42 protein-coding genes (1 of these 42 running past the window's edge) are annotated in these 57671 nt (G+C 44.9%); 21 read left to right on the forward strand and 21 right to left on the reverse strand.

The genetic code is table 11. The annotated features are described in order from the left end of the window. The 3 genes from QUA42_RS13710 to QUA42_RS13715 form a co-directional block, all read right to left on the reverse strand. A partial coding sequence (locus QUA42_RS13710) for a DUF4347 domain-containing protein (RefSeq protein ID WP_333137743.1) occupies positions 1-2150 on the reverse strand: 2150 nt, incomplete at its 3' end. 180 nt (positions 2151-2330) lie between these two features. Further along, complete coding sequence (locus QUA42_RS27765) at positions 2331-2483, reverse strand: sulfotransferase (protein WP_445301316.1); 153 nt, start codon at positions 2481-2483, stop codon at positions 2331-2333. A gap of 366 nt (positions 2484-2849) precedes the next feature. Further along, a complete protein-coding gene (locus QUA42_RS13715) occupies positions 2850-3647 on the reverse strand; it encodes a cation diffusion facilitator family transporter (protein ID WP_333137744.1) in 798 nt (265 codons plus the stop codon). 55 nt (positions 3648-3702) lie between these two features. Between QUA42_RS13715 and hpsU the strand changes: the two genes are divergently transcribed. Continuing rightward, positions 3703-4380 (forward strand): hormogonium polysaccharide biosynthesis acetyltransferase HpsU, encoded by a 678-nt coding sequence (gene hpsU, locus QUA42_RS13720; RefSeq protein WP_333137745.1) that lies wholly within the window; start codon positions 3703-3705, stop codon positions 4378-4380. A gap of 19 nt (positions 4381-4399) precedes the next feature. Here the strand turns inward: hpsU and QUA42_RS13725 are convergent, their stop codons facing one another. Both QUA42_RS13725 and QUA42_RS13730 read right to left on the reverse strand, forming a co-directional pair. After that, positions 4400-5728: a response regulator gene (locus QUA42_RS13725; RefSeq protein ID WP_333137746.1), complete on the reverse strand. Its 1329-nt coding sequence runs from the start codon at positions 5726-5728 to the stop codon at positions 4400-4402. Positions 5729-5733: 5 nt separating this feature from the next. Further along, positions 5734-11337, reverse strand: a complete 5604-nt coding sequence (locus QUA42_RS13730) for a PAS domain S-box protein (RefSeq protein ID WP_333137747.1) — start codon at positions 11335-11337, stop codon at positions 5734-5736. A gap of 985 nt (positions 11338-12322) precedes the next feature. Here QUA42_RS13730 and QUA42_RS13735 point away from each other — a divergent pair. After that, a complete protein-coding gene (locus QUA42_RS13735; RefSeq protein ID WP_333137748.1) occupies positions 12323-13834 on the forward strand; it encodes a mechanosensitive ion channel domain-containing protein in 1512 nt (503 codons plus the stop codon). A gap of 59 nt (positions 13835-13893) precedes the next feature. Further along, positions 13894-14958 carry a flagellar assembly protein H gene (locus tag QUA42_RS13740; RefSeq protein WP_333137749.1) on the forward strand — a complete coding sequence of 355 codons (1065 nt, stop codon included), beginning with the start codon at positions 13894-13896 and terminating at the stop codon, positions 14956-14958. A gap of 86 nt (positions 14959-15044) precedes the next feature. Here QUA42_RS13740 and QUA42_RS13745 read toward each other — a convergent pair whose 3' ends face one another. Then, the gene (locus QUA42_RS13745) at positions 15045-15653 is read right to left on the reverse strand and encodes a TetR/AcrR family transcriptional regulator (RefSeq protein ID WP_333137750.1); all 609 of its coding nucleotides are present in this window, start codon (positions 15651-15653) and stop codon (positions 15045-15047) included. A 114-nt stretch (positions 15654-15767) separates the two neighbouring features. Here QUA42_RS13745 and QUA42_RS13750 point away from each other — a divergent pair, with 114 nt between their 5' ends. The 3 genes from QUA42_RS13750 (at position 15768) to QUA42_RS13760 (ending at position 19411) form a co-directional block, all read left to right on the forward strand. Further along, on the forward strand, positions 15768-17195 hold the full coding sequence (locus QUA42_RS13750) for an HlyD family efflux transporter periplasmic adaptor subunit (RefSeq protein WP_333137751.1): 1428 nt from the start codon (positions 15768-15770) through the stop codon (positions 17193-17195). Positions 17196-17259: 64 nt separating this feature from the next. After that, on the forward strand, positions 17260-18444 hold the full coding sequence (gene devC, locus QUA42_RS13755) for an ABC transporter permease DevC (RefSeq protein ID WP_333137752.1): 1185 nt from the start codon (positions 17260-17262) through the stop codon (positions 18442-18444). Positions 18445-18694: 250 nt separating this feature from the next. Then, the gene (locus tag QUA42_RS13760; protein ID WP_333137753.1) at positions 18695-19411 is read left to right on the forward strand and encodes a DevA family ABC transporter ATP-binding protein; all 717 of its coding nucleotides are present in this window, start codon (positions 18695-18697) and stop codon (positions 19409-19411) included. 116 nt (positions 19412-19527) lie between these two features. Here the strand turns inward: QUA42_RS13760 and QUA42_RS13765 are convergent, their stop codons facing one another. The 3 genes from QUA42_RS13765 to QUA42_RS13775 all read right to left on the reverse strand — a co-directional run bounded on the left by QUA42_RS13765 (position 19528) and on the right by QUA42_RS13775 (position 23438). Then, entirely contained in the window at positions 19528-20586 is a 1059-nt protein-coding gene (locus tag QUA42_RS13765; protein ID WP_333137754.1) for a glycoside hydrolase family 104 protein, read from the reverse strand. 102 nt (positions 20587-20688) lie between these two features. Then, the gene (locus QUA42_RS13770; protein WP_333137755.1) at positions 20689-21954 is read right to left on the reverse strand and encodes a glycosyltransferase; all 1266 of its coding nucleotides are present in this window, start codon (positions 21952-21954) and stop codon (positions 20689-20691) included. A gap of 566 nt (positions 21955-22520) precedes the next feature. Next, positions 22521-23438: a YihY/virulence factor BrkB family protein gene (locus QUA42_RS13775; RefSeq protein WP_333137756.1), complete on the reverse strand. Its 918-nt coding sequence runs from the start codon at positions 23436-23438 to the stop codon at positions 22521-22523. 114 nt (positions 23439-23552) lie between these two features. Between QUA42_RS13775 and QUA42_RS13780 the strand changes: the two genes are divergently transcribed. From QUA42_RS13780 to QUA42_RS13795, 4 genes are all read left to right on the forward strand, one after another. Continuing rightward, a complete protein-coding gene (locus tag QUA42_RS13780; protein WP_333137757.1) occupies positions 23553-24638 on the forward strand; it encodes a hypothetical protein in 1086 nt (361 codons plus the stop codon). A 253-nt stretch (positions 24639-24891) separates the two neighbouring features. Beyond that, entirely contained in the window at positions 24892-25785 is an 894-nt protein-coding gene (locus tag QUA42_RS13785) for a CNNM domain-containing protein (RefSeq protein ID WP_333137758.1), read from the forward strand. Between the two features lie 118 nt (positions 25786-25903). Next, the gene (locus QUA42_RS13790) at positions 25904-26107 is read left to right on the forward strand and encodes a hypothetical protein (RefSeq protein WP_333137759.1); all 204 of its coding nucleotides are present in this window, start codon (positions 25904-25906) and stop codon (positions 26105-26107) included. A 7-nt stretch (positions 26108-26114) separates the two neighbouring features. Further along, positions 26115-26414, forward strand: a complete 300-nt coding sequence (locus QUA42_RS13795) for a type II toxin-antitoxin system PemK/MazF family toxin (protein WP_333137760.1) — start codon at positions 26115-26117, stop codon at positions 26412-26414. A 50-nt stretch (positions 26415-26464) separates the two neighbouring features. Here QUA42_RS13795 and QUA42_RS13800 read toward each other — a convergent pair whose 3' ends face one another. Then, entirely contained in the window at positions 26465-34690 is an 8226-nt protein-coding gene (locus QUA42_RS13800) for an FkbM family methyltransferase (protein ID WP_333137761.1), read from the reverse strand. A 554-nt stretch (positions 34691-35244) separates the two neighbouring features. Here QUA42_RS13800 and ftsH3 point away from each other — a divergent pair. The 4 genes from ftsH3 to QUA42_RS13820 all read left to right on the forward strand — a co-directional run bounded on the left by ftsH3 (position 35245) and on the right by QUA42_RS13820 (position 39094). Then, a complete protein-coding gene (gene ftsH3, locus QUA42_RS13805) occupies positions 35245-37083 on the forward strand; it encodes an ATP-dependent zinc metalloprotease FtsH3 (protein WP_006633639.1) in 1839 nt (612 codons plus the stop codon). A gap of 147 nt (positions 37084-37230) precedes the next feature. Further along, the gene (locus tag QUA42_RS13810) at positions 37231-37593 is read left to right on the forward strand and encodes a nuclear transport factor 2 family protein (RefSeq protein WP_333137762.1); all 363 of its coding nucleotides are present in this window, start codon (positions 37231-37233) and stop codon (positions 37591-37593) included. A gap of 239 nt (positions 37594-37832) precedes the next feature. Continuing rightward, positions 37833-38471, forward strand: coding sequence for a bifunctional 4-hydroxy-2-oxoglutarate aldolase/2-dehydro-3-deoxy-phosphogluconate aldolase (locus tag QUA42_RS13815; RefSeq protein ID WP_333137763.1), 639 nt, complete (start codon positions 37833-37835; stop codon positions 38469-38471). Positions 38472-38572: 101 nt separating this feature from the next. Further along, complete coding sequence (locus QUA42_RS13820; RefSeq protein ID WP_333137764.1) at positions 38573-39094, forward strand: L,D-transpeptidase; 522 nt, start codon at positions 38573-38575, stop codon at positions 39092-39094. A gap of 124 nt (positions 39095-39218) precedes the next feature. Here QUA42_RS13820 and QUA42_RS13825 read toward each other — a convergent pair whose 3' ends face one another. Continuing rightward, positions 39219-40046 (reverse strand): DUF1963 domain-containing protein, encoded by an 828-nt coding sequence (locus QUA42_RS13825; protein WP_333137765.1) that lies wholly within the window; start codon positions 40044-40046, stop codon positions 39219-39221. Positions 40047-40119: 73 nt separating this feature from the next. Then, positions 40120-41709 carry an Hsp70 family protein gene (locus QUA42_RS13830; protein ID WP_333137766.1) on the reverse strand — a complete coding sequence of 530 codons (1590 nt, stop codon included), beginning with the start codon at positions 41707-41709 and terminating at the stop codon, positions 40120-40122. Positions 41710-42038: 329 nt separating this feature from the next. Here QUA42_RS13830 and QUA42_RS13835 point away from each other — a divergent pair, with 329 nt between their 5' ends. Next, a complete protein-coding gene (locus QUA42_RS13835; RefSeq protein WP_333137767.1) occupies positions 42039-42764 on the forward strand; it encodes a CPBP family intramembrane glutamic endopeptidase in 726 nt (241 codons plus the stop codon). 87 nt (positions 42765-42851) lie between these two features. Here QUA42_RS13835 and QUA42_RS13840 read toward each other — a convergent pair whose 3' ends face one another. Beyond that, positions 42852-43100: a hypothetical protein gene (locus QUA42_RS13840; RefSeq protein WP_333137768.1), complete on the reverse strand. Its 249-nt coding sequence runs from the start codon at positions 43098-43100 to the stop codon at positions 42852-42854. A 1227-nt stretch (positions 43101-44327) separates the two neighbouring features. Between QUA42_RS13840 and QUA42_RS13845 the strand changes: the two genes are divergently transcribed. From QUA42_RS13845 to QUA42_RS13865, 5 genes are all read left to right on the forward strand, one after another. Then, positions 44328-45470 carry a glycosyltransferase family 4 protein gene (locus QUA42_RS13845; protein WP_333137769.1) on the forward strand — a complete coding sequence of 381 codons (1143 nt, stop codon included), beginning with the start codon at positions 44328-44330 and terminating at the stop codon, positions 45468-45470. A gap of 502 nt (positions 45471-45972) precedes the next feature. Further along, the gene (locus tag QUA42_RS13850) at positions 45973-46917 is read left to right on the forward strand and encodes a glycosyltransferase family 4 protein (protein WP_333137770.1); all 945 of its coding nucleotides are present in this window, start codon (positions 45973-45975) and stop codon (positions 46915-46917) included. A gap of 206 nt (positions 46918-47123) precedes the next feature. Beyond that, complete coding sequence (locus QUA42_RS13855; protein ID WP_333137771.1) at positions 47124-48494, forward strand: O-antigen ligase domain-containing protein; 1371 nt, start codon at positions 47124-47126, stop codon at positions 48492-48494. A gap of 548 nt (positions 48495-49042) precedes the next feature. Beyond that, positions 49043-49837 (forward strand): WecB/TagA/CpsF family glycosyltransferase, encoded by a 795-nt coding sequence (locus QUA42_RS13860; protein WP_333040560.1) that lies wholly within the window; start codon positions 49043-49045, stop codon positions 49835-49837. 194 nt (positions 49838-50031) lie between these two features. Then, a complete protein-coding gene (locus QUA42_RS13865) occupies positions 50032-50475 on the forward strand; it encodes a DUF4079 domain-containing protein (protein WP_333137772.1) in 444 nt (147 codons plus the stop codon). Positions 50476-50556: 81 nt separating this feature from the next. Here QUA42_RS13865 and QUA42_RS13870 read toward each other — a convergent pair whose 3' ends face one another. The 5 genes from QUA42_RS13870 to ubiG form a co-directional block, all read right to left on the reverse strand. Next, positions 50557-51465: an alpha/beta hydrolase gene (locus QUA42_RS13870; protein ID WP_333137773.1), complete on the reverse strand. Its 909-nt coding sequence runs from the start codon at positions 51463-51465 to the stop codon at positions 50557-50559. Between the two features lie 545 nt (positions 51466-52010). Beyond that, on the reverse strand, positions 52011-52748 hold the full coding sequence (locus tag QUA42_RS13875; protein ID WP_333137774.1) for an alpha/beta hydrolase: 738 nt from the start codon (positions 52746-52748) through the stop codon (positions 52011-52013). A 202-nt stretch (positions 52749-52950) separates the two neighbouring features. Then, a complete protein-coding gene (fldA, locus tag QUA42_RS13880) occupies positions 52951-53463 on the reverse strand; it encodes a flavodoxin FldA (RefSeq protein WP_333137775.1) in 513 nt (170 codons plus the stop codon). A 162-nt stretch (positions 53464-53625) separates the two neighbouring features. Then, positions 53626-53952, reverse strand: coding sequence for a cupin domain-containing protein (locus QUA42_RS13885; RefSeq protein WP_333059683.1), 327 nt, complete (start codon positions 53950-53952; stop codon positions 53626-53628). 434 nt (positions 53953-54386) lie between these two features. Further along, a complete protein-coding gene (gene ubiG / locus QUA42_RS13890; protein WP_333137776.1) occupies positions 54387-55232 on the reverse strand; it encodes a bifunctional 2-polyprenyl-6-hydroxyphenol methylase/3-demethylubiquinol 3-O-methyltransferase UbiG in 846 nt (281 codons plus the stop codon). Positions 55233-55457: 225 nt separating this feature from the next. Between ubiG and QUA42_RS13895 the strand changes: the two genes are divergently transcribed. Further along, the gene (locus QUA42_RS13895) at positions 55458-56189 is read left to right on the forward strand and encodes a TIGR04283 family arsenosugar biosynthesis glycosyltransferase (RefSeq protein ID WP_333137777.1); all 732 of its coding nucleotides are present in this window, start codon (positions 55458-55460) and stop codon (positions 56187-56189) included. Positions 56190-56203: 14 nt separating this feature from the next. Here QUA42_RS13895 and QUA42_RS13900 read toward each other — a convergent pair whose 3' ends face one another. The 3 genes from QUA42_RS13900 to coaD form a co-directional block, all read right to left on the reverse strand. Beyond that, the gene (locus tag QUA42_RS13900; RefSeq protein WP_333137778.1) at positions 56204-56488 is read right to left on the reverse strand and encodes a hypothetical protein; all 285 of its coding nucleotides are present in this window, start codon (positions 56486-56488) and stop codon (positions 56204-56206) included. A gap of 172 nt (positions 56489-56660) precedes the next feature. Beyond that, on the reverse strand, positions 56661-57347 hold the full coding sequence (locus QUA42_RS13905; RefSeq protein WP_333137779.1) for a DivIVA domain-containing protein: 687 nt from the start codon (positions 57345-57347) through the stop codon (positions 56661-56663). Further along, positions 57230-57671: the 3' portion of a pantetheine-phosphate adenylyltransferase gene (gene coaD, locus QUA42_RS13910; RefSeq protein WP_333137780.1), read on the reverse strand. It continues 137 nt past the right edge of the window; 442 of the gene's 579 nt are visible here — the last part of the coding sequence; its start codon lies off the right edge, out of view — the gene reads right to left on this strand; its stop codon occupies positions 57230-57232. Before coaD ends, QUA42_RS13905 begins: the two co-directional genes overlap by 118 nt.

A 57671-nucleotide genomic window follows, 5' to 3' on the forward strand; every position in this document is an offset into this window, starting at 1 on the left:
ACTAAATCAGCAGCAACTGCCACACTGGTGGCGTTGTCTGCGGGGGTGAAACTGGCAGCGGTGGGGGCTGTGGTATCGGCCGTGCGCGTCAAAGCAGTGGCCGCTGTATTGTTGTTGCCGGCGGCATCCGTAGCTATATTGGCGGGGATGTTAACTGTAACTGTCCCACTCCCTGTGGGAGTGACGGTGAAGTTGTAGGTGGTGCCGGTGCCACTAAAGCCGCTGACGGTGCCGTTGGTGACGGTGATATCACTGGCGATAAAGTTGGTTGTGCTTTCACTGAAGGTGGCGGTGACGGGAAACGCTGCGGTGACGGTGGCGGCGGCGGCCGAAGTCAGGCTGACGGTGGGAGCAATACTATCAAAGGTACGGGTTAAGGCGGTGGCGGCGGTGTTGTTATTTCCAGCCGCATCGGTGGCGACCCCAGTAGGGACGTTAACCGTGACAGTTCCTTGGCCGGTGGGAGTGACGGTGAAGTTGTAGGTGGTGCCGGTGCCACTAAAGCCGCTGACGGTGCCGTTGGTGACGGTGATATCACTGGCGATAAAGTTGGTTGTGCTTTCACTGAAGGTGGCGGTGACGGGAAACGCTGCGGTGACGGTGGCGGCGGCGGCCGAAGTCAGGCTGACGGTGGGCGGTGTGGTGTCAGCGGTGGTGAAGTTCCAGGCTGTTGCGCCTGTAGTGCCGGCATAATTATTACCAGCTAAGTCTTGAATCGCACCGGCAGCAATTTCAACGTAGTAACCAGTACCTTGCGCTAAATCTGCCACTGGGTTAATGGTGACGGTACTACCAGTAACGGTGACATTTGTGGAGGTAACATTTATAGTTTCCACCACTGAGTTATCTGAGACTTTCTTGATGACAATATTGCCAGTGCCTTTCTGTACGGCTTCACTCAAGGTGACAACTAAATCAGCAGCAACTGCCACACTGGTGGCGTTGTCTGCGGGGGTGAAACTGGCGGCTGTCGGCGGTGTGGTCTCTAAAACACCTGTGGCTCCCAAAACTCCCAGATAATTAGTAGTTAACGAACCCGTCGTTTTAGTGACGGTAATGCTTTGAAGCGTTTTGGCTGGGTTAGGATTGAACCCAAACCCAAATAGGGCAACATCGTTGGCATCATGATAACTTGTTCCAGTTTTATCAAAGCTCCTATCCCTTCCGTCGATCAGATAGTAACTGGAAAATGATTCAGTGGTAATTTCGTTAAACCAGTCGGGAACTGTGGCTGTGGCTGTCCCAGTAGTGCCATCGCTATAGTTAAATGTCACCTGCATCCCAGCGTCGCCATTGGAACTGGTGGCCAACAGGTGGATTTCTGAATACTGATTGGGCGTAACTGCAAAGTTAAAGGATGTGCCGTTAGCTGTGAGGACTTTGGCGTTGTTGCCGTTATTGGTGTTGTTGTAGCCTAGCTGAACGTCGGGATGGTAAGCATTCGTGGCGAAAAAGCCGTTGTCGGGTAAACCGTTCCCATTAGCACCGGCTTTAAATGTGGCAAAGGACTGAGTTATTAGGGTTCCCCCCGAGGAATCCAGTCCGCTCTGTGTCGTGTCTGTGACTCCTCCCGTGTAGTTGATAATGACATCGCTATCAAATACTGATGTGAGGTCAAATTGTACGGGTGGGGCTAAAACACCGGCATAATTTGCGATCGCTTCGCTGGACAAGGCAAGTCCGGCTTCAATTGAACCGGTGGTTTTTTCCAATTCCCAGTCGCCCCCTAGTGCTGCATTCCCCGTCTTGTCGGTAGATGCTGCCACATCTGCCCCTGTTATTTCACTGAGGCGCTTTACGAAGTTTTCTCCAACTTCTCCGGCTGCTACGTCGCAGCCATAAAGTAGGATATCGCCATTTGCTGTCAGGGCATTTCCCCACTGTTTTAGCTGATTGCTGAAAGTTTCTAGGTTATTCTCATTGAGTACGTCAGCACCGAGTTTTAAACTGCCTTCGCTGCCGTGAGAAACTATATGAACTGCTTCAATATCTTTTTTATCGGTCAAGGCGTTAGTAATTTGGTCGATCGCGCTGGAATTTTCATTGAAAATCACAATTTGAGCGGGATCGATGCCTTGAATCAGGTTTTGATAATCTTGTACAGAGGAGTCAACGAAAATAATTTGCTTGTTCATGGTTGGTACGTTCATAATTGCTGAAATTCTTTATATCTATTGTTTACATTCAAGTAGGGCAGGGGTTGAAACCCGCGCCTCGCTTAAGTCCTCGCTATGAGGACTGAATAATTTATTAGTCGTATTGCTCAAATCAATCGGGCGGTAAAATTGTTAGCCCGTTCCCCTTTTTCAGGGGAAATGAACACGGAAAACTCATTGTCTTCGCTCACGGTTTCCAGCATTCGATCGACTGGCATCCCCAATAGGGGAAGTCATAGCGCTGTAAAACCGGGGGTTTTGTCGTAGTAGTGCAGCCAGTAAAGTAGAGCCTGAGCGGGGTAGTCCTGATATGAAGTAGGCTTTCACTGGCCTCGCGTGGAAATGAAGGGGAGTAACTTAGATGCAACTTTAATGTATCCCCCTAAAGGCATATTTTTTATAGCATATTTTTATTTAACCTTTCGCAACACAACATCCAGGTTTACGATATCTTTACAATCTAGACATCGTGGGTTGGCTTTCCCTATCTCTAATCATTGCTTCGGACCCCTGCCTCTGTAAAGTCGGAAAAGTCGGATCGTAAAGTCGGAAAAGTCGGATCTTTGTCTTTGTGATGAGTAGATAATAAGGTTTACGATATCTTTACAATCTAGATATCGCTGGGTTAATTACTTAGGTATTTTAACCCCCGATATCAGGAGATATACGCGGATATACGCAGATGAAGAGATGTTATTTGATGAGTTCTTCGAGGGATGGAAAAAGCAATTTTTCTGCGCTCACTTTTTCGCAATCGCAACCTTGTTGAATTGCGGATATTGCTGATACTTTTCCTCGCAGCAATTGGATGCTTTCTATTAGCAAGGGTAGGGTTAATAAAATAATTGATGCTGATACCAGCAAGCTAATTAAGCCGTCAGCCCAATTCCAGTGTAGCCACGCTACCGCGATCGCCGCTAAAATTACTCCAACCGACGAAAATATGTCGGCCACGGCGTGCAGAAACGCGCTTTTGAGATTCAAGTCGCCGTGACAGCAGGAATGCAAGCAACAAGCATTAATCGAGTTGATGCTTAAACCGACTATGGCGGTAATTAACATCGGCAGCCCTTCTACTTCGGGTGTTGGGGACTGCAAACGGGCGATCGACTCTGCGGCTATCCAAAGGGCGATCGCCACTAAACTGATACTATTAATTAAAGCAGCAATGATTTCTCCTCGTTCAGGGATTGGCGATTGTGCGATCGTACAATCTACGGATTTACTTTTGCGTTTGACTGAGGAGTACCAAGTCGCTGTCAAAGTTATTGCTAAAGCTGCTACATCTGAAAAAACGTGACCTGCATCTGCTAATAGGGACAAACTATGAGAATTAAGTGCGGCGATTAACTCTGCTACAAAAAAGCTGCTAAGCAGTACCAATGCTGTTTGTAAAAGTCGCACTTTGCCAATTCTGGGATTTGTATTCTCGCATTGTGCGATATCCTTGGCGTTTTCCGAGTCAAAATTGTCCCTAACTAGAAATGTCATGCAGCAGTCCTTAAGGTTAAACTCGATTTTAAATTAAACATTAAATTAACTATCAATGACCGATTATATACCAAATCCGAACCAAGATCCGGAAAATCCGATTGCAAATTCCCCAAATCCTGAAATAAACGATCGCCAAATTAGCGACAATCACGCCAATACTTTGACAGGCGAATCTTTAGTCGATTTGCGCCGCTACGATCAATCAAAGTTTGATCGAGGAAAGCCTAGTTGGGTAATTTTGGTTTGGTGGTTCGTCCAGGCGATCGCATTTCCCCTCACTCCACACCCTTTTAATCGCATCAGAAGGGGGTTGCTGCGGTTATTTGGAGCGAAAATAGGTCGGGGTGTGATCATTCGCCCCACGGCTCGTTTTACCTATCCTTGGAAAATTGCCATCGGAGACTACAGTTGGATCGGAGATGATGTTGTATTGTACAGTCTCGATCGAATTGCGATCGGCAAACACTGCGTCATTTCTCAAAAAAGCTACCTCTGCACCGGCACTCATGACCCTCAAGACCCAGCCTTTAGCTTAATCACAGCACCTGTAATCATTAATAACGGCGTTTGGATTGCCGCCGACTGCTTCATTGGCCCAGGTGTCGAAATCGGTGCAAATGCGTTAATTGGAGCTCGCAGCAGCGTCTTTAAAAATATGCCTGCAGGCTTTATTTGCACAGGAACACCTTGTCGTCCCCGCTGTCAGCGAGAAATTAACCAAAGTTTGTAAGAGATATTACACCAGGAAACTAAGCAGCTTTACAAGCTTGCTGCCGAATAGGAATTTCAATGACGAATTCTATTCCCTTTCCTAATCCAGGCTGGCAGTATAATCTGCCCCCATGCTTTTCAACGATAATTTGGTAACTGATAGATAGCCCCAACCCAGTTCCTTTACCGATAGGTTTGGTGGTAAAAAAAGGGTCAAATAGTTTCGCTTGTAAACTTTCGCAAACTCCCCGACCATTGTCACTAATATAAATAGCAACCCAATTCTCGTCAATTACTTTTGTAGCAATTTGAATGCGGTTCTGGTGTTGTTTAATTTCTGCAAAGGAACGGTGCTGATTCGATTCCTCTAAAGCATCAATGGCATTGGAAAGAATATTCATGAACACTTGATTTAATTGTCCGGCATGACATTCTACTGCTGGAAGCTGACCGTACTTTTTTATTAGTTCAATCTCAGGATGCTCTGGTTTTGCTTTTAAACGATGATGCAGGATGGTGAGTGTACTATCAATTCCTTCATGAATATTTACAGCTTTCACCTCTGCCTCATCTAGGCGAGAAAAGATTCGCATAGACTTAACAATCTCCTGGATGCGCTGCGTTCCTAAGTTTATAGAGTTAAGAACTTTGATAAAATCTTCCTCCACAAATTCCAGTTCTATTTCATCCATTGCTGCTTGAATCCGAGGGGTGGGATTTACATAATCTTCTTGATAGAGATGTATTATTTTTAGTAAGTTATGAGCGTACTCTTGGGCATAACCCAGATTCCCAGAAATGAAATTTATAGGGTTGTTTATTTCATGAGCAATCCCAGCCGCCATTTGCCCTAAGCCGGACATTTTCTCGCTTTGGATTAACTTAAGTTGCATTTGTTGTAAATCTTCATAGGCTTGGCTAACCTCTAAAACTTTTTGCTCCAATAATGTATTTTTTTCTTCTAACTTGTCAGTTAAAACATGAAGCTTTAAATGCAGCTTGACGCGAGCTAATACTTCCTCCTGTTGGAAAGGTTTGGTAATATAATCTACAGCCCCAAGCTTAAACCCCTCAACTTTATTAGCCGTATCCGAGAGAGCCGTCATAAATATAACGGGAATCTGTTTAGTTTCTGGATTAGCCTGTAATCGACGACAGGTTTCAAATCCATCAATTTCTGGCATCATGACATCTAGCAAGATTAGATCGGGGAGAGCATATTTGACTCGCTCTAGTGCCATTTTGCCAGATTTCGCGACCCGAACTTCAAATCCTTCCTGACTTAAGGCATCAGATAAGACACCCAAGTTGGCTGAATTGTCATCAACTATAAGAATTGTACCATTTGCTTGAATTTCTGAATTCATAAACCTTACTTGTAGGACTGAATAAACGTTAAAATCTCTTCGTCTTGAAAGTCCTTTGCCATCTGATGCAATCTTTTAGCAAATGGAATATATTGGGGATCTATTTCTTCAAGTAATAGCGCCTGCTTAACTATTTCTAGGAAATTTCCTTTCATAGCCAGTTCGTATAGCATTTCCATTTGTGTAGCAGGCGGGGCAATTAGCTCATCGGTGTCTGAGGAGCTCGCCTGTGGCTCTTCATTAGCTTCATAAACCCATTCCAAATCAAGATACTGTTGTAATTTTTGCAGGAGCTCTGTTGCCTGAATAGGTTTGGGAATAAAAGTGTTGCCTCCTGCTTCTAAACTTCTGTATTGATCGGTTTCAAATACGCTGGCAGAAGACACAATAATGATGATGTCTTTGAAATTTTCCGATTCTCGAACCCGCTTAATTACCTCGAAGCCATCTAGTTCGGGCATTAATAAGTCGGTAACAATTAAATCGGGCTGCACCTCTATAATTTTTTCCCAGCCTTCCTGCCCATCGTTCGCTTCAAACACCTCAAAGCCGATCGGACTGAGTAAATTGCTAATTACCGAACGGTTAGCCCATTTGTCATCAATAACCACAATCTTAGGTTGGCGGTCTTTGATGCCGATAATCTGCCCGCGATGGTCGATTTGAGATGTTTTCACCCATTCATCGGCTTGAGATAGATGGACATCAAACCAGAAAATACTGCCAACATTCATCTCACTTTGAACCTGAATGGTACTGCCCATTAGTTCTACAATCCTTTTGCTAATTGCCAGTCCCAATCCTGTACCTTCCGTCTGCCGCCTGCGATCGCCTACCTGCTCGAAGGGCTGAAAGATAGCTTGGAGTTGATCCTGTGCAATGCCGGTACCTGTATCGCGTATTTCAAAGCGAATTTTTCCTTCTGTTGCAAAACTGACGATAAAAGTGACACTGCCCTCATCCGTAAATTTAATAGCGTTGCTTAAAAGATTAATTAACACTTGTCGCAAGCGTTTTTCATCCGCACGAATACCGATCGGCAGTTCGGGGCTTGAAGGAAAAAGAAAGTGAATTCCCTTAATTTCAGCTCGGATGCGACACATTTCTGCTACACCTTGCAGGAACGCCGGGAAATGAAAATCGGTGGGCATTAGTTCCACTTTCTGTGCTTCAATCTTCGACAAATCGAGAATATCATTGATTAACGTTAGTAAATGGGAACCGCACTGATAAATGACATCAATGCGCGATCGCTCTTCTTCATTCAAGACTTTGGAACGCTGAAGAATCTGTGCGTAGCCCATGATGCCATTAAGGGGAGTCCGCAACTCGTGGCTCATGTTAGCAAGGAATTCACTTTTGGCCCGACTAGCTGCTTCTGCAGCTTCCCTGGCTTTTGCCATTACGAATTCTGCTTGTTTGCGATCGTGGATATCGATACAAGTGCCAACCCACTCCCGGAGGCTGCCATCTTCCTCCAGAAGTGGCACCCCTCTAGCTTGGAAATAACGATAATTTCCATCCGTTCCGCGCATTCGATATTCCATCTCAAACAGGCTTCTCGTTTGCACTGCTTCCATCCACACCTGAACTGTTCGTTCACGATCGTCCGGGTGGATTGTATCTAACCAGCCAAAACCAACCCCCTCAGCTTCCGTTTGTCCGGTGTAAGCTCTCATACTCGGTGAATCCTGGCATCTTCCTTCAGCATCCGTTGTCCAGACAATTTGGGAGATGGCAAGGATTAGGGAACGATAGCGTTCTTCGCTTTGTTTGATCGCATCTTCGGCTTGTTTGCGATCGTGGATATCGCTGGAAGCGCCAACCCACTCCCGGATGCTGCCATCTTCATCCAGAATGGGTACCCCTCTAGCTTGAAAATAACGATAGTTTCCATCCGCTCCTCGGATGCGATATTCCATGTCATACAGGCTTTTCCTTTGCACTGCTTCCATCCACAACTGACTCGTTCGTTCGCGATCGTCCAGGTGGATTGCATCCAACCAGCCCAAACCAACCACTTCGTCTACAGTTTGTCCGGTGTAAGCTCTCCAACTCGGTAGATCCGGGCATCTTCCTTCAGCATCCGATATCCAGACCATTTGGGACGTGGCAGCGATTAGCGAACGATAGCGTTCTTCGCTTTGTTTGATCGCATCTTCGGCTTGTTTGCGATCGTGGATATCGCTGGAAGTGCCAATCCACTCCTGGATGTGGCCCTCTTCATTCAGAATTGGCACCGCTCTAGCTTGAAAATAACGATAGTTTCCATCCGCTCCCCGGATTCGATATTCTATGTCATACAGGCTTTTCGTTTGCACTGCTTCCATCCACAACTGACTCGTTCGTTCGCGATCGTCCGGGTGAATTGCATCTAACCAGCCAAAACCAACCACTTCGTCTACGGTTTGTCCAGTGTAAGCTCTGAAAGTCGGTGTATCCTGGCATCTTCCTTCTGCATCCGTTATCCAGACCATTTGGGACGTGGCAGCGATTAGCGAACGATACCGTCCTTCGCTTTGTTTGAGAGCATCTTCCGCTTGTTTGCGATCGTGGATATCGCTACAAGTGCCAATCCACTCCTGGAGGTTGCCATCTTCATCCAGAATTGGTACCCCTCTTAGTTGAAAATAACGATAGTTTCCATCCGCTCCCCGGATTCGATATTGTACGTCATACAGGGTTTTCGTTTGCACTGCTTCCATCCACACCTGAGTCGTTCGTTCGCGATCGTCCGGGTGAATTGCATCTAACCAGCCAAAACCATCAGCCATTTCAGCTTGGGTTTGTCCGGTGTAAGCTCTCCAACCCGGCTGATCCACGCATCTTCCTTCAGCATCCGCTGTCCAGACAAGTTGGGACGTAGCAGCGATTAGCGAACGATAGCGTCCTTCGCTTTGTTTGATAGCATCTTCGGCTTGTTTGCGATCGCTAATGTCATTATTAATTTCGAGTTGGGCACAAGGCTTGCCTTCCGCGTCGCGCTGTAATGTCCAGCGACTTGCCACAATAATATGCCGACCGTCACGGGTGGTGTGCTGCACTTCTCCTTCCCAACTTCCCTGCTGGAAAAACTCTGCCATTACGGTTTCTAACGGTTTAGGGAAGAGGGTTTCCAAGAATGTGTGAATGTGCTGCCCTACTACTTCCGCTTTTGTCCAACCATAGAGCTTTTCTGCACCTTGGTTCCAGTAGATGATCCGGTCATCCATATCCCTAATAATGATACTATTGCTGGCTAAGTCCAGTATTTCTAGGGTTTGACGGAGTTTTTGCTCGACTTGTTTGCGCTCGCTAATATCTCGTGTGGTCGCGATGATACCCAGGATATTGCCATGACCATCCCGCCAAGGAGCTTTTGTAGTGAAAAAAGTCGCGGTTTTTTCACCGTCAGAGACATCTTCCTCGTAAGTCTCAGTGATGCCTGTTGCCATGACTTGACGATCTTTAGCCATAATTGCACAGGCACTCTCAGGCGGCAGTAATTCCAAATCATCTTTGCCGATGATTTCCTCAATTGGCTTGCCCATGAAGTTTGCCAAATTGGAGTTAAGGGCAACATGACGCCCTTCCCGATCTTTAACGACAATGAAGTCGGGTGTACTTTCCAAAATAGAGTTTAGCAGTGCATTACGATCGCGCATCTGGGCTTCAGCTTGTTTGCGATCGTTAATGTTTCGTGCTATGGCGATAATACCGAGAATATTGCCTTGACCATCCCGCCAAGCGGCTTTTGTGGTTAAAAAATAATTGCTGCTCTCACCATTAGAAATTTCTTCTTCGTAGGTTTCAGTAGTGCCTGCTTCCATAATCTCGCGGTCTTTTGCCATTATTGGAACGGCGGCCTCCGGGGGCATCAGTTCCGAATCATCTTTACCAACAATCTCCTCTATGGGTTTACCGTCAAAGAAGGAGTTTGCCACAAAAGAATTAAGGGCAACATATCGGCCTTCCCGGTCTTTAACAACTATTATGTCTGGCGTACTTTCCAAAATAGAGCTCAGCAAGACGTTGCGCTCGCGCAACACAGTTTGCTGTTCGCGTAGAGCTTCTTCAGCTTGTTTGCGATCGGTAATATCTGTATTAGCCCCAACCCATTCCCGAATTGAACCATCCGCGTTCAGAATTGGTACACCACGACAACTCATGTAGCGATATTCCCCGTCATAGCGACGCATACGGAATTCAGATTCATAGAATGATCGATTGGCAACAGCAGTTAACCAGGCAGTTGTAATAGACGAGCGATCGTCTGGATGGATAGCGTTGCTCCCACCCCTTCCCTTGTAATCATCAAATGTCTGTCCTGTAAATGCACTCCAAGTAGGTTGCTCGATCGCCATTTCGCCGTCGGCATTGCAGATCCAAATAATTTGAGCGCTGGCTTCGATTAAAGAACGAAATCGTTCTTCACTTTGTTTGAGGACATCTTCTGCGGTTTTGCGATCGCGAATATCCCGGGTAATAGTGGCAATCCCTACGGGTTCATTAGTCTCTGGATGGTTGACCAGAAATAGGGTGTAATCTACCAGGATGGGTTCACCTGTCACGAAATTTCTGAAGCGGAAATCACTCCGCCAACTTCCCTCTTGCATTAGAGTAGGTAGAACACGCTGCTGTACAAAGTCCAAATCTTCTGGCATGAAGAAGTCGGTAATGTGTTTAGTTCTGGCTTCGTCCAAACTACTGAGTCCAACCAAATCCAGACCAGCCTGATTCAGTAGCATCGGGCGACCATCCATTGAGGCAACGCCAATAAAGTCACGACTGTTCTCGATCGTTGTAGCGAGCAATTGCCGTTCTTCCTCTGCTTTTTTGCGATCGCTAATGTCCCGTGCAATAGTGGAAACAAACTCGACTTCGCCTGTTTCCGTTTTGTGGACGATTAAAACTTGAGAAACTGGAATTTCTTGCCCATCGCGTGACAAAAACACGGTTTCACCAGCCCAGCTACCCTCTCTTAAAGCGGTTGGAAAGACTTCATTGTGGAATTTGGTCGTTGCCGAGGGAGCTAATACAAAATCTACACTAAACGGAGAGCGTGCCTCCTCTGGAGGTACCCCCATCATTTTCTGTCCGGCTTTGTTGAGGTAGACGTTATGCCCTGTTGCATCCGCAATCCCTACGAAGTCGGAAGTTGCTTCCAAAATTGCCGTCAGTCGTGCTTGCTCTTTTTCTGCCCGCTTGCGATCGGTAATTTCAATTACAATCCCACCCAGACCAAAAACCAGGCCATTTTCATCCAACAAAGGATAGTAAGATGCTTGCCAGTAGCGCAGGATGCCCGGTTCTTTCGGCGTTTCACCTACTAATTCATAGTCGAGAATGGGCTTGCCCGTATCCAGAATGCCTTGCAGCATTGGTTCCACAGTCGGAGCCAATTCTGGCAGCACTTCACGCACTGACCTACCAATATGGTCTGCCACACAAACGCCATTGGTCTGGGCTAAAACTTCGTTGACTTGGACGTACCGAAGTTGGCGGTCAAAAATCAGCATCCCGGCGTTAGCACCTGCAAAAAAAGCGTCGAAGTGAGCCTGTCGCAATGCCTGTGCTGTTGTGCTCTCTTGCTGTGGCGGTTGGGTTTTCTCTGGTGGGAATTTGCTCATGTTTGCTCGTGCATTTCAGCTTTTATTCTATAACTTCTGTCCAATTGTGCGATCGCAAGGTTTTCGTTGCTTCCAATTTGGGTACTGAAGAAAACGTTCAGTAGCGCCACTATTAGGCTTTCAATCTGCGATATATGTATCCCTTGCGACACTATTTCCCTTAATTATTCGGATGTATCGCCAAGTATTTCTATTTCTCATCAATTCTATTGCTAATCAATCCTATCGGTAGAACATTGGTGACAGCTTAACCTAGGAAAGCATTTGTCTATCAGTAATTATGCTCAGTATTTACTTAGATTGTGGGTGGAGAACTTAGATTTCGGCGATCTAGGAATCATGTCTCGCGCCATATTTATGCCCACCTACCCCCAAATCGCCAACTTTCCACTCCTAAACAAGCAGTATTTTCAGTAAAATTACGGATTGACAAATGCAATTAAGTTATAGTTAATCCCCCATGTCGGTAGAAGGCCAAGTATTCTTGGAACGTTATCAATTTTAGCTAGAACGGTTAAATTTTTACTTAAATATACACAAGACGGACGCAACTGGCAGAGTAATAGCAATATCTCTCCCACCAGTTAAAGTCATTGTAATACTTGGATATTTGACTTGTCCACTTAAAGAGTCATTGAATAATCCCTGCTTAAGTTGATAACGGGACTTCAAAAAAAAAATAGTGGAGAGTATGATAAAATCGAATCGAGTTAATGTTGACTAAAGTGACTAGAGTGATTACTTTAACAATAGATGAGTCGGCTCTCGGATCGCGAAAAAGTGGCACACTAACCGCCGGCCTGCGAAGACCAGGTATCTGAAAAATTGGCAATAGGGAGAACTGCGTAGTATGAGGAAACACATATCTATGTAACGACTTAACTTTTTTCACCCTAAAAACAGGTTAAAATTTATGATAACAATCTCAGTCTTTTATTTTTACATTGGACCATGAAAACTTTATTTCTTACTACTACCATTAAAAATGATCACACAAAAAACCTTATTTCCAGAATTTAAATTGAATACAATACCCGAAGAAATATTAACACAAATTTCGCAAATATTTACCGCTACCCTATTTAAAATAGGTGAAAATCCTGTATCCTTGCAGTCACTGGTGGAACTAATAGTCTTGTTTATGGCGATCCTTGTCATAGCACGATCTTTTACCAACTTTCTTAAGGAACGCTTGCTAGTCAGACTGGGAATTGACGAGGGAAACAGGGAAGCCATCGCAGTAATTATTGGGTATTTAATAGTAGCTTTGGGCGTGATACTCGCCATCCAAAGCATCGGCTTCAACCTCGCTTCTTTTGCAGTAGTTGCGGGGGGATTGGGAGTCGGAATTGGCTTCGGAATCCAGGATTTAACAACTAATTTTGTCAGTGGCTTAACGCTGCTTTTAGACAGACCGGTGAAAGTCGGAGACTTTGTGGAATTAGAAGGATTAATGGGAATCGTCAAAAAAATCTCGATTCGATCGACCATCCTCCAAACCACTGAGGACTCCAGCGTCATAGTTCCCAACAGCAAAATGATTAGCAACAAAATTGTTAATTGGAGTTACGAAAACTCGCTACTCTGTCTGCGAGTTCCCATAGAAGTAGCGGAGAATAGTAACCCGCTGTTAGTGACAGAAACTCTGTTAAATATTGCTTACGCGGAAGCGGGAGTTTTATACGAACCGAATCCGAAAGTATTGTTTGTCGAGTTTGGTGATGATAGTTTTAAATTTGAACTTTTAGTTTGGACGGACAGGCCGACTGAAAGAGAAGTAATTAAAAGTTCTTTGAATTTTGCAATTGAGTACAATTTTCGCCAGCAAAAAATCGAATTTCCGTTCAATGACAGAGAAATTTATTTGCAAAACCCCGAAGTTCTGTTATCAATCTTAAACAAAAAAGAAACTGCAATTGACATCCCGAACAGTTACCCTGAAAACGAGCAAAAACAGCCACTGTTTGCAGAAAAACTGCAAAAGCCATCGTCCCTTAGCTGTTTGCTGCGAGAGGTGGAATACTTTGAAAATCTGACTGATCTTGAAGTGCGGCAATTGATTGAAGTTGGATACCGCAAACGGCTGCGATCGCAAGAATATTTGTTTCACGAAAACGACCCCGGAGATGCTTTTTACATGATTCTTTCAGGTTCAGTAGAAGTTTTTGTAGAAGCTATTAACAAACATCTGAATAACCTCGGTACTGGTCAGTTCTTCGGGGAACTTTCTTTGATGTTGGGAATCCCCAGAACGGCTTCAGTGAGAGCTTTGGAAGAAACAATTTTGTTTGCTATCAATAAAGAAGGCTTCCAAAAAGTTTTAACAGAACGACCGGATTTATCTGAACAGATTATTAAAGAAATAGTCAAACACAAAGAAGAACTCCGCGAGAGACAGCAATTATTGCGAGAAATGGAATTAGTAGATGCAGCAGAAGAAGATGAAAATCCTGTAGAATGGGTGAGAAAAAGGTTAAAAAATCTATTTAGTGATTGAAATAATTTATTATGACGCGATTCATTCACGATCTCTTTGCCAAAGAATAGCTGGAGGAATTGCTGTCGCCGCTCGGAACGGTTAATATCGGCGGCGATGTGACTTACGAAGTCCCAGAAATCGATATTTATTTCACTCCCAACACCGCAATTACCGAATACTCAAAAACCCTGGGGTTGTTGGGAAAAATGGCAAAGACAACTGCAATTTTTGAACCGTTCCGCAATCCGGCAAACGTCAGCGAAATTTGTAGCTGTCTGGGCAAGTTATTGGACGTGCGAGGTGAATTGGAGCGAAAATTTAGGAGAGAAAATACTCGCTATGATGATACTCAGTTACCCAAACTGTGGATTTTGATGCCCACAGCATCGAAAGGATTGCTCGATAGCTTTAATGCGATACCAGACACAGGGAATTGGATGCAGGGAATCTATTTTTTGGGTGAATCTTTGCGAACTGCAATTGTGGCGATTCACCAGTTGCCAGAAACTCCAGACACCCTGTGGTTGAGGATTTTGGGCAAAGGGGGAGTGCAGCACAGGGCTATTTCCCAATTAAGCGCTTTAGCTGCCGACGATCCGTTGCGGATTATCGCGCTAGAATTGCTGTATCGGTTACAGTCAAATTTAGTAACCGATGCGCCACAAGGATTAGAGCCAGAAGAGCGGGAGTTAATTATGGCCATTGCACCACTTTTTCAACAACAAATACAAGCTGCACAACAACAAGCTAGAGAAGAAGGACTAGAAGAAGGACTAGAACGAGGCAGACAAGAACAAAAGCGCTTAATTTTAGAAAACTTTCTGCGAGTTAGATTTGGAGAATTAAGTCCAAAAATGACTGTTTTTCTATCTCCAATATCCAAGTTGGCGGCGGCGGAATTTACAGTTTTGTTGCTGGCAATCTCGATGCTGACCGTTGATGAAAGTGGGCAGGAAGCAGCGGTTAAATTGTTAGCTGAAAGTGCGTTGAAAATACGATCGCCTGAATTGGGCGATCTTCTGCCTACGGCCGTTACTAATTTATTGGCATTGCCTGTGGCAGAATTGACATTGTTTGTAGAACAAATGCCGCAGTTATCGGCTGAGGAATTGAGGGACAGGTTAGGAAAAACACCTGACTAAAACCTGCGATCGCAGCCATAGAGGGATCTCGCTCTTTATGGCTGCGATCGTTCTCACATAAAATTCCTAAATTCTGTCGATCGCACTTAGGAATTGGACTGGGCGGATAAAATCAAGTGCAGCAGACCCTCGATCAGTCGATCGCGCTCCATTGGGATAATATCTTTGCCGTGCATCATGTGCTGCGTTAACTGGAAATATACCAGCGATCCAATAAAAATCCGCGCCGTTGCCTCCGGATCGGGCAATTTTAACTCTGGATGCGATGCGAAATATTGAGTAAGCCGCTCAATTCCCGGTTTCGCTAAGTTTTTCACAAAAGTCTGCGCTAGCTGGGGAAAACGCCCCGACTCCGCAATCACTAACCTCACAAAATTGAGGAATTCAGGTTCCTGCGTCACCTGCTCTAATAGAGTTGTGGCAACGAATCGCAGCGCTACCGCCGGTTCTTCATCCAGAACTGTAAAATGGACTTTTTCTCGCGCCAGCCGCTGTACCAAGGCCACGAATAATCCTTCTTTATCTGCAAAATAGCTGTAAACCGTGGCTTTGGAAACTCCCCCCGTCTTCGCTACCTTGTCCATACTCGTACCTGCGTAGCCGTGGGCTAAAAATTCTTGCATCGCACCTTGCAGGATTTGCTCGGTTTTGTCACCTCCTGCTGCGTCTGGTTCGATCGATTTTGTCCTTGCCATACCTTGCTTCTGTAATTTTTATTTAGGATCTTGACATTATTATACTGAACGGTTTAGTATAAAGATATATCAGAACTAAACGGTTTAGTTTTATTTTTCAAAAAGAGGTATGTCATGGTACACCAACCAACAGCAGACAGCTTATCCTCAAATCCATCCCTAGTTAAACAACTCCTAGTTGTGGCAGCACTAGCAACCCTGGCGGCAGGAGGAACCACAGGCTACACGATCTGGCGATCGCGCATACCCGATCCCAACGCAGTAGCAGCAGCAGCCGCCGTCACAGCATCCCAATTAACGACAGTTACAGCCTTGGGACGACTCGAACCCAGAGGAGAAGTAATTAAAGTCTCCGCCTCCGGTGCGACGGAAGGAAACCGAATCGATCAACTCTTGGTAAAAGAGGGAGACATGGTGAAAACAGGTCAGGCGATCGCAATTTTGGACAGTCGCGATCGCCTGCAAGCCGCTCTCGACCAAGCTCAAGAACAAGTGCGCGTCGCCGAGGCAAACCTAGCAAAAGTGAAAGCTGGAGCCAAAAACGGCGAAATCCAAGCCCAAAAAGCGACTATTAACCGTTTATCAGCCGATCGCAGCAACGAAATCGCAGCGCAACAGGCGATCGTCAGCCGCCTAGAAGTCGATCGCAGCACCGAAATAGCAGCGCAACAAGCCACAATTGCCCGCATAAGGGCCGAACAGCAAGGGGAAATTCAAACTCAAAAAGCCGCAATTGCCCGCCTACAAGCCGAACTCCGCAACGCTCAAAGCGAGGATCGGCGGTACTCTCAACTCTATGAACAGGGAGCAATTTCCGCCTCAACTAGCGACAGCAAAAGCCTGGCCGCCGAAACAACTCAACAGCAACTCAACGAAGGAAAGGCAAAACTGAATCAAATTCAGCAATCGCGCCAACAGCAGATTAACGAAGCCGAAGCCAAATTAAATCAAATTCAACTATCGCGCCAACAACAGATTAACGAAGCCCAAGCCAAACTCAGCCAAATTCAGGAATCTCGACAACAGCAGATTAATGAAGCCGTGGCAAATCTCGATCGCATCGCCGAAGTGCGTCCCGTTGACATAGCAGCAGCCACCGCCGAAGTCAGTTCCGCCGCTTCAGCAGCCAAACAAGCCAAAGCCAATCTGGATCTAGCTTACATCCGTGCTCCCAGAGACGCCCAAGTCCTGAAAATTCACACGCATCCGGGAGAAAGGGTAGGAAACGACGGCATTGTAGAAATCGGACAAACTCGCGAGATGCTGGCTGTTGCGGAAATCTACGAAAGCGATGTGGACAAAGTACGCCTCGGACAAACCGCCAAAATTACCAGCGATGCTTTGACAGGCGAATTGCGGGGAACTGTCGAATATATTGGTTTGCAAGTGCAGCGGCAAAACATTGTTAACACCGATCCTTCTGCGAATATTGATAGTCGAATTGTGGAAGTAAAAGTGCGTTTGGATGCAGCTTCCAGCCCGAAAGTAGCGGGATTAACCAATTTGCAAGTCAAAGTGGCGATCGGGGAAATTAAAGATTAAGAAGACTTAAACCGCAGAGTCGCTTTCTTCAATCCAAAATCCAAAATCTAAAATCTAAAATCCTATGATTGGACTCATAAAACCCTTACAACAGTTAAGACGCAGAACTTCCCTCGGATGGCTGCAACTGAGTCACGACAAAGGCAGAATGGCCGTTGCAGTAGCAGGAATTGCCTTTGCTGACGTTTTGATGTTCATGCAGTTAGGCTTTCAAAATGCGCTTTACACCAGCAATACGCGGCTGCATCAAGCCTTGCAAACAGACTTAGTTTTGATTCACCCCCAAGCGCGAAATTTGATTAATTTGTCCTCCTTCCCCAGGCGCAGATTGTATCAAGCAATGAACGTACCGGGCGTGAAATCAGCCGAGCCGCTTTACGTAAAAATTGCTAACTGGAAAAATCCCGAAACTCGGCGCGAAACGTCGCTGATGGTGGTCGGTTTCAATCCGAATCACCCCGCGTTTGCGCTTCCAGAAGTTAACCAAAATTTGAGCGCGATTAAATTGCCGGATACCGTCTTGTTCGATCGAGCTTCTAGGGGAGATTACCAAGCAACGATCGCGCAAATCGATCGAGGAAAAGCCGTTAAAGCTGAGGTCGAGCGACGCACGATTAACGTCAGCGGTTTATTCACAGTTGGGGCATCTTTTGCCGCCGACGGTATTTTGATGACTAGCGATCAAAATTACCTGCGCCTGTTTGCGAGACAAAACGCCGCGAGTGTTAATGCCGGATTAATTCAACTGCAACCGGGTGCTGACCCCGTGGAAGTTCAACAAGTTTTGAAAGCATACTTGCCGGCGGATGTCAAGGTATTAACCAAACAAGAATTTATCGATTTTGAGAAAAACTATTGGGCTAAGAATACTGCGATCGGCTTTGTATTTAATTTAGGCGTCGCGATGGGTTTTGTCGTTGGGGTGATTATTGTTTATCAAGTTCTCTCAACCGATGTCAGCGACCACATGGGAGAATACGCTACTTTCAAAGCGATGGGCTACCGCAATGTTTATTTACTCGGCATCGTTTTTGAAGAAGCTCTAATTCTTTCCCTCCTTGGTTTTTTGCCCGGAGTAGGAGTCTCTTTCGGACTCTACTCTTTAACTCGCAAAGCTACAAATTTACCCCTTTATATGACGCTGCTTAGAGCAGTTATAGTATTACTTTTGAACGTGATTATGTGTACTATTTCGGGAGCTATTGCCACTCGCAAACTGCAAGCAGCCGATCCAGCAGATATGTTTTAATGGAAAATGAATCAGAGAAGATAAAGGACTCAATTTCTGACTAAAAACATACTTTTTGTAATCCTTCTCTTCTTTTTCCTGTGCGTTCTATGCGACGACGAAAGGGGTTTATTAGACTTGAATTGCTAAAATTGCCAACAATCTTGAAATCCATCTGCGTTCATCTGCGTTCATCTGCGGTTTCCCTCTCAATCAAAGATTTAGGCAACCTTGTCTCTTAATTAAATCTCTAACCTCAAACCAATAACATATGAATTCTACTACTCTCAACCCAACAGCCAACGCATTACAGATTCCTGCACCTGTAGTTTCTGCGCACCAACTAGACCACTACTTCGGTCAAGGTCAACTGCGAAAACAGGTACTTTTTGACATTAATCTCGAAATTAAAGCAGGTGAAATCGTGCTGATGACGGGGCCTTCCGGTTCTGGAAAAACTACGCTTTTAACTTTGATTGGCGGATTGAGATCCGGTCAATCGGGAAGTCTCAAAATTCTCGGTCAAGAAATGTGCAAAGCGAGTTCAGACCAATTGGTAAAGGCGCGACGCAAAATTGGCTATATTTTTCAGGCGCACAACTTGCACCGCAGTTTGACGGCGCTGCAAAACGTGCAGATGGGTTTGGAAGTTCACGGCAATTTGTCGCGTTCTCAAATGCGCGATCGCTCTGCAAAAATGCTAGAGTTAGTAGGACTCGAACAGCGGATTAACTATTATCCAGATGATTTGTCGGGAGGACAGAAACAAAGAGTTGCGATCGCCCGCGCTTTGGTCAGTCAACCGCAAATTGTTCTAGCTGACGAACCGACAGCCGCGCTGGACAGCAAATCCGGTCGCGAAGTGGTGAATTTGATGCAGCAACTTGCCAAAGAACAGGGTTGTACTATTTTGTTAGTAACCCACGATAACCGAATTTTGGATATTGCCGATCGCATCGTTCACATGGAAGATGGAAAATTAGCCTAATTTTTAAATTTCCGAAGAATAGACATCACCCATAACTCCCCCATTCTCAATTTTGGATATCAAATTTTAATCCAAAATTGCCAAACTCGAATCTCAACTCATCATAGGACTGTTGACTAATTGCGAACAATCAATCCTTGGCGGTAAATCCCCAAATTTTGCAGGTACATTGCTTCGAGTTTGGGCATCGAGGATTCCACAGAACCGCCATAACGGCGAAAAGAAGGCCAGATGTAAGCGAGTTTTCTCACTGCTGACTCTAATCGACCCGCTTCTATATCTTCTAATGCACCTTTTTCTCGGATTAACTCTATAGCCATCAAATCTTGATTTTCTGGGCTGAAATCGCGGACGCTAAATTTTTTGGCGAATCTGTCCCAAGTGGTGCTGAGAAACTGATACCGCCCTGCAGCGTCGGAACACAGCTTTTTGCCATAGCGGCGGCCGCACCTCATTTCTCTGGGATGATCTTGAAAGCTGACAAATTTGGTGCCGGTGTACTGGGTGCGGTAGCCGTCGGGGCTAGCGGTGCCTTCGGCGGCGGCTATGGTGTCGAGAAAGGCTTTGACTCGACGTTCCGGGCCGATGCTATCGAGTCTGTTATCCTGTATGGGCTCTGGTGAATTCAGGGTTGCAGTTTCGGGTGATCGATCGCGCTCCATTTTATCCTGTCTGGGGTCTGGTGGCTCGATCGCCGCAACTTCCTGCAGGCGTTTCGGGGCGGGCGAGCTTTCTGGCGAGACCGATTGTGCCCACAGCAGTCTCGGCGTCATTCGACCTAAGAAAAAGCACAAACAGATTAATAAAGTCCACGAAAGTTTAAAACGGAGGCGTTTGGACAGTTGCCTGCGCTGCCGCACAGGCCACCCGTGCAGAGGGAGGGCTGCAGGCAAGATTCCCGTTTGCTGGCCGAAGGCGAACAGCGATTTCAGCGCTAGCAAGGTTTGCTTGTAGAAACCGGGTGCAAGTTTCCGAGATCTCATTGTTGCAGCGAAAGTCTCGACATCAGTCAGAGTCACTTCTGCCAGCGGTTTTTCTACAAACAGCCGAAAACGGTTGGCCGCCTGCCAGCTAAAGCGCTTGCTGCGGGGGGATTTGCGTTCCACCCACAGCCGAATTAGCTCGATGTCTGAAATGGGTTGCAGATGGCTTCCCAGATGTTCTGGCGCGTACAAGAGTACCTCCTGATATCACTTATAGTTGAAGGTTCCCAGTTAGAACGGATGAGTGAAACAGGGATCAAGGGAAACTGGCTTCAACTATACTAAGTGATACTACTAAGCGCTCACGGGGTCAAGCTCAAGGGCCGATTGTTCGAGCAGTTGAGTGTAAAGTTGACTGAGTTGGGAGGCGATACCGTCCCAACTGAAATAGGTTTCGACGCGCTGGCGGGCTGTGTGTCCGAGTTGCTGGCGCCATAGTGAGTCAAGTAACAAGCGATCGATCGCCTCGGCAAAGGCTGCTTCATTTTTCGGCGGGGCGAGCAAACCTGTTTGTTGCGGCACTACAGTATATTTCAGCCCTCCTACGTCGGAGGCGATTACGGGCGTGCCGCAGGCCATCGCTTCAATGGCGACTAAACCGAAGGGTTCGTAGTGGCTGGGAACGACGCACACATCGGCGGCGGCGTAGTAGCCGGGGAGAATGTCTCTGCTCAAGGCGCCGGGAAAACTGGTAATGTCGCTCAGCCCGAGTTCTTCAACGATGCTGCCGATACGATCGCGCTCTAGGCCGTCGCTTTCCCCCGCACGCCACCCGCCGCCAATAATGAGTTTTAAATCGGCTTTGGGCACTGCCGAAAGACTGACGGCGCGGACTAAGGTTTCGATGCCCTTGGGGGGGTCAAAACGGCCGACGTACAACACGACTTTGGTTTCGGGGGCTATGCCCAAGTGGCGGCGGGCGGTCGATCGGGCGATCGAGCCGAACCGTTCAGTGTCGGTACCGCAGGGAATGATGTCAATATTGCCTTTTAAGGAAACCAGAGACCTCATGTGTTCTTTTTCTTGGGGACTGGTAGCCACTACGCGATCGGCTGTTTCCAAAAGAGTTTTTTCGACTTGCAGCCTGGTTTTGGCAATCATCGGAATTGTCGAAACCGACTTGTATTTAACTGCTGCCAAAGAATGGTAAGTGTGAACTTGCAGCAGAGGTTGCGATTTTTTCAACTCCATTCCCACCCAAGAAGACAGCCAGTAATTCGTGTGAACTAAGGGATATTGAAAGCCTGATTCTAACTGAAAATTCTGAAATTCTTGAACAAAGATTGGTAAATATCCGTATAGTTCGTCGCGGGGAATAAATTCTTGTGGCCCGGCTACTAGCCGAATTGTCCGGCAATTGGGACTGTGCTCTACAATCCTTGCTTGTTGCCGATCGGATGAGCGGGTGAACATATCAACTTGCCACCCCTGTGTAGCCAGAGCTTCGCCTACTTGACGCACGTAAACATTTTCCCCGTCCGATTCTTCTTTGCCAATTTCCACAGAGGGATCACCGTGTACTGAGATGAGAGCGAGGCTTTTTTTATTTAATGAAACCATGATTGTTTACCAAAAATTAAAAATAATTTCTAAGAAGATTAAAAGTGCAATTTTGGCTGTTGCGCGGGGACTGGAATCTTCTAGCTAATTTGTATTAAAGTGAAACTGGGGGATCGATAAATCATCCTTCAGGGATAAGTTCCACGAAAAAATTCACAGACGACTTCCTTCTGCTGACAGAGACGTACAGCAGCTCAAACTCTAGATAATCAAAATATAAATGAACGAGGGTGAAGGGAATTTTCCGTATTCTGACCGCTGTCAAACTCGCACCTTTTAGCTATCTCTAACTCGAGCCTGCTTTCAGCTTGCTGCTAGAGATGCGAGGTCAGCAGAAGGTAGAATTTTACCCCTCTGAATAAATAACTCGGGCTTTCGAGAAAGCAGAAGTCTGTCGTCCCAAAGACCGAATGTTACAGGGCAAGCGAAAAAAAAAGCAAAGTTATTGCATTCAAAATTTTTCTTTCGTTCCGCCTTGCACCTTCTGCCTTTTTCCCTCTTCCTTCTTGCTTCTTCTGTCAAACCCGGAGTGCAAGTTTAACGTCAAATTTCCCGTTTGTCTAATGTTAAGAGTTCTTCCGAGGTTTGCGTGCGGAGGATTCTCCGTTTTCGCTGTTGAGGATATTATTTCGCGAACCTGGCATTCTGGAGCCGTATCGGTTAGTCCAAACTTGGGTAAACTCGGCACCTAAGAAGAGAATTTGAGCGGAATAATTAATCCAAAGCAGGATAATCACGAACGAACCCGCAGCACCGTAGGTAGAGGCGATACCGCTACCTCCGAGGTAAACTCCAATTATGGATTTGCCGATCGTAAACAGCACTGAGGTGATGGCGGCGCCGATCCAAACATCATTCCAGGCAAGATGGACATCGGGCAAAAGTTTGTAAATTAAGGCAAAAAGCAGCGTAACTACGCCAAAGGAGATAGCAAAGTCCACAATCTGCCAAATGTTGATTGGTAATTGCAGCAAGCCGTTCAACCAATAGCTGACGGCGGCTAAAATGGCACTAATTACTAAAGATACTAGCAGTAGAAAGCCTATGCCTAAAATCATTGCAAAAGACAATACGCGGTCTTGCAGAAATCCCCAGATTCCTCGTCCGGGAGGCGGTGAAACATTCCAAATAGTATTGAGGGCTTCTTTAAGATTAGTAAACACGTTGGAAGCACCCCACAAAAGTGTAGCGATGCCGATTAAAGTAGCAATCATTCCCGACTTTGGTTCGGAGGCTTTGAGGATTAGTTCTTGGACGGTTTGGGCGCCTTCTTTGCCGATTAAACTTTGGAGTTGGGCGACGATTTGACCTTGGGCTGCTTCTGCACCAAAGACTAAACCGGCGATCGCAATTACGATAATTAGCAGCGGGGCGAGGGAGAAGACTGTGTAATAGGCTAGGGCGGCGGCTAAGGTTGGCGCTTTATCTTCTTGCCATTCAGTAAAAGTTTGTTTGAGCAGCGATATGACTGTTTTTAATTTCACGGCTTTTGGTTTCCTGATACTTAGCGTTCACCCAGGGATTTTAAGAGTTTAGGTTTTTTTTAGCGTCGGCCACAAGATAGATTTATCGATTAGCAAATTCGGAATATTACTTTTATGTCAGATTCCCACACAACTGTTAACAACACCGATGTAAAATCGTCCAAAAAAACAATTTCTTGGGCCAAAATGAGCGCATTAGTAGCGGTGGTCAATTTCTTGCTGGTGCTTTTCCATTTCAGTTACGTTCAGTTGCGCCCTGTTTATCAGAGCTATTTTCCGGGTTTAGTTAAAATTTATGACCCGATTAAAGGCATTGATTCGAGTTTAGCTAATCCCGAATATTTGAAAAGTGCTGACCAGTTTTGGCGAATAGATACGTTTTTTATTGGTTTTTTTGGGGCGGAATTTTTGATTAAAAGTCTGTTCCACACCCGCCGCAAACCGGGGGTAACTTGGTTTGATTTTGTGCTGAGGCGCTGGTACGAGGTGTTTCTGGTGATCCCGATTTGGCAGGGGTGGCGGATTCTGCCGGTATTGGTGCGGCTGCACAAGTCGGGTTGGGTGAATCTCGATCGCGTAGTTGCTCAAGTTACGTACGAACCGGTGGCTTATTTAGCCCATACGATGTCGGAATACATGATGGTGCGGTTTATCAATCAAGCTAAAAGTTCGATCAAACAGGGCGACGCGGCGCAGATGTTGCTGGCGCAGCAGCCGTACCTTCATGTCAATCAGGAAAATACGATCGAACAAATTACCAAGCGGATTTTGGATCTGACAATTTACAAAGTTTTGCCACAGGTGCAACCGGATTTGGAAGAATTGCTGCACCACAATTTGGAAACAACAATCAAACAGTCGGATTTTTATCAAATCCTGCAAACTTTCTCTCCGATTAACATTTTGCCGACGGAGATGACGGAACAGCTAGCAAATTATTTGGCTCAAACTGCTGTGGATGTGGTATCTACTACTTACGAAGACGATAAAGGTAGAAAGATTCTTGATAATTTCAGCCAAGAATTTAATCAAAGTTTGCGGCGGGAATTGCAAGATGAAAAAACTCTCGGTGAATTGCAGTCGCTGCTGTCGGATTTGTTGGAAGAAGTGAAGTTGAATTACATTCAAGGCGGGTTGAAGTCCGATCCGGTGCAGACTTTTACGGAAATTAACTCGCTCCGGGGAGTAAGGGAGAGTTGATACAGCAATGAGTTCCGGTGTTGTCAATTAGATTTTTTTAACGAACCGATCAAACTCGCGTTAGCCCTATTATGGCGAAGGAGGATAAGAGAAGAGAAAGAGTTTACAAGTTCTACGAGTAAGGTGCGCCTCCTCGGCGCACCTACGAATAAGGGAAGTGGGGATATCCGAAATGTCGGGGGATAAACCTATCTGAATTCCAAGCTAAAATAAAAAAAATAACCTAAAACCTCTATCATATTAGATATCTATCTTGAACAACCTTACTTGCCTAGAAATAGAAGTCGCTCAAACAATGTTGAGGTTAGCAACGTTGGTGGGCTTAACACTTTTAATCGCCTTTTTTGTAGCGTCAGAACTAGCATTAGTATCAGCCGATCGCCATCAAATCCGCCAACTTGCCCACTTGGACGATCGCCCAACCGCTAAAACCGCCGAACTCGTACACCAAGCTCAAAACACCATACCGCATTACCTGTCTGTGACTCAAACTGGCACAACAGCAGGTAGTTTGCTGTTGGGTTGGTTGGGTGAGGGAGCGACTGTACACTGGATCGAACCGTGGATCGACAAATTGCCGATCGGTCATTTGCCGGCCGTGCTGACTGCTCATTCGATCGCAGTTCCCGCAGCTTTTATTTTAGTAACTTACGTCGAGATAGTATTAGGAGAACTAATCCCTAAAGTATTAGCAACCCATGCCCCAGAACGTACCGCTTTGCTGCTGATGCCGGCCCTCGAACTCTGCTCAAAATTACTGTGGCCGCTGCTAGCAATTCTCAACGGTACCGTGCGGCTGCTGACTGGTTGGATTACCAGTAAAGAGTCTCAACCGCTGGTGTCCCCTTCCGAGGCAACTCTCGTCCAAAAAGATGCTCATTCGGCACTAATTTCTGGCGTATGGGAAGTGACAGCAGTTAACGAAAAACTCGGCTTAAATCTGCCGACTAACCAAGCTTACCAAACAATCGCCGGATTCGTGATCCACAATTTGGGTAAAATGCCCAATCCAGGCGATCGGCTATTGTGGGGCGAGTTGGAAATAGAAGCAGAAAATGTGGTAGAAGGCAGTTTAGAAACAGTGCTACTGCGTCAGGTAACTCGCCCTTTATTTGAGACTCAGCAGCCAGAACTTGTGTTAAATTGAGCCTAAATCCGGCTTAAATACTGCCTCGATCTATGTGTGTGAGGTTGTAATTAGTCCCTCAGTGCGACAACCTACCAGAAATCTCCAAATTGCATAAAGCACAGTTTATGAGGTGGATATGCTAAAAACACTTTGGGCTACTGTTAGACAAGGGAAAATTGAACTGCTGGAGTTATCAGAATTACCCGAAGGGGCAAAAGTATTAGTAACAGTTTTACCTGATGAAGAAGCTGAGTTTTGGCTTCAAGCCAGTCAAACCTCACTAGATACAGTTTGGGATAATACTGAGGATGATGTCTATGCCCAGCTACTCTTAAAATGACATAATTTTGGTTAGATATCCCTTTTCAGACTTGTCTAGTTCCAAGCTAAGACCATCAATTGTTGTGAGTGCGCCGCACCTATCTCAAGACATTACGATTGTGCCATTGACAAGCAAAACTGCATCCTTACTGGATGGTGAGTTCGTACTTGCTGAATGGTCAACAGCAGGGTTAAATGTGGCTACAGCAGTCAAGCGAGGTTTGTATACAGTGCATGAAAGTTTGGTTGCAATGAAGATTGGCAAATTAGCCGATTCTGATGCTGAGCGACTTGACCAATCTCTTCGAGGTTGGTTAGGGCTTTAGTGCAGCCATACACTATAATATCTTGTGTTTTCGATACAAATTACCTTCGTTTACTTCACAGCCACCTTAACCGCACTTCCAACAAACTGCTCGTAATCCGCCAACAACCACGGAGGCAAACAAGTATCCGCATCCTGAACCCGCAACTGTCCAGGGCGACAATACAGCATCGCCGCCAACAAATTATTTACAGCGTTAGGCGATCCAAACCCTTTACTCAACTCAACAACCAACGAGTTAAAAAACTCGCGATCGCTCTCATGCAGCGGCTCATTAATAAACCCGCTGCCCAGCATTGCTTTGTAACCCTTACCAAAATCGCTCCGGTACAAAACTTCTACTTGTTCGCCGGAAACGCTCAGCCACAAATCGGCAATTTGCTTGCGAATAGGCCGCAAATCTGCTATTACCAATTCATCCGTTGGGTCGATTTCATAAAGATTGACAGCAGCAGTTAATTGATTGAGAAACTGTGGCAGATAATCGGGTTTTGCAAGTGTTGGTTCTGTTGTCGCGAATACGCTTTCAAACACCTTTTCGTAATCTTCAAGCAACCACTGCGGCAAGCGGGTGCGAGCATCAGGAACCCGCATTTTTCCCGGAACAAAATACAGCATCGCACCCAGCAGAGCATTGATTGCTTGAGGCTGCACCAACCCTTTGCTAATTTCAGTCAATTTCTGCAAAAACTGCTGTTCGGCTTCAGTCATCGATTCTGCTTGCAAGCCGCAGCTAAGTATTGCTTGATATCCTTTGCGAACGTCTCCTCCGTAAAAACTTTCGAGTTTTTCTGAAGGAACAGTCAGCCAAAAATCAGCCATTTGTTTTCTGATTTGGCGGAGTTCCAAAACTATCGATTCGTCAGATGGATCGATGCGGTAAAGATTGACGCAGCCTAACAGTTGATTCGCAAATTGCGGGGATTGAATGTATTGAACTAGCAACTCAGAAGTTGACTCAGACTTGACAGCGGCTTCACTCTCAAAAACTTGTTCGTAATCCCCAATTAACCAGTGCGGCAAACGGTTGCGAGCGTCGGGAATTCGCATGGTTCCAGGCGGGAAATACAGCATCGCGGCAAGCAAGGCGTTGACAGCTTTGGGATGCACTAATCCTTTGCTAATCTGGGTTAATTGCTGCAAAAATATTTGTTCGCTTTCGATCATCGGTTGACGTTGGAAACCGCTCTTGAGAAGGATTTGATAGCTGTTACCGGAAGCGCTTCTGTAGGCGGTTTCGAGGTTTTCGGCGGGAACGTTCAGCCAAAAATCAGCGATTTGTTTGCGGATTTGACGCAGTTCGGATATTGCTGAGATGTTTGAGGAGTTTCGTTGGTAAAGGTTGACGGTGTTCGAGAGAATCTCGTCCAAATCTGGCTGCTTGGGAATGCTATCCTGTAAGTTGCGCGATGCTTCCAGGTGGCTGCTTTGCCAGTTGCCAAAGAGTTCTTGGAATAATTTGCCGATCGCCCCAGAGTATGCCACACTGTCAAAACAAGCCGGATTAGCTTGCATTTTTTGCTGAATTTCCTGGCGATAGCGCTGCCGAAGTTCAGGATTAGTGCCGAGAGTAACTGCTAGTTGAATGTAAGATGCTTCGCTATTGGCAATTAAATCGGGCATAGAGAGCGATCGTACCACCGCAGCCCCCATTCTCGATCGCAAAGTATCACCATCCCTCACAACAGTTGGAAGTCCCACCTCTAACGGATCTACAAGGGAAGTAGTCCCCGCATAGGGATAGGAATCCAAATAAACATCCCCCAACTTCAAAACTTCTTTAACATCCGCACGGTTAGGAAAACTTTTCAACACCCGCAAACGATTACTCTCAATGCCATACTTAGCAAAAACGGCTTTCATATTATTCACAAAAGCCCCCCCAGGATAATGATTAGTCCAGCTAGGGCCGAAGGGCATTAAAAACAGCACAGAATTAGGAACAGCCGCCATAATCTTTGCCCATGTTTCCCTTAACTCCGGCACTAGCTTATACAAATTCGCACTCGAAATAAAGACAACCGATTCCTCGGAAATGCCGATACTATTTCTAGTGAAATTAATGTTAGGAGTGTAAGGTTCGAGGGTATAGCTAAAACAGCAACCAGGCCCGTCAATAGTTGCTAATTGCTCGCGATAATGATCCTGTCCTTCAGGTGAAGGTTCCATCAACTTACCAGCAATGTAATAGTCAATGTGTCGCATTCCTGTGGTAATGGGAGAATTAAAACAGGTAGTTTGTACCCGTGCCAATCGATGCAACGCCAGTAAACTAATCGGATGAGTAACCGCAGTAATATTGGTAGCAATCAGCAGAATATCTAAGTCATCAGCCCGGATTGTCTGAACTTGACTTGGCAAGTCATTAGACAGTTTAACCAGTCTGTCAGCGCGAGTTTGACAATACTGTTCTAGTTTATTCCCGTCAAGATTGAGAGCGTATAAAATAATTTCAAATTGCTCTCGATTCAGATATTCAAAAGCTGGCAAGGTAGCGAAAGTTTCCGTCATCGCCCCGAAATGTTTAGTCAGGACACCAAGGCGAATTTTCGGCCTGTTAGCAGGTCTAGCCGGAAAAATGCAATCAATCGCAGCGCCACGATTTTTCATGGCATATTCAATAATATCTGCCCGCTTTGTGTATACCTCCTTGAGATTTTCACTATTAAAGTACAGAGGAATAAAGTTAGCGCTTTTCGTGAATAACGAGGCGATTTCCTGCCAGACTTGTGACTTTTGGTTCTTGAAGATATTGCTATGCAAATAACTGACCCACCCCTGCACATACCGGCAATAATTGTCAGCTTCTCCTATTTCTTGAAAAAGAGTAGGCGCAGCAAACATAAATTTGAGGTAGTCGTTGACAAACCAATTAGGTATAACTGCCTTTTCATAGTTCAGCAGTAACTGATCGGCACGACGATAGAGGGCGGCTGTTAGTAGGTAGTTAATATCTTTGGGATTTTTAACTCCCTGGGATAGATGTGCTGCTAGTCGATCGATAACAGTCTTTTCGGCATCTGTCAGCGCTTCATCTTTGATATTGCTGTTTAGCAGTAGCTGCTGCGCCTTACCTGCATCACCGCCATAGGCATTTGCCAGTTGTTCTGCGGGCAGATTCAGCCAATAATTGGCAAGTTGCTGCCGGGATTGGCGGATGTTAGCGAGGTTTACTTCATTAGCTTGGTCTTTTTGATACTCTCCCACATATTGGGACAGCAAAGTTAAAAATTGTTCGGGTTTGTTTAATTCAACTAATTCGTTAGCAATTAAATTGCCGTGTTGCTGCAAAATTTGCTGTGACCAACGCACTTCTTCTGGGTTGTAAAGTTGAGAGTGGAGGTCAATAATTGTGGCTCTCATTAAGTCTAATTTGGGGCGATCGCCTGCCATTTTTTGGGTTCTGCTAGAGCCGTCGCCGTGCTGCCTGTAATAGAGGTAAGGCTTAGGTAATCGATCGCCTAACCAGCCTTTTTCATAGGCAGAAACCCAAAATTCCCAATCTTCGCATCCCAGCTTCATCACTTTTTTCAAGCCGCCTACTTGCTCGTAAATCTCCCTTCTAAATAGGGAAGTAGCAGGGGCTTGATTGTCTCTCAAAAACCGATTGGCATCAAAGTCACCGTGAACAACTAAATCGCAGTTGGCTCCGAAGTGCTGCACATCTGTATAGACAAAACCAACCTTTGGTTTGGCTAATAAAATTTCCACGCACTCCTCTAGAAATTTGGGATGAAGTTTATCATCAGCATCTAGGAATAAAATAAACTTTCCTGACGAGTGCTGAACGCCAACATTTCTCGAATCAGCGGGTCCCGTGTTGGGTTTATCTATGAGGCGAAGCGATTTTTGAGGATACAGTTTAATTAAATAATTGGCGAAGTTACTGGTATCATCAGTGCTGCCATCATTGACAATTATGCACTCCCAGTTTGGATAAGTTTGACTGACAACACTTTCAACAGCTTCTCTGAGTAAAGTTGCGTGATTGTAGCAGGGAATGATTACGCTGACGAGTGTTTCTGCGGAGGTGCGGTAGGGCATGGCATTTAGCTGTGATGGAGAGAGTGAAACAGGTACTGTAGTGGCTGGTTTTACACCTCGGCGAGTGATCCCATATTCATCCCATATTTGCCGAGTTTCTTGGTACGATATTGGCGATGAATGTTGCAAACCTTGTTGATTTTCGTAGTACAAGCCGAGAATTTGGGGCAGGTGCACAATATTTTCGCTTTTGCCAATCCGCAGCCAAAATTCGTAATCGCCAGCCGCCGTAAATTCGCTTCGGAAATAGCCGTGTTTTTCGTGCAGCGATTTTCTCCACATCGGCTGAGGGCCAATAATGCAGCGCCGTTCGAGTTCGCTGTAGTCAAATGCTGGCCACTTCCAGGCTTTTTCTGCTTTGGTTTTTGCAAAAGTATCGTTAGCTGTGCTGGTGATTAATTGGTCAGCATAAACCAGACTTACTGTGGCATTTTCATCCAAGTATTTCGCCATGATTTCTAGGGCATCGGGGCGATGTCTGTCATCGGTATTAGCATTAGTCATGTAAGCTCCGCGCGACATCTTAATGCCTTGATTCCAAGCTGCATATAATGTCTCGCGGTCAGAAGTGCGATCGTACACTATATTCGGATATTTCGCTTGAAATTCCCGCACAACAGACTGTTCGTTTTCTTGGGAACTGCTGTCAATTACTATGATTTCGAGTTGGCCTTGTTTGTACAGCGTTTGCTCTACCAAGTCCTGCAAGCAGCCGCGGATAAATTTTTCGGAATTGTAAGTAGAAACGATCGCAGATACTTTAAAAGCGGAGGGGACAGGCTGGGAGTTCTTAGCATTCCCGAATTCCCCCTGCAAACCTGCATCAGTTGGCTGTTGAACGGAAGCATTCTCATGTGCGCGATCAGCTACTTGAACCAAAACAGAGCTAACAATTGCAGCCATTTTCGACCAGGAAAACTTCTTAGCTTGCTCTAACCCCGCCGCAATTAATGAGTTGCGGACAGCGGGCTTCTGTATTTCCCCTAAAGCATTGACGAGCCCAATAACATCATCCCCGTCCACATAAACCGCTGCTTGTCCTGCTACTTCTGGAATCGAACCGTTTGGACAGGTGATGACTGGACAACCGCAAGCCATTGCCTCAAGGACTGGCAACCCAAATCCTTCATATTTCGACGGATAAACTAACACTGAAGCACCAGAATAAGCAGCTCTCAGTTCGCTGTCGCTTAGTTGCAGCGTGTGGACAGTATTCCCAGAACAGTACAATTCCAGCTCTGGTTCTAATATAGGTTTGCCACCTGCACAGACTATATCAAAGTCAAACTTGTTGGTAAGTTGAGAAAAGGCTTTGAAGAATAAGATTCCGTTCTTGTAACCATGCCAGCCTACCCTTTCGCCTACCAAAATAAAATAGGGCTTGGTAATGCTGTATTTTGACTTAAAGCCTGAAATTTCTTCTCTATCGGCTGGCGAAAAATTGGCCTCAATGCCACAGTGCGCTACAGCGACAGAATTTGAAGAAATCTGCGGAAAAACCTTTACTAAATCGCGGGCTGTGTTTTCGGAAATGGTGATGTAGGCCGAGGCGTGGCGGATACCGCAATGCTTTTCTCTCCACTCGGAATGACCAATATTTTGTCCCATCAACTCTGGGATCATGTCATAGGCCATGAATACCGATGGCGTTGACAAAGGGGTTGTATAATAAGTAGAAATAAATAAATCGGCTTTTTCTTCATCGCAGATTTGTTGGAGCATCGCGCGATCGCGCTCGGTATTACCATAATCGTAAAGAGGAATAGTTCGATAACGGATACCGGGAATTTTTGGGGCAGTTCCGTTTCGATCTAAAATGATAATATTTTGAGCAAAGTTCGTATTTGCCCATTCTTGCCAGAGGGATTTCCAAACGCGAGCAATGCCTGTATTATTATGTTGAAAAAATACACCATCAATGAGAATTGTCGGATATTTTTGACTAGGGTTAACAGCAAGTGCAGGTAAAGCAGACACAGTTTTAAAGTGCCAAGTTTTTGTACTAATATCTCGTTGTGCAAGGGGTTCGACTCCACAGGCGATCGCGCTATTGACTTGACTCTCATCCTTAACCCAATCAAAGTATTGACGCAATAACACAGGAAATTGAGTCTGTTGTTGCAGATTTAACCATTGGAAAGTCGCATTTTTATAACCATAATATTGCTCTTTAAAGCGCAATTGATTCGGGGTAACGTAGGCAAAATGTTGGAAAACCAACCCCTCTTTTTCAGTTTCTTGATGTCGAAAAGGATTAACAAACGCGACATCACGCCATTTACCGTTAGGTAAGGGTTCCGCTAATCTCGGCGGTTCATGGGTTGCCCATACCATACCTGGTTTAAAACGCCAAGTGCGTAGCCATTCATATTGAGGATTATTTGCATAACAATTACGAGTGCTAATAACTAAATTTTCCCCAACAAAATACCAACACCAATAAAAAGCCGCTGTTTTTTCAGGATGTTCAATAAACATCTGTCGAGTTTGGCAAATCTGCTCAAAAGTCCAGAGCTCATCTACATCAATTTGCCACAATAAACACTCTTCAGAAATCCGGGAAAGAGGAGCATTTATCATTTCTCGTTTTCCTTCCCAAAATTCGCCTTCTGGCTTACGATAAATGCTAATATTTTGGGGATAAAGACGAGCCAGTTCATCTAAATATTCGGTAGTCCCATCCAGGCTGCGTCCGTCGCGATGAACATCATTAGAAATGTTACCGCCCAGAGTGACACTCCAAGCCGTATCATGTTTTAAATCTGCCACCCCCTCGACAATATGCCAGTGCCATCGAAAGGGTAATTTTTTCAAGACATCAATATGATAACGGATGAACGGTTCACCATTGAGAACGATGGTAAAGAAATGAAGGGGAAGTGATGGAAACGCAATATAATTTTCATAGAAAGCCTTAGAGTTGACAACTGCTCCACCAATCGCACCCGTTTTTTCTATACAATGACACTCATAACCATTAGCCATGAGTAAATCAAAAGTTTCTTTGGCGGTGTGCTGCATTCCCTCTAACATTTTTTGAGATATTTCAAACTGAATAAACTCAATTGCTTTTCTTGCTAAAAGATTCAGGCAACCATTAAGAACATCACTTTCAGCTCCTTCTACATCGATTTTTAAGTAATCAATTTTCTCAATATTATGTTTTTGACAAAATGAATCAACTGTAATCGCGCTAACGGTTTCGCTTTTTACAATAGGTACATATTCCTGGGGATTTTCGGGATTTTCCATCTGCGGTCTGCCGATGCTGTTCCAAACCGAAAACTCATCAGGAAATTCATTAAATTCAATCAGTTTATTCTCGGAAAATACTGCATTCTGAAACACGAAAACATTCTGATTATTTTCTGTTCGTCGTTTAAGTGTATTAAAAGTAGTTGAAGTCGGCTCAAATGAATATACTTTTCCTTCACGTCCGACTAAATTACTAAACAAAAGAGAATAGTTACCAATATTTGCTCCAATATCGAAAACAGTCATCCCTTGACGAACTAATCTTTGTACAAGCCGTTGTTCGATTTGTTCTTCATTAAACGCAAATTTTTCTTGCTGGAAAATGGCATAACCATTTCGCAGATGAAGATTATGCAATAAGAGTTTATAATTAGGATCTTTGAGAAGTCTATGGTAATTTTTATGGTTTTTAAAGGTATTAATATCATCTAGCAATATAAATTTAGCCCCATAGACTTCATCTAATTCAGCTTCCCCGGTAAATTCAGAACCATCTATTAAGACAACATCAAAAAAAATAATTTTATTTTCTGATTTTATTTGCTTAATTCCTGCCTGAGATACTCTAGAAGCTTGGAGATATTTTAGGTCTTGTCTGAGCCACTCTAAAACTCGTTCTAGGGGGTATTGGTTCAGTGCAGTTTGGTAAGAATTATAAAAATCAATAACTTCTTTTTCTTGAGCAAATTTATTAATTCCTACTGATGAAACATTATAACATTTTACAAAGCCGTCCTTAGCATATCTGTTTTGTAATGCGGTAAATCTTGCCTGGGATATTTCCATGCAAAAAAGTTGAGGATGATGGGAATTTTCTCTAATGCCTGTGACAAATGCTTCTGTACTTCCCTCGCCGGAAGATGACCCTATTTCTAAAATGGTTTGGATATCTTCTTTCTGCGCTATTTGTTTAATAGCCTGATAAAATTGATCGTACTTAATTTCGGCGGGAATGATTTTATTGATTTCTGAAGTCATGATCGAATTTTCTCCTTAATTCATTTTGTTATTAATCCGGGAGGGCGTTTTCCAAAAAAAACCCTGAAGTTAAATCTAGTTACGAAATAAAGCGGATTTTTGAGAGCAGACTATGGGGGTAAATGACGATTTTTGGTAAACACACTTGGTTTCTGGGTCAGTCCTACTTTACCTTAACAGTTTAATAGAACTTAGGCTTAACTACCAAATAAACCGAGTTTTTCCCTCCAATTAAAGACTCAAGTGCAGTATTTCCGTCAACAAAACCGGTTTCTGCATGGCTATTTAAATGAAAAAGGGATTAACTCGATCGCCACCACTTTTTTAAATCTTGACAAATTCTGTCTTATAGTGTATGAGGAAACGCAAAAATTAGGACAACACTCGCATCTTTTGACGAAGCCCAGGGCAGTTCCGTTCCCGCGACCTCAGACCGCCACAGCATGGCCGGGATTCCTCACCACAGAAAAACAAGTTACAATTACGTTAAGATTGATGAACATAAATAAAAATTCCCAAATCACAGGGACTAAAAATTAGGAGGATCGACCTCGGTGAATAAACGGTGGAGAAACGCTGGCCTGTACGCACTGCTGGCTATTGTAGTCATTGCCTTAGCAACGGCTTTTTTTGACAAACAGCCCCCAAGCCGCGAAGTTTGGAAGTACAGTCAATTCATTCAGGAAGTCGAAGGCAAGAGAGTAGACAAAATAAATATCAGTTCCGATCGCAGCAAAGCCCTGGTCACAGCCCAGGACGGCAACAAGGTACTCGTTAACCTGCCCAACGACCCCGAACTGATCAACATCCTGACCAAAAATAACGTAGATATTTCAGTTCTGCCCCAAAGCGACGAAGGCTTCTGGGTAAAAGCCCTCAGCAGCCTGTTCTTCCCGATCCTGCTTTTGGTCGGACTGTTTTTCCTGGTGCGGCGCGCCCAAAACGGGCCCGGCAACCAAGCCATGAACTTCGGCAAATCCAAAGCTAGAGTCCAAATGGAGCCGCAAACTCAGGTGACTTTCGGCGACGTGGCCGGCATCGAACAAGCCAAGCTAGAGCTCGCAGAAGTCGTGGACTTCCTGAAAAATGCAGACCGCTTCACCGCAGTCGGAGCAAAAATCCCCAAAGGCGTGCTGCTGGTCGGCCCTCCCGGAACTGGCAAAACCCTGCTGGCAAAAGCAGTTGCTGGAGAAGCAGGCGTTCCCTTCTTCTCGATTTCCGGTTCAGAATTTGTGGAAATGTTCGTGGGTGTCGGTGCTTCCCGCGTCCGCGACTTGTTTGAACAAGCTAAATCTAACGCTCCTTGTATTGTATTTATCGATGAAATTGACGCGGTAGGTCGCCAGCGGGGCGCTGGTTTGGGCGGTGGTAACGACGAACGGGAACAAACCCTGAACCAGTTGCTGACAGAAATGGACGGCTTTGAGGGCAATACAGGCATCATTCTGATTGCTGCCACGAACCGCCCCGACGTACTCGATGCAGCGCTGCTGCGTCCGGGTCGCTTCGATCGCCAAGTTGTAGTCGATCGCCCCGACTTCGGAGGCCGCCTAGAAATTCTCAACGTTCACGCCCGCGGCAAAACTTTGTCGAAAGACGTGGACTTGGAAAAAATCGCCCGCCGGACACCCGGTTTCACCGGTGCGGATTTGTCCAACCTACTCAACGAAGCAGCAATTTTAGCCGCCCGCCGCAACTTGACCGAAGTCTCGATGGATGAAGTCAACGACGCGATCGACCGCGTGCTCGCAGGCCCGGAAAAGAAAGACCGCGTGATGAGCGAAAAGCGCAAAACTTTGGTAGCTTACCACGAAGCCGGTCACGCTTTAGTCGGCGCGCTGATGCCCGATTATGATCCCGTGCAGAAAATTAGCATTATCCCCCGCGGCCGCGCTGGCGGTTTGACTTGGTTCACACCTAGCGAAGATCGGATGGATTCTGGCTTGTATTCTCGGTCTTACTTGCAAAATCAAATGGCGGTAGCTTTGGGTGGCCGCATTGCTGAAGAAATTGTCTTCGGCGAGGAAGAAGTAACAACCGGTGCGTCGAACGACTTGCAGCAAGTGGCAAGAGTAGCGCGCCAAATGGTGACTCGCTTCGGAATGAGCGATCGGCTAGGCCCTGTAGCTCTCGGTCGCCAACAAGGCAATATGTTCATGGGTCGCGATATCATGGCTGAACGCGATTTCTCTGAAGAAACCGCAGCGACGATCGACGATGAAGTGCGTTTGTTGGTAGAGCAAGCTTACCGCCGCGCTAAAGATGTACTCGTCGGCAACCGCCACGTCCTTAATGCTTTGGCAGATATGCTAGTTGAAAAGGAAACTGTGGATGCTGATGAATTGCAAAATTTGCTGGCCAACAGCGATGTCAAGATGGCGACGATCGCCTAATCGATTTTACAATTTAGATTTGGGATTTTAGATTAAATCTAAAATTTGAAATCGATAATTGGGGTGATTCTGGGATTGTCTGGAATCGCCCCGATTTTTTTGTGGACACACAGGAAGCAGCGAAAAAAAGCATTGGAGTAGCAAACCATGATCGTCACTGAAGATAGAGCGCGTGAACTTGCACTTGATTGGGTAGAAGCTTGGAATACTCATAACCTCGATCGAATCATGTCCCATTACGCAGAAGATGTAATTCTGATATCGCCTGTCGCAGCGCAACTGCTAAACGAACCATCTGGGACAGTGACAGGCAAAGAAGCGCTACGAAACTACTTCAAAAAGGGGCTGGAAGTTTATCCTGACCTCAAGTTTGAGTTGCTTGATGTGATGTGGGGAGTTTCCAGCCTTGTCCTTTACTACATCAACCAAAAAGGCACGATGGCAGGTGAGTTTATGGAAGTCAGTTCAACCGGAAAAGTGACTAAAGTTGTTGCTCATTACAACGGGTAGAGCGAGGTTATGCAAATGGCGGTAATATGGATGGCACAACCGAGCGATGCTGAGGCTTTACTTACTCTAGCTAGCAAGTCAAACGCAGTCCACTCGCCTGTGGTGTAAAGAAAATAACGCAATTTTAACCCCCCATCGGAAACCCACGGAGGTGGGTTTTGTTTGTATAGATGCGGTTTCAACCGCTCGGTCTTCCGATCTGAACTTTATTGAATTAGCTGGGGGCAAAATCAGTTAGCATGAATCATCAATCTTGGTTGACACTACTAAAAAAACACCGGGCGATCGCAGTCATCCGTTCCTCAGAAAAGGAACTTGCTTGGCAGATGGCATCAGCGGTAGCAGCAGGCGGAATCCAGTTTATTGAAATTACTTGGAACACCCACAAAGCCGCTGAATTAATTGCGGAACTCCGGTCGGAATTTCCTACTTTTAGTATTGGCACCGGCACTTTATTAAACTTAGAAGAGTTGCAAAAAGCAATAGAGAGTGGCGCTCAATTTCTGTTTACTCCCCACACCGATGTAGCGATGATTAAAACAGCCGTTGACGCCGGAGTGCCGATCGTCCCTGGTGCTTTTTCTCCCACGGAAATTGTCACCGCGTGGCAAGCGGGCGCTACCTGCGTTAAAGTGTTTCCGATATCGGCTTTGGGAGGCGCGGCTTACCTGAAAAGCTTGCAAGGCCCCCTGGGAGACATTCCTTTAATTCCCACTGGCGGGGTGACGTTGGAAAATGCGAAAGTATTTATAGACGCCGGGGCGATCGCCGTGGGTTTAGCCGGAGACTTATTTCCTAAACACTTAGTGGAAAATCGCGATTGGCGTGCGATCGTCCAAATTGCCCGAACTCTCGCCCAAAACTTAACAACTTGTTAAGTCCACTTTCCCAATCCAACATTTCAAATCTAAAATCTAAAATAGGACAAGCCCATCTAAAATCTAAAATCTAAAATCTAAAATAGTACGAGGTGTGAGAAATGAACAGCATTATCAACTCAACTTACTTCCGTCGCGCTGGAACTTTATTTGCCGGCTGCGCCCTCACTTTTGCTACATTCTGCGGCGGTTCAATGACCGCATTTGCCAGCGAACAGCACAACATAATTGCCAATAAAATTATGCTGTTGCAGCAATCCAGCGAACGCTGGATTGAAATAGATTTGTCAAGACAAAGGTTAATAGCTTGGGAAGGAAATACACCTGTTTACGCGGTGATTATTTCCAGCGGCAAATCATCGACTCCCACCCGCACGGGAACCTTTGCTGTTCAAACCAAACACCGCGTTACTAGAATGACTGGGGATGACTACGACGTGCCCGACGTTCCTTATACAATGTATTACGACGGAGGCATGGCAATTCACGGCGCTTACTGGCACAATTTGTTTGGCAATCCCGTTACTCACGGCTGCACAAATGTAGCTGTCAATCACGCTAAATGGCTATTTGAATGGGCCTCGGTGGGAACGCCGGTGGTGGTGCACAAATCTCAGGTTTAGGGCATTGGGCATTGGGCATTGGGCATAGTCAAACACTATTCAATCTGTTAGAACCCCGACTTCTTAAAGAAGTCGGGGTTCTGGGTATTATGTTTTTTTAGGTGTGCTTACTTAACTGCTGCTTTTAACAACAATCCCAATTGTATAAAACTTTACTAAAATCTAATTCTCTGAGTGCTGATTCATCAATAAAAAAGTTACCTACACCACTGTCTCCCCACATGATATCTACTGTCTCATTGCAATCGGTATCCATTTGGAATAGAAGAATATCCGGCTTTTGTTTTTGATCGGAGTTACTATTATATTTTCTTACGTCGTCTTGTGTAAAATATGGATAACCACCTATTTTATGACCAAAGGAACTCGATATTTCTCGGTACTCATCCTCAATTTCATGGTTCATAAATAACTCGTTAATTTCTTCTCCTAATAGTTCAATAAATTGGTAGTCATTGGTACTAATCGGCGCATATTTTTTAGTAAATTGCAAGCTGCAACAGCCATGAACAGGAAAATTTTCTAGTTCTGGCAAAAAATCATAATTGGTAATGATGTTTTCAACTTGGAAGTCTGGCTGAGGAAAATAGATTATTTTGAATCTGTCTTCGGCTGTGGGATTATCTACATCGGCGGAAGTGCCTAAATCTAAACCATATAGGTCATCGTCGGCTATATAAAACTGCAAAATTCCGCGATCGGGAAAACCATCTAAAGGCGGTATTTCATCAAAGTTGAGTTGCGCTAGCAAAAATAAATATTTACCGTCAGAAGTTTTGGGATATTCAAAGCCTTTAGGTAAATAAGGCAATCTCCCAAATTTACTCTGCCACCAATTAACGTCATCATTATTCTGGGTTTGAATTTCGATGTAAGGTTTAATGGTAGCTTCGATTCTGTCGCGATACTTTTCTAGTTCTGGAGAGAGTGGACATTCTAGTTTGTAGTTCATCTGCTTTTAACAATTTGTTTTGAACGCAATCAGTAGGTTGCGCCGAAGCGCACCTTACCTGTAACGTCTCTCCTTAACTTAGCTGCACCACGGGTTTATCCTCTAACAAAGTTTCATTTGTTAGCAAATCTTCCACGGTAATTCGCAAAAAGCGCTGTTCGTCAACGCGGAAGAAGATTTTAATGCGATCGCTCCCCGGATACCCAGGTGGCGTCAATTGCGCGATGCTGCGTGCTCCTTCTTTATCATTTAAGGGCTGTACCGATGTTTGACCCGCGAGTTGGCGAGTAATTAGCCTGTCACCGTCAAAATATATCTCCGTGCAGCCAGTTTCCGCTCCCAATTCGCCGATAATTAATTCTATACTTGGCTGATTTTCTAAAGAAGCTCCCAAGACTAATTCTACCGGTTCGCTCATCGGATAGGACTGGCCGGATTTGATTAAACTGTGCCAACTGTGGCAATTGTCGCGGCGGTTCCAGTAGCGAATGCCGTAACTGTGATAGAGAAAATCTTTGATTTCTAGCCCTTGACTCAGTTGCAGAGCACCTTGGGCGATCGCCTCAAAGGGTTTGTCGCAGCGAATTTTGGCCGGATCGAAATATTGCTGCACCCAACGCCCGACAGCGGGAATTTGTACAGTACCGCCAACTAGCAAAACTGCGTCGATGTCGCCAATTTCTAAGCCTTGACGCCGCGCTTGCTGCAATACTTGATTCATGCACTCGTCGAGTTTGTCAAAAAACTGATGTTCCGCAAGGATAGATTCAAAACGAGTGCGGTCTAATTCTAATTCATAACTCTCAAAATTTTCGTCATCAAAATAAACCTCAACCGCCTGATTCACTAAAGATAACTGAATCTTTAACCGTTCGGCCAATCTCGTTGTTATCGGAGATTTTGCCAGCCCTTTTGTTTTAACAAAATAGTCAACCAGCCAATTATCAATATCAGAACCGCCTAAATTTTGTCCGGCTTTAGCCAAAACCCGGGCAACTTTTGTTTTTTGCGATGAAGATTCAGCTAATAGTTTTTCGCCCCACTTCAGAATAAAACCAAGGGGCTTTTTGTCAGAGGAAGCGTCCAAACGCACCAAAGAAAGGTCTAGAGTTCCGCCCCCGAAATCAATTACTAACAGATTTTCGCGATCGGCCAAACCGTAACCCAAAGCAGCCGCCGTAGGTTCGTCCAACATCCGCACCTGTTCTACTTGCAGAGATTGTGACACTTTGCCCAACCAATGGCGGTAAGCTTCAAAACTATCTACCGGCACAGTAAAAATCAAAGAATCTACGGGCAAGGGCAGTTGGCGAATTGAATTCACAATTTGGCTCAAATACCACTCACCTACTCGTTCAAAAGTAATAAGTTGCCCGTCAAGTTCCGGCACAAAACCCTGAACAGATGTGCCAATTCCCCGCTTAAAATTGCGGAAAAACCGAGAATCTCCACTCAAATCCCGGCCTTGATCGCGGACTTGCTGACCGAGTATGACTTTACTTTGAGCAGCGTCCTCAACGTAGAGTAAACTGGGAATTAGGGGCGGATTTTGAGCCGAGATTGCCGACAATCCCGGTAATTTCAAAGTTTCGGGCTGCTGGAGGACTTGATTCCAGCGAGCGACGACGGTGTTGCTAGTTCCAAAATCAATTGCGATCGTCATTCAGCCAAAATACACAGCTACTAGGGATTTAATCATATTATGGTATTTCGAGTCACCAATGCCAACAGATTATCAAATTGTGCTTGAATAAAGACTTTTTTGCCACAAAAACTCCTTTAACGGCGGAGTCTTCAATTTTATGCAACTGCATATTTTTCGATGCCACAAATAAGCACCACTTTTATAAGCGACACAAAACTCATACCATTTTAAATTTTAGATTGAAAAATGGAGAATGAATAACTGCATAAAGGTTTGGAGCCCCGCCCTACTGTTACCTGGTTTTTTGAAAGTGGTAGCGCCTGTCTGCAGTGACCAAGATTTTACCTTTGATCTTAATCCAATTTTCCAATGAAGCGTGCAAAATGCTGGATATGGGCGCTCGCAAAACAGCACTATTGGCTCTAACACTGCTTGTCCCTGCGGCTAGTATGGGTATCATAGCAGCCTTGTATATTGCCCCTGGAAGCTGGGGACAAACACTGTCAGTCTTTTGTCAAGTTTGGTTGCTGCTTTTTCCGATCGCATGGTCTGTTTTTGTCGATCGCGAAAAGCTGCTTTTATCCCTGCCCAAGCGCCAAGAATTGCTGGCTGGAGCTATTTGGGGAATATTCATGTTTGCGGTAATTCTGGGTATCTATAGCCTTTTTGGTCAGCACTGGATCGATCCTGTAGTTGCTAAAGAAAAATCGTACCAATTAGGTATTAGCAGCCCTACTATTTACTTAATTGTAGAAGCATATTTTGTGCTAGTTAACTCACTGATTGAAGAATTTACTTGGCGGTGGTTTGTCTGCAACAAGTGCCAGATTCTCATACCGGGAACAAAAGCAATATTTCTGAGTTCGCTATTTTTCACGATCCACCACATTTTTGTAATAGCAGCTTACAGCGACTGGCAGGCTGTGATCTTAGGTTCTTTAGCTGTCTTCACTGCCGGGATAATTTGGTCTCAGTCTTATCTAACTTACCGTTCACTTTGGCCTAGTTATATCAGCCACGCGATCGCAGATTTTGCCCTGGCAAGTATTGGTTGGCAAATCCTCTTTAACTAGCTGCTTTTTCAGCGACTATTCCTGGCAATTATACAGTAAAAATTGACCTTTTGCCCAACTCACTCTCCAGATTAATATCTCCCCCCATCATCCGGGCGGCGTGCTACTGCCGCAGGCGATAATGCACCCTGATAAATTGTAAGCTTTTGCAAGGTATATGTGGCTGTAGCTGCGGTTAATGCCAACTAGCAGCGACAAGTGTTTGCTGGCATTCATGCTGATTGTACTGGGTTCTTGACTGATGCTGTGCAATAATCGAACGTTCATATCTTCCCACCGGAAGATGCTTTTCGTTAAGGCATCTGATTTTAATTCTAGGTTTGGTTTTGCTGGCATCGCATAATTTTAGCTCCATGAAAACTGGCGAACATATCGCTGCAAGCATCGGCGGCCGGGCCCCCAGAACACACCGATGGTCATCCAGAATAGCAAAGTCAGGAAAAATGATGATTTCATAACATGAAATTTTTTGTACGCGAAATCGTTTGATACATACCACGAAGCGGCTGCTACTGCTTAGGAGTTAAGGTGTACACAATATAGGCCGATTAACCTTGAGTGTTCTTTTGATCTTGATAGGGTCATGTGATCATTTGCTACTGATTTTTTTTACGGTAATTACTTATACACGACTTGGGCAGGGATGCTACATATACTCGGCTCCGCAGTGACAGTCTCTTTTGGGAACTTTTTCATGCGATCGCCTTTTATTAACACATTTAAAACTCAGGCACCTCATTAAATTTATATCTGTGAAACTCTATGTTCTGTAGCACGATTGGGAAACCTATTTTTTCAGACAGTGGACGCCTCAACCATCTTTTTTCAGGAACATACGACAACTGAGGGCGAGGGATATCTCTTGAAAAACAGGGTTTCTCGCCTTATTCGCACGTCCACAACGGTCATTCGCGCGATCGCGCCCCTGCAGGTATCTGAGAAAACCACCATCTCTGAATTTTGACAAACTAGGAGCTTGTATCAAGCAATACCGACAGCACAGTTACCAAAAAATTACAGTTACTGATTGGTATTTATATCTGTTAGTTCAATGGGGCAATTAACATTCTCCAGGTAAGAATTCCCCTCTGGAATCTGTATAAAATTTTGCCAAAGGCGATTTCAATCTACTGAATATTGTTGCTAATGCTACCTTTATCTCCCACCTTAAAAGTTGGCTAATATTCGGTTTCCCGTACATCCCTGTCTGTTGGATAGCAAATGATGTTATCTTGAACAGAGGGTGTTGTCGAGCTTGGTGTTTGTCGCGAACAAAGCTCATATTTGATTAGGTATCTATCTTTAGGAGGAACTTTCGCAGACCTGAAAATTATCCCTCTGGGAACTGTTTCGCGAGCACATCAATCCTTATTATCAATGCAATGACAGTGAACTTTTGGCAGATACATATTGGGGTGTTGCAAACAGTTGATCGGTTGCATTCTATTTACACACCAGGAAAGCGGTAATTAATATTCACCCGCCCCTCTTTCCTTTTAGGCTCTAACATCAGCGCTGGTAGCAGCGCCGAAAGCGAGTTAAAGTCGTCAGCGGGACTTAAAAATGAAAATCACCTTTGTGCTTCCTACTGTGTCTCTGGCTGGTGGAATACGAGTAGTATCTATTTTCGCAGAACGTTTGAGAAAGCGAGGACACTCCGTGTTCGTCATCTCTTTACCCCACCCGCAACCGAGTATGCGCCAGCAAGTCAAGTCGCTGCTGCGGGGGCGCGGTTGGATTTCCACACCTGAAAACGAACCCTCATTTTTCGATAACTTAGGTGTAGAACACAAAATTACCGATCGCTACCGCCCGGTAGAAGACAAAGATGTACCTGACGCTGACGTAGTAGTTGCCACCTGGTGGGAAACCGCCGAGTGGGTAGCCAAACTCTCTCCTAGAAAAGGAGCAAAAGCTTATTTTATCCAGCACCACGAAATTTTTGACTATCTACCTCAAGGTAGAGTAGAAGCAACTTGGATGCTGCCCATGCACAAAATTACGATCTCTAAGTGGTTAGTTGATCTAGCTCGGACTAAATATGGCGATCGCGAAGTTTCCTTAGCTCCTCCTACCGTGGACACCAAGCAATTTTACGCCTGTCCTCGCAACAAACAATCGGTTCCTACAGTTGGCCTAATGTACTCTACAATCTACTGGAAAGGAACCGACATCGCCCTCAAAGCTTTTTCCCGAGCTGCAGAAAATATCCCCAACCTGCGTCTGGTTGCCTTCGGTACAGGGGCCCCATCCTCGGAATTGCCCTTACCGGCCAATGCCGAGTATGTAATTCAACCCGACCAAGACAAAATCAAAGACTATTACAGCAAATGCGATGCTTGGCTGCTGGCGAGCCGCTCAGAAGGCTTCGGCTTGCCCATTATCGAAGCGATGGCGTGCCGCACTCCCGTCATCAGTACCCCAGCAGGCGCTGCTCCTGAAATTTTGAGCGGCGGTAGTGGCATACTTGTAAGACCAGAAGATCCCGAAGAAATGGCAAAAGCCATAGAGCGTATCTGTCAGATGCCAAATTCCAAGTGGCAAGCCATGTCGGAAGCCGCCTATGCCAAGGTGAACAATTATACTTGGGAAGATGCCACGGATCATTTTGAAGCGGCATTGAAAGTTGCTGTAGACAAATCTAAAGACCGAGACGTTAACGTAGATTCCTTTTCTCCCTACGAAAAATTGGCGGTTGGATGCTAAGTGCCGCGCCGCCATTTGCAATTCGGCGCTACGGGCGTTTTCGGCGCCGGATTCTGGGGAGAAACTCAATATAGTTTGGTGGGGTGGTTCTGCCACAAATAAAATCGCCCCTGTCCTGTTTTCTACCCAGCAGTCTAGAGACGAATTCTAACCGCAGCTACGAGGGAATACTGGTTATAAATTAATTGATCTGCCAAACTCTGAACCAGAGTGCAACGGAGGTTTTAAGGCTGCCTCCGTTACAGGTTAAACTTGTGTAGTCGTCAAACATCTGCCGATTTGTAGTTGGGGAAAGTCCCTGACGACAAAGTAAGATCGGCTCGACTATCGAGTTACGATCGCCTCCAGCAGAGATCCCCACCGCGCACCCAACCCAAACAGAGGCTGGTAAGTGCCAACTTGCAGTTATGGAATGGAGGAGTTTTAACCAGTATCAATCTTCCGTATCTATATGAAAATTACTTTTGTCCTGCCTACCCTGAGTCTTAAAGGGGGTATGAGGGTGTTATCTATCTACACAGAACTTCTCCAAAAGCGAGGACACAAAATATTTATCGTCTCTATGCCCCCGCTGCAACCGACTTTGCTCCAAAAATTGCGATCGCTGCTGAGGGGTTGGGGTTGGGAGTCCGCTCCCAAGACACAAAAGTCTCACTTTGATAAAGTGGATCTCAAAAGTCGAGTTATCGAAACCAACCGTCCAATTACTGACCTTGATGTACGTAATGCCCATATTGTCATGGCTACTTGGTGGGAAAATGCCGAGTGGGTGGCAAAACTCTCTCCCAGCCAAGGAACGAAAGTATATTTTCTCCAAGATTATGAGGCTTTTGACTACGTACCAAAAGGTCGAGTAGAGGCAACTTGGCGGCTGCCGAGGCACAAAATCGCTGTGGCCCAGTGGCTGGCCGACATAGCTCGGAATGAATACGGCGATTTGTCTGTATCTCTTGTCCCTCCTACGGTGGACACCAAACAGTTTTACGACCCCCAGTCCCGAGCGAAGCAGCCGCGAGGCAAGCAATTAGTTCCCACAGTCGGGATGTACTATACTACAACTCCCTGGAAAGGCTGCGATAGTGCCCTGAAAGCTTTCTCTATAGCTGCTAAAAAATTTCCCAATCTTCCTTTAGTTGCTTTTGGTTCCGGCCATACTCCTCCTCCCAATTTGCGGTCGGATGGCACGGAGTATAATAAAGCACCTACTCAAGACCAACTAAAAGATTTTTACAGCAAATGCGATGCTTGGCCGTTTTCCAGCAGCTCCGAAGGCTTCGGCTTGCCAATTTTAGAAGCTATGGGTTGTGGCACTCCAGTCATCGCCACTCCTGCTGGCGGGGGTGGCATACTTGTCAAGCCAGAAGACCCAGAGGATATGGCAAAAGCGATCGAGGAGATTTGTCACTTGCCTGATGCCGAATGGCGCGCAATGTCCGAGACTGCTTGAGAAAAGGTGATAAATGATACTGGGGAGGATGGAATTAATCTCTTCGAGGCGGCACTATACACCGCTTTGGAACGTCAGGCACAATTAACGAACAAGACGTAAAATTGAGGTTGATTTAAAAGATTGGGGTTGGGCGATCGTTTAAGCGAGAATTTTTATTGGGCAATTGAGTTGTCTTTCTATAATTTTACTGCCAAAAAAGACCTATGGCTGCATTAATCCCACTTGCTATGTTCGGCTTTATTCCAGTCGTTTTTTACCTGTTTGTGAGGTTTCCGGCTCAGCGGGCGGTAATTATAAGTTTTGTTGCAGCCTGGCTGTTTTTGCCGCAAGCTTCTTATCCTATCCCCCTACTGCCACCGTATACAAAAATTTCCGCAGCTTGCTACGGCATTTTGCTGGGGACTCTTATCTACGATCCTGCGCGCCTCACATCTTTTAAGCCCGGTTGGCTGGACGTGCCAATGGTAATTTTGTGTTTGTGTCCAATTATTTCACAAGTTAGTAATGGCGGCAGCCCGCTTTCTCCGACTATCAAGCAAATCGTTACTTGGGGTCTGCCTTATTTTTTAGGACGCTTGTATGTAGGTAATTTAGATGGGCTGCGACAATTGGCGATCGGGATTTTTGCAGGTGGGTTGGCCTACATTCCTTTTACTTTAATTGAAGGGGTTAGGGGCCCAATTCTGCACCAAATGATTTACGGGGTCAATGCCTTTGAGGACTGGGGTCAAGCAAGGCGTATGGGGGGGTGGAGACCGGTAGTATTTATGCAGCACGGTTTGATGGTGGGCCTGTGGATGATGACAGCGGCCTTAATTGCTCTTTGGCTCTGGCAAACTGGGACGCTCAAAAAGTTTATGGGCCGTAACATCAAGACTTTAGCAATTATATTAACTATCGCTTTTTTCCTGTGCCGTTCTACGGGCGCCTACAGTTTATTTGCAATGGCGTTGCTCGTATTATTCTCTGCCAAGTGGTTTCGCACCTCTTTGCCCTTGCTCTTGATAATTGCATATATAGTGTTTTATCTGTACGTAGCTGCATCGGGTCAATTTTCGAGCAAAGACGTGATTAATTTCATCACTCCAGTATTTGGCGAAGAACGAGCCGCCTCTTTGAAGTTTAGATTTGACAATGAAGAGATATTGGGGGAAAAGGCGCGGCAAAGATTTATGTTTGGCTGGGGAGATTCCGGCGGAAACCGCGTGTACGACGAGTACGGTAATGATATCTCGGTCACCGACAGCTTATGGATTATTGCCTTTGGCGTCAACGGTGCACTCGGTTTAGTTAGTTTATTTTCTTCATTATTACTTCCTGTTATTGTCTTTTGCGTGTTTAAATATCCCGCCAGAACCTGGTCTAATCCCAAGGTAGCACCCGCAGCCGCCCTGGGAGTAGCCTTAACTATGTACGTGTTTGACTGTGTTTTGAACGCTATGACTAACCCGATTTTTGCGATGATTGCTGGAGGAATAGCGGGTCTGGTCTTAAAAGCTCCTGAAAGTCTTAAGGCCAAGAAAACCGGTTCGCCACCAAGAAGACAGGCGCTGGTTCACCAAAAATCAGGATGATTTTTATGAAGGCGATCGATCCTTCACTTCAAGCTTGACACTATCTTGCCTTCCCTGGAGACAAAAACTAAAAAATCTACCACTTTTGGATGAAAGGCAGTTTTGAAGTTGCCAGATATTTGTCACTCGGTTAAAATTTTAACCTCATAAACTCTTTTTTACATTCATATCAAATCCGGTTGCATTGGAATGATTAAACCGATCTTGACGCAGAGAATACAGAGGAAGAGAACACAGAGATGAATAATTGCGAGCCAACCGGATTTGATATCATTTGCAATGCTTCAACAAGTATTAGCACTGGATGGCTTTTTTCTTGAAACTGTGTTGCGATTTATAAACTTAAAAGTGGGCTTTATACACTTTTTCTAAAACGAGATGATTCTTTACATAATCTTTAAAAATCCTCACTAGACACGCAGGGTTTAGGAGGATATACTGAGAAAAGTATCTTCACCTAAGCACCTAGGTAGTTAAAACACGAAACTGAATTGTGGGTTATAATAGTTTGAGTTGTAGTTTAATATAAATTGGGAAGGGAATCATAAATGAAAACAGTTAATTTATTGAATGTCTCGATAGATAACTTGTCAATCACAGAGTTGTTTGAAAAACTCGACTGCGAAGGTGGTGTGGTATTTACACCCAATGTAGATCACTTGATTAAGTTGCAGTATGACCGCGACTTCTATGAAGCTTACAATACATCTACTTATAGAGTCTGCGACAGTCAAATATTGATGTATGCCTCCAAGTTTTTGGGTACTCCTCTCAAAGAAAAAATTTCTGGTTCTGATTTGTTCCCTGCATTTTATATGTATCACAAAGATAACGAGAAAATTAAAATATTTTTGCTAGGAGCTGCTGAAGGTATTGCTAGGCAAGCCCAGGAAAAAATTAACCAAAAAATTGGTAGAGAAATAGTGGTTGAAGCACTTTCTCCTTCTTTTGGCTTTGAAAAAAATGAGGAAGAATGTGAAACAATAATTGACGCGATCAATAAATCAGGAGCGACAGTTCTGGCTATAGGAGTGGGAGCGCCCAAGCAAGAGAAATGGCTGGTTAAATACAGGAGCAAATTAACACACGTCAAAATTTTCTTAGCCGTAGGTGCAACCATTGATTTTGAAGCTGGTTGCAAAGCCAGAGCTCCCAAATGGATGAGCGAAGTCGGCATAGAATGGGCGTACCGACTGTTAAGTGAACCGAGAAGGTTGTGGAAAAGATATTTGATTGAAGGTTTGCCTTTTTTCCGATTAATCTTAGAACAAAAATTAGGGTTTTATAAAATGCCTTTCATGGACAGCAAAACCACCAATCTAAAATGGGAAGGTGGCTCCTAAAAATGGCAGCGACCAATCTCTAGCGTAAATTAAGCTGAGTATCAGAGAAAGTGCGTTTGACTTCCAGGCAAGACTGATGCCATCTGTGGATAGTCCGATCGCAGTTTCTCTCAAAATAATTCATTTTTGCTTTCAAGTCCAGGTAAAATCGGAAAGAAACCTTTTGTGGAAAATCCTAATTAGGGATGCAACCGATGAATCTGCCTTCTTTCTTGTGGTTGTGGAAAATAGCGGCTTGGTCAATGGGTGTTTCCCTGTTGGCTTACCTGTTGCTGGCCGTTACTGGAACGTGGATGTTTGCCGCTAGGAGTACCAAACAACCGCGCCCAAAATGGCTGCGTCCCTTTCATTTAGCCACTGGTGCGGGGATGGCGACTTTGGTAATTTTACTGCTGGGAATTGGTGTAGTTGGTACGCTAGGATACTACGGCAATTTGGGTCACTCGGCTCATTTACCGGCGGGGTTAGCTGTTGTGGCTTTGGTGTTGGTTTCTGTGGGAAGCGGGCTGCAAATTGGTCCTAAACATCCTTGGGCGCGTCCCCTCCATATCGGCACTAATTTGGCATTGTGTGGGGGATTTGTTACTGTGTTGCTCACAGGATGGACGATCGTACAAAAGTATTTGCCCAAAGTTTGAAACCTGTCTATTGGACCTCAAACTATACCAAATGTTCCACGGAAAACATATATGTAAGGTGCGCCCCAGCGCACCCTATGTTTAATTTTTTTGCGTGAGTCCGCCTTTGGTGATGAATTCTAAAATATGCTGGGCGGTAGTCTGTGGCTTTTCTAAGTGGGGAACGTGCCCGCAGTCAGGTATCCAAATTAGTTGAGAATTTGCGATCGCCCTTGCAAACTTTTCCGCATCCGCCGTCCCCAAAATCCGGTCTTGTTTTCCCCACAAAATCAGCGTCTGCTGCTGAATGTGCGATAATTTTTCCCCAAAACCTCCGTAACCGCCACTTTTGGTAAACGCAATTAAAGCTTGATTCCAGTTGGGCATTTCCAAGTGCAAAGCAGCACAAGTTTGAGCGTCTTGAGAAGCCAAATTTTTATCGAAATAAGCATTGACGCTAATTCGCTGGCGAATTTTGGGATTGCGTAAAAATGAAGTTGCCAGATATCCTAAAGGAGGAATTAAAAACTTTCCCTTATTAGAACTGATGGCAAAACCTGCGCTATCTATTAACACTAATTGTTTCACAGCTTCGGGATAATTGAGAGTAAAATCAATTGCGGCTGCACCTCCCATTGAAGCACCGACTAAGATTACAGGCTGCGAAATTAGCGTTTTCCAAAAATAGTAAAGATGACTTTCAATTGCCCTCGCGCTGAAGGCCAAACCTGGCGATCTTTCTGTAAATCCGAAACCCAACAAATCAACCGCCCAAGTTTCATTTTCGGCAGCCAGCAGCGGCAACAGGCGGCGGAATTCAAACAAAGAACTGTCGAAGCCGTGAATTAGCAAAATTGGGGTGTTGCCGCTGCCTTGGCGTACGTAGGTTGTGGCAATTGGTCCAGAAGATAGGGGAGTAGTAATTGCCTCTCGTTGAATGCTTTGGGCTAAGGCAATTGAGGTAGATTCTGTGAGTTGTGCGATCGATTTTGGCAGAAAACTTGCTGGCATAATTCTTGATAAATTGTGAATCGGTAGGGGCGATGCCACTCTGTCCGCCCTAACATTTAAGTATATATGCTTGCTCGATCGCTATTTTAGGAGTTCGGGCGAGTCATTAAAATTTGATCGATACTTAGTATCCCTCTGCCCAGGCTAAGGCTGAGTTTCTTAACCTAATGTTAATATACTTTATAATCGTGGCTAATAATTTCTGTTAAATCTATTATTACCTTACTCTGCGTTAATATCACCTCTTCGGTTCATTCAAAAAAAAACTGATTAACAAATCAAATAAAATTAGCCTACCATTTACTAAAACATCTGAATATAATTTAAATATTTTTTACAATTATTCTCAAATTTCAAAAAGAGACTGAGGATAACTCAAACTCCATACCTCAAAATTCTAGCAAATAAAATTGGCAGCATGGACTGGGACAACGGCGCCAAAAAAGTAGAAGCCGATATGCAAAAATTGCCATAACTTACCGAAATTAATCTAGTATTTGCCACATTAAGTTTCGAGAAATTGAACAACGAATAGCAAGCTTCACCTAACACTTAAAATTTAAAATTGCTGGGTGGTTGTGTACAGATAGCCAAAAATTTAGTATTTCTTCGCCCACTTTTTCTGGATAGAAGTGGTGAAAGAAATGTCTACCGTCTTGACATTCCCAAAGCCGAGATCCTTTTTTAAGAAATTTCGACCAGCGACGCATTACAACAGGAGATACCAGAAAATCTGTTTTGCTGCTGCATATTAACAAAGGTACTTCTACACCTTCATCGTGGGAATTACTAATCCTAAATAAGGAGTGAGGACAAGGAGAAGAGGCTAAGTCATCCTCAAAATATGATATTAATTTTTGATGGATAATTTGATTTTGGCATCCCAGCATATCGCCTACTATTTGATTCAAAACTTGTTTGCGACTCCGGGGAAAAGCTGAAAGATACGTATAGTAATGTGCTTGCCAATTAATAGCAGATGGCAAACCCACAGATAAAAGTCCCAAAGAACGTACTTTGTGAGGATAGCGGCGCGCATACATTAAACCAACTAATCCGCTGGTACTGTGGCCAATGAGATGAATTGGGCGATCGCGCAATGTTAAAAAATCGTGCAAAAGTTCAACAGCCATATCTAAAGAGCAAGCTTCGTCTTCAGTTTGTTGGTATTCCCATATCTGCACGGGTACAGAAGCATTTAAGTAGGAAAGCAGCGATCGATCGAAGAATTGCAAACTCGGACTTACACTTAACCAAAGTACGTCATCTGAACTAAACTTCATTTATTTTAAGTTGGATATCGAGTTATTCACAATTATAATTTATAGCCTTTCTCAGAAAGATGAGGTACTATAGGGCATAGGACATAGGGCATACCTCACTTTTTTGAGAACCGCTGTATTTGCTAGATTTTCGGGGCGGGTTAAGTGCGTAATTTTGATTGTCGCACATCATCTAATTGCCAAACCCGCCCTACCGTGAAGTCTACAAGCTAAATTCTCTCTTGAGTTGAGATACCCAAGATTTGATGCGCGATTCCGTCAGAGCGGATTGGTTGTCTTCATCAATAGCAAGACCCAAAAACTTGCCATCAACTACAGCTTTAGACTCATTAAAATCATAGCCATCTATCGGCCAATAACCAACTGTTTCACCGCCCTGTTCAGAAATCTTTTCAGCCAAAATCCCCATTGCATCCATAAAATTATCTGGGTAGCCTTCTTGGTCGCCAGTTCCCACATAAGCTACTTTTTTGCCACTAAAATCAATATCATCAAGTTCAGGCCAAAAACCTTCCCAGTCGCTTTGCAGTTCGCCGATATTCCAAGTAGGACAAGCGATAATCAGACATTCGTATGCCGCAAAATCATCATTTTCAACGCTGCCGATATCGTGCAAGGTCACGATATCGCCACCAAATTCATCTCGAATCATTTCAGCTACAGACTCAGTTTTCCCAGTTGTAGTTCCGTAGAAAAGACCAATTGATTTCGACATTGTTACTCCGAAGGTGAAATTTGATAGTGCTTGAGAATTATTTTTTTTGAGTCAGGATTTGGCATTTCCTGCCTGCAATTCAGACAAAAACAGTAGACACGGTTGTGGCGAACCTGAGAAATTAGGGAGTCAAGGCAGCAAGGACACTGTTTTTTCATCTGCTTAAAGTTGAAAATTCATTAACCAAGCTGACTCACTCAGATCGGGGTCTGGTTCGCAGTCAATTAGTAACAAATTCAGCGTCGTTTGTACTTTTAGACTGCGCGGGATGCCGGCGGGTACAAACACAAATACTCCCGGTGTTAAAGTGACTGTTTGATCGCATACCGTGAGAGTTCCCACTCCTTCTAAGACGGCGATGGTTACATCTTTAAACTTATCGAGGTCAGGTATTTCGGAATTTTTACCCAAACTCATCAGTTTTTGGCTGTCGGCTGGTTGTCCGTCGCTGATTGGCGAGGCTGACGCGGAAACTATTGCTGCTGTCACGGTGATTGACCTCCAGGTACTGTTAACTTCCGGCAGTTATTGCAATTAATATTCAATAAGCTACCATGCAATCTAGATAAATTGTCAATAGCTCAACATTAAGTTTTGTTGCAATAAGCTATGTATCTGGGTTTAAAAGCAGCGGCTGCACCCGTAGATTGAGACAGGGCGGTCATTTGGGTCAAAAAAACTGCGATGGGCGATCCGGTTCCCACCAAAATAATTGCTAATTATTATCATTTAATTTTAAAACACTCATCATTCATCATAGGACTTACGCAGAAACCGGGTTTGATGGACCAAAATATTGCATCCCGGCCTTTCACACTGATGAAAAACCCGGTTTCTTTAGTATTTATCCGTAAGTTCTACATCAGTCAACAGTTAACAGCCCACCACCAAAAGTCAACAGCCAACAGTCAACAGTCAACACACTAATTCTTCGTCCCTACGCCAACATACATAATCGACTTATCCTCATTAATTTGGATTTTAAACAACCCAGACTTTTTGTAATCCATATAGTTAGCGAGATTAGATGTTAGAGTTTCAGATACTTGCTTAAAAATCTGCGTTGAAGGAAATACCTGCTTTCCGCGTGTAAAATCTTCCCAAAAACCGTGCATCTCGGCTAACATAGCGCCAATTTCGCCAAACATATCAAAACCTTTAATTTGAATATTGCCAAAACCAATATCCTGCATTACCACAGATAGTTCCTCCGGGGTAATAAATTTTTCCCAATCGTGAACGCCCCGCCTAATTTCCTGCAAAATATTTTCCATCAGTCCAATCATCACAATTTGCGAGGAAAAAGTTCGGTTGATTGTATCAAAAAAGAACAGTCCCCCAGGCTTGAGAATCCTGTGCACCTCAGACACAACTTTTTTGTAATCGGCCACGTGTTCCAAAACATCCACGCAGATTACAACATCAAAGGTATTGTCGTCGTAGGGCATATTTTCGGCAAAGCCTTGCCTGTAGTCAATCTCAAAACCGCTGGTAACTGCGTGATTTTGAGCGGCTACAATACATTTGTCCGATCGATCTATTCCAGAAACAATAGCACCTCTCTCGGCCATAAACTCGCAAGAAAAGCCGCCGCCGCACCCGACATCTAAGGTTTTCAGCCCTTGCCAATTAGTCGCGTGTCTGTCGAAAAACTCAAATCTGGGTTTGTTTAGGTGGTATAAAGCATAAATTTTAGCATTTTCGTCCCACCAATTATCGGCATTTTCCTCATAAAATTCTAAATCATTTTTTACTTCTGTTTTCTGCACGATTTTCTCAGTCCTGATTAGTGGAAAATATATATGGCGATTGCACATTTGCGGGATTTTATAGGACGCCTATACACCTAATTTTTGTAAAAAAACCGAGGTTTCGTGACAAATTCGCAGGCAGACACCAGGTTCCTGAATCCGCGCGCGTAAGTTCTATTTTATCGTTAGTTGTGAATCGCCACAGTTTTTTATTATAATAGCTCTGGCATAAATTTCAACCAGATGGATCGCGTTTCTATTATCATCCCAGCCCTCAACGAAGCGACTTGTCTGCAACGCACCCTCCGCCAACTCAGCATCCTTAATCCTCCCGCTTGGGAAGTGTTGGTGGTAGACGGCGGCAGTCAAGACGAAACAGTGGCGATCGCACTTTCCGCCGCCACCCGCGTTATTTCTAGCAGTATAGCCGGACGATCCCTGCAAATGAATTTAGGTGCTCAAGTCGCCACCGGTGAAATACTGTGCTTTCTGCACGCCGATACTTTAGTTCCCGACGACATTGTAGCAGTCATCCAGAAAACATTGTCCGATGCCGAAATTGTGGGCGGCGGGTTTATCTCCCTGATGACTGGTTCGCAGCAAACAAGATGGGGTTTTTCCCTCCACAATTACCTGAAAACTTATTACGCGCCGCTGTTATTTCGACCTCATTTATTTTTCCAAGGATTGCGCCTGCTGTTTGGCGATCAAGTTATTTTTTGTCGCCGTACCGATTTTTGGGAATGCCAGGGTTTTGATGCTGCGCTGCCAATTATGGAGGAAGCGGATTTGTGTTTGAAGTTAGTGCGGCGGGGGAAACTTAAGTTAGTCAATCGGGTAGTGGAAAGTAGCGATCGGCGAGTTGCGAATTGGGGCGAATTTAAAGCTATTGCGATCTATCTTTCGATTGGTTTTTTGTGGGGTTTTGGCGTTTCTCCAAGGTATCTCAAGCAGTTTTATGAAGACATCCGCTGAAACACCAAATTAGATTAAACTCCCAAAATGTACTGCCTGTAATTTTTGGGAAAAACTTTTTCCAACAGGTAAATAATCGCCCAACAACCTAACAAAGTCCCCGTAACTAAAAAGCCGAGCTTCAGCAGGGGATTTACCGGGTCAATAAACTTATAAAACACTAACAACACATATTTCACTACTGTCGAATCCAGGAGATATATAGGGAATGAATAAGCAGGCAATATTTTGACTAACCCCGATGCTCTACTGGGAAGTGCGATACTCTTAGAAAATGCGAGGATCGATAATACGAACAAAATTGCGTATCCTTGAGCAGATAGTTTAAAAAACGATCCGAGAAACCATGCCTCCGAATTAACTCCACTTATCAGGTAATATTCCCAAATGCTAGCTAGATAAAATGCGAAAAAAAATCTACCTCAATTAGGTAGACTTTTAGAAATTTTCAAGCAATGAGTTCACTGTTGGCTAACCGTTGTTGTGATGGATGTGCGACGCAGAAACACTATCCAACTGATCGCGCCCGTTGCGGATCACGCGCAGCATATCGCTCAACTTGTGCTCGATATTATCGAGCACTTGGTCGGCATAATCATCGGCTCCGTTTTGAATTTCCTCGCATTCAGCCATCGCCCTGACTCTCATCTCCTCCAATTCCTCTTGAGCCTGGTAGCGAATTTGTTCGACTTCCGCCAGCGTGGCCTGCTGAATGGCCTCACAGTCGAGCAAAACTTGCTGCCGCAACTGATCTGCCTCTATCTTCGCCTGCTGAAGCAGGCCCATATCGTTTAAAATTTCTGCTGCTCTCTGTTCTGCTGCTTCTATCACTTCCTGAGCGTAAAGTTCCGCCTCTTGAAGCAAGTCGTCTTTGTGCCGGATGATCGTCTCGGCTTCCTGAAAGGCGATCGGCAAATTTAACCTCACCAAGTCTAACTGATCGAGCAACTGTTCTTCATCCACCAGAGTGCGTCTGGTCATGGGAATTCGCGGGCTGTCGAGAACAATTTCCTCAAGCCTGTTCAATTCCCGCTGGATGTCTACTCCTGCGGTTCGGGTGGGATCTCCGAAGGCGGCTGTGTTCTGAGGTGGTTCGTTCTCAGTGCTGATGCCGGTACTGTCGGGTTCGATGCGAGTTGGTTCCTGCTGGCGTAACATTTGTAAATATCTAGGGCGACGTGTTTCGGAACAAGATGATCTACGGAGCCACCAAACTTGGCTATTTCTTTAACTACACTACTACTTAAAAAGCTGTACTCGTTAGAAGTTGCCAAAAAAACTGTTTCAATTTCACCCAGAAGGGTTTTATTGGTGTGGGCCATCTGGAGTTCCATTTCAAAATCTGTTAATACCCGGAGCCCCCGCAGCAGCACTTTGGCTTGTCGAATCTTAGCATAGTTTACTGTCAAACCCTCAAAACTGTCTACTTCTACATTTGGCAAGTGTTGGGTAGACCGCAGGATCTGCTCGATCCGTTCCTCT

The organism is Microcoleus sp. Pol11C2, from assembly GCF_036701505.1.
Lineage (GTDB): Bacteria > Cyanobacteriota > Cyanobacteriia > Cyanobacteriales > Microcoleaceae > Microcoleus.

Excerpts from the sequence above, each read along its gene's own strand:
- QUA42_RS13715 (WP_333137744.1), bottom strand. The coding sequence starts at position 3,647 with ATGACATTTCTAGTTAGGGACAATTTTGACTCGGAAAACGCCAAGGAT.
- hpsU (WP_333137745.1), top strand. The coding sequence starts at position 3,703 with ATGACCGATTATATACCAAATCCGAACCAAGATCCGGAAAATCCGATT.
- QUA42_RS13725 (WP_333137746.1), bottom strand. The coding sequence starts at position 5,728 with ATGAATTCAGAAATTCAAGCAAATGGTACAATTCTTATAGTTGATGAC.
- QUA42_RS13730 (WP_333137747.1), bottom strand. The coding sequence starts at position 11,337 with ATGAGCAAATTCCCACCAGAGAAAACCCAACCGCCACAGCAAGAGAGC.
- QUA42_RS13735 (WP_333137748.1), top strand. The coding sequence starts at position 12,323 with ATGATCACACAAAAAACCTTATTTCCAGAATTTAAATTGAATACAATA.
- QUA42_RS13745 (WP_333137750.1), bottom strand. The coding sequence starts at position 15,653 with ATGGCAAGGACAAAATCGATCGAACCAGACGCAGCAGGAGGTGACAAA.
- QUA42_RS13750 (WP_333137751.1), top strand. The coding sequence starts at position 15,768 with ATGGTACACCAACCAACAGCAGACAGCTTATCCTCAAATCCATCCCTA.
- devC (WP_333137752.1), top strand. The coding sequence starts at position 17,260 with ATGATTGGACTCATAAAACCCTTACAACAGTTAAGACGCAGAACTTCC.
- QUA42_RS13760 (WP_333137753.1), top strand. The coding sequence starts at position 18,695 with ATGAATTCTACTACTCTCAACCCAACAGCCAACGCATTACAGATTCCT.
- QUA42_RS13770 (WP_333137755.1), bottom strand. The coding sequence starts at position 21,954 with ATGGTTTCATTAAATAAAAAAAGCCTCGCTCTCATCTCAGTACACGGT.
- QUA42_RS13780 (WP_333137757.1), top strand. The coding sequence starts at position 23,553 with ATGTCAGATTCCCACACAACTGTTAACAACACCGATGTAAAATCGTCC.
- QUA42_RS13790 (WP_333137759.1), top strand. The coding sequence starts at position 25,904 with ATGCTAAAAACACTTTGGGCTACTGTTAGACAAGGGAAAATTGAACTG.
- QUA42_RS13800 (WP_333137761.1), bottom strand. The coding sequence starts at position 34,690 with ATGACTTCAGAAATCAATAAAATCATTCCCGCCGAAATTAAGTACGAT.
- QUA42_RS13810 (WP_333137762.1), top strand. The coding sequence starts at position 37,231 with ATGATCGTCACTGAAGATAGAGCGCGTGAACTTGCACTTGATTGGGTA.
- QUA42_RS13815 (WP_333137763.1), top strand. The coding sequence starts at position 37,833 with ATGAATCATCAATCTTGGTTGACACTACTAAAAAAACACCGGGCGATC.
- QUA42_RS13820 (WP_333137764.1), top strand. The coding sequence starts at position 38,573 with ATGAACAGCATTATCAACTCAACTTACTTCCGTCGCGCTGGAACTTTA.
- QUA42_RS13825 (WP_333137765.1), bottom strand. The coding sequence starts at position 40,046 with ATGAACTACAAACTAGAATGTCCACTCTCTCCAGAACTAGAAAAGTAT.
- QUA42_RS13830 (WP_333137766.1), bottom strand. The coding sequence starts at position 41,709 with ATGACGATCGCAATTGATTTTGGAACTAGCAACACCGTCGTCGCTCGC.
- QUA42_RS13840 (WP_333137768.1), bottom strand. The coding sequence starts at position 43,100 with ATGCCAGCAAAACCAAACCTAGAATTAAAATCAGATGCCTTAACGAAA.
- QUA42_RS13845 (WP_333137769.1), top strand. The coding sequence starts at position 44,328 with ATGAAAATCACCTTTGTGCTTCCTACTGTGTCTCTGGCTGGTGGAATA.
- QUA42_RS13855 (WP_333137771.1), top strand. The coding sequence starts at position 47,124 with ATGGCTGCATTAATCCCACTTGCTATGTTCGGCTTTATTCCAGTCGTT.
- QUA42_RS13860 (WP_333040560.1), top strand. The coding sequence starts at position 49,043 with ATGAAAACAGTTAATTTATTGAATGTCTCGATAGATAACTTGTCAATC.
- QUA42_RS13865 (WP_333137772.1), top strand. The coding sequence starts at position 50,032 with ATGAATCTGCCTTCTTTCTTGTGGTTGTGGAAAATAGCGGCTTGGTCA.
- QUA42_RS13870 (WP_333137773.1), bottom strand. The coding sequence starts at position 51,465 with ATGCCAGCAAGTTTTCTGCCAAAATCGATCGCACAACTCACAGAATCT.
- QUA42_RS13875 (WP_333137774.1), bottom strand. The coding sequence starts at position 52,748 with ATGAAGTTTAGTTCAGATGACGTACTTTGGTTAAGTGTAAGTCCGAGT.
- fldA (WP_333137775.1), bottom strand. The coding sequence starts at position 53,463 with ATGTCGAAATCAATTGGTCTTTTCTACGGAACTACAACTGGGAAAACT.
- QUA42_RS13895 (WP_333137777.1), top strand. The coding sequence starts at position 55,458 with ATGGATCGCGTTTCTATTATCATCCCAGCCCTCAACGAAGCGACTTGT.
- QUA42_RS13905 (WP_333137779.1), bottom strand. The coding sequence starts at position 57,347 with ATGTTACGCCAGCAGGAACCAACTCGCATCGAACCCGACAGTACCGGC.